Source organism: Nocardia araoensis NBRC 100135 (genome assembly GCF_000308435.1).
Lineage (GTDB): Bacteria > Actinomycetota > Actinomycetes > Mycobacteriales > Mycobacteriaceae > Nocardia > Nocardia araoensis.
Genome location: NZ_BAFR01000124.1, coordinates 114,104 through 156,247 on the forward strand (window position 1 = coordinate 114,104; position 42,144 = coordinate 156,247).

Sequence of the window (42,144 nt, forward strand, 5' to 3'; positions counted from 1 at the left end):
CGCCGAGACGCCGCTGTGGGACCGGGCGAACACGGGTCCGGTGATCGTCGGCGTGGACGGCTCGACAGCCGAGCAGGCCGCCATCGGGGTCGCGGCGACGGAGGCGTCGTTGCGCGGCGTCGAACTGGTGGCCGTGCACACCTGGGGCGAGGTCGAACCGCTGGCCGCCATCGGCACCGACTGGACCGCGCTGCGCAGGACCGAGGAAGCGCTGCTCGCCACCAGCCTGGCCGGCTGGCAGGAGCACTATCCGGAGCTGACCATCCGGCGCGAGGTCGTCCGCGACCGTCCGGAGCGGCAGTTGCTCGAACGCTCCCGCGACGGGCAGTTGCTGGTGGTGGGCAACCGCGGCCGAGGGACCTTGGCGCGGCTGCTGTTCGGCTCGGTCGGTGACGCTCTGCTGCGCTCGGTGGACCGCCCCATCGTCATAGCCCGCTGAGCGCCTCTGCGCGTCGTCACGGCGGGCCACGTTCCCGAGCATGGGCGTCGACATGGGAAGATGAACGATGTGCTGCGTTGGATAACTGCCGGAGAATCCCATGGTCCCGCTCTCGTCGCCATCCTGGAGGGGATGGTGGCAGGCGTCGAGGTCACGTCGGACGAGATCTCCGCGCAGTTGGCCCGTCGCAGGCTCGGCTACGGTCGCGGCGCTCGGATGAAGTTCGAGGCCGACAAGGTCACCGTCGTCGGCGGCGTGCGGCACGGGCGCACCATGGGCGGCCCGGTGGCCATCGAGGTGGCCAACTCCGAGTGGCCGAAGTGGACGACGGTCATGTCCGCCGACCCGGTCGATCCGGCCGAACTCGCCGACCTCGCCCGCAACGCTCCCTTGACCAGGCCGCGGCCCGGGCACGCCGATTACTCCGGCATGCTCAAGTACAACTTCGACGACGCCCGCAACGTGCTCGAGCGCGCCAGCGCCAGGGAGACCGCCGCGCGCGTCGCGGCGGGTACCGTCGCGCGGAATTTCCTGCGCCAGGCGTTCGGCGCGGAGGTCGTCTCGCACGTCGTGTCGATCGGCACGGCGCAGAACACCTCCGGCATCGTGCCGACCGCGGCCGATCTCGCCGCGGTGGACGAGAGCCCGGTGCGTGCGTTCGACAAGGACGCCGAAGCCGCGATGATCGCCGAGATCGAGGCCGCCAAGAAGGACGGCGACACCCTCGGTGGCGTGGTCGAGGTGGTCGTGGCGGGACTTCCGGTCGGCCTCGGCTCGTTCACCAGCGGCGAGAACCGGCTGGACGCGCGGCTCGCGGCCGCGGTGATGGGCATCCAGGCCATCAAGGGCGTCGAGGTCGGCGACGGCTTCGAGACCGCACGCCGCCGCGGCAGTCAGGCGCACGACGAGATGCGCCCCGGCCCCGACGGCGTGCTGCGCTCCACCAACCGCGCAGGCGGCCTGGAAGGCGGCATGACCAATGGCGAGGCGCTGCGCGTGCGCGCGGCCATGAAGCCGATTTCCACCGTGCCGCGTGCGCTGTCCACCGTCGACATGACCACCGGCGACGAGGCCGTCGCCATCCATCAGCGGTCGGACGTGTGTGCCGTGCCCGCCGCGGGCGTGGTCGCCGAATCGATGGTGGCGCTGGTCGTCGCGCAGGCCGCGCTGGAGAAGTTCGGCGGCGACTCGCTCACCGAGACCGTCGAGAACATCACCAGCTACGTCAAGCGCATCAGCATCCGGCCCCACGTGCACGCGGACAGTCGGTCGCAATGATCGTGCAGACCGATCCGCGCGCCCCGCGCGTGGTGCTGGTCGGACCGCCGGGGGCGGGGAAGTCCACGATCGGCCGCAAGCTCGCCAGGGAACTCGGCGTCGAGCTGTACGACACCGATGCCGGCATCGAGCGCGAGACCGGTCGCACCATCCCGGAGATCTTCGCCGAAGACGGTGAACCCGAATTCCGCAAGATCGAGGAGCGGGTGGTGCGCCGCGCCGTGCTCGCCGAACGCGGCGTCGTCTCGCTCGGCGGCGGCGCCGTGCTGTCCGCGAACACCAGGGCGCTCCTGCGCGGTCGCACCGTCGTCTATCTGGAGATCAGCATCGCGGAAGGTCTTCGGCGCACCGGCGCGAGCACGCAGCGGCCACTGCTCAACGGCGCCGACCCCGGCGCGAAATATCGGGAGTTGATGCGCACCCGCCGGCCGCTGTACCGGGAAGTGGCCACCGTCCGGGTTCGCACCGACGGCCGCAGCCCGGGCCGCGTGGTGCGGATGATCATGACCAAACTCGGCGTGGAGCCGGTCGAACCGGCCGAAACGGATCTCCGGCCACCGTCCAGCGGAATCCCGCAGGGCAGCAGCCGATCCCGGGCCCGTCGGCGCGCCAGAGCGAGAGCGGCGGCCCGGCGCAAGGCGGCCGATCAGTGCGAGACGACCGACGCAGCGACCGGCGCCCCGGCTGAATCGACGGTGACCGCCGACGTGCGGTCCCGGCGCACCCGCAGGAGCGTCACGAGCGAACCCGACGCCGCGAGCGGAACGGGCAACGGTGAGACGGCAGGCAGCCGATCCCGGCGCGCCCGCGCACGCCGTGCCCGCTCCCGGGCGCGGCAGCAGTCGACAACAGCAACAACAGAATCGGAGCAAGCCACGTGACAGAGCCGAGTCGTCTCGAAGTCCGGACCGCCGACCCGTACCAGGTGATCATCGGCCGCGGGTTGCTCGGCGAACTCGTCGAGTCGGTCAACAGCGCGACCAAAGGCGTGCGCACCGTGGCCGTCTTCCATCAGCCGCCGCTCACGGAGACCGCGGAAGTGGTGCGAAAGGCGCTGGCCGACACCGGCATCGACGCGCACCGCATCGAGATCCCGGATGCCGAGGCGGGCAAGGAACTCGCGGTCGCCGGCTTCTGCTGGGAGGTGCTCGGGCGCATCGGTCTGACCCGCAACGACGTCGTGGTCAGCCTCGGCGGCGGCGCGGCGACCGATCTGGCCGGTTTCGTCGCCGCCACCTGGATGCGCGGGGTTCGGATCGTACACGTGCCCACCACGCTGCTGGCGATGGTCGACGCGGCGGTCGGCGGCAAGACCGGCATCAACACCGAGGCGGGCAAGAATCTCGTCGGCTGCTTCCACGAACCGGCCGCAGTGCTGGTCGACCTGGCCACCCTGGAGACGGTGCCGCGCAACGAGATCGTCGCGGGCATGGCGGAGATCATCAAGGCCGGATTCATCGCCGACCCGGTGATCCTCGAGCTGGTGGAGCGCGACCCGGAGGCCGCCCTCGACCCGACCGGCGAGGTGCTGCCGGAACTGATCCGCCGCGCGATCCAGGTGAAAGCCGACGTGGTCGCCGCCGATCTGAAGGAATCCAGCCTTCGCGAGATCCTGAACTACGGTCACACCCTGGGGCACGCCATCGAACGGCGGGAGCGTTACCGGTGGCGCCACGGCGCCGCGGTCTCCGTCGGACTGGTGTTCGCCGCCGAGCTCGGTCGTCTCGCGGGCCGTCTCGATGACGAGACCGCCGACCGTCATCGCGCGATCCTGTCCGCCGTCGGCCTGCCGACCAGCTACGACGCCGACGCGCTTCCGCAGCTGCTGGACGCCATGCAGACGGACAAGAAGACGCGCTCCGGCGTGCTGCGTTTCGTCGTGCTCGACGGCCTGGCCAAGCCAGGACGCCTGGAGGGGCCCGATCCCACCCTGCTGGCCGCCGCTTACTCGGCGATCGCCCGGGAGGACAGCCCGAGCGGCGGCGCGGTACTGCTGTAGCCGGCGGGACCTGGCAAACGAAAACGGCGCGCCCGACCACGGGCGCGCCGTTCTTTCTTCGCGGGATCAGACCACGCTGCCCGCGGCGGAGTACAACGACGGCGGCTTGGAGCGCCCGCTATTGTTCTGCCGATCGGCCAGCATCCGGCCGATGCCGACGCCGATCAGCGCGGGCACGAAGATCAGCAGGATGATGAACGACGCGCCCGCCGTGACTTCGAAGAGCAGGCCGTTGTCACCCAGGTCGAACCGAGGAACGAAGTCCAGGATCCACGCCGCCAGCCCGCTGCCGACACCACCGAGGACGGCGGCCTTCAGCCACATCATCGTCAGATCGGCGCCACGTTCGGGGTCTCCGCTCGCGGCGCGGTCCCGACGACCGTCCAGCACACCCCAGGACACGATGGCTGCGATCAGCACGACCAGGCACAGGATGCGCATCACCGCCCCGTGCGTCGGCCAGTACACCATCGCGAACCCGAGCAAGGAGCGCAACGCCACCACCAGCGCGCCGAGCACGACGGCCCGCAGCAACCAAGAAGTCATGCGAAACACCATAGCTGTGTTTTGCGGTAGCGCCTATGGCGCTGCGTGGCTCAGTTGGACGGAATCCAGAGGTCGTACCTATCGCTGCCATCGTTCCGGTGCACACACTCCGCCCGATCGTGCCACAGCGGCCTGGATTTCAAGCAGTTCGCCAGCGACACGTTCGACGCCGCGGCCACGCATTGGAAACCCCAAGTCGGCTGCGCCGATGCGCACCCATCGGCTTTCGCCGCCGACTGCCCGGCGCAAGCGAACGTAGACGCGGCGACCGCCATTGCGGCGGCGATCCCGATTCTGATCGACACGATGCTCCCCCTCCGTCGAAACGCATTGAACAGCAGACTAATACGGTTGTCACGGCAGCGGAAGGGCAAGGACGCCAGGAAGAGAACCGATATCAGTTCCCGGGTCGATGCTCCTCCTCCAGCGCCGCCGCCATCTCCGCGCGCGGCGCTGGTTGCCCGGTGAACAGCTCGACCTGCCCGTAAGCCTGGTTCAACAACATCTGCAAACCGCTGACCACGGTGTGCCCGGCCCGCGCCACCGCATCGGCCAGTGGCGTCGGCCAGGGGTTGTAGATCGCGTCGAGCACCACCGGCGCCTCGGCCACCGCGGGGGCGACGACCGCGGCCGCGGTGGCGGGAATGGTGCTCACCACGGCGCCGGCCGCCGCACAGCTCGCGCGGAGCGTGCCGGCATCGAAGCCGGCCAGCGAGGCGATCATCCCCAGCCGCTCGGCGAGTTCGAGGGCACCACGCGCCCGTCCGGGGTCTCGGGCGACCACGGTCACCGACTTCGCGCCCAGCTCCGACAACGCCAGCAGGGCGGGCCGCGCGGTGCCGCCCGCACCCAGCACCACGCCGTCGGTCAGATCGGTGACACCGCCACCGCGCAGCGCGCCGAGCACACCGTCCACGTCGGTGCAGTCGGCCAGCCAGCCCGCGTCCCGGCGGACCAGGGTGTTGGCCGAGCCGACCAGCACCGCCCGGTCGGTGCGCTCGTCCGCGTAGGCCAGCGCCGCTTCCTTGCCTGGCATGGTCACCGAGAGCCCGACCCATTCCGGGCCGAGTCCGTCGACCAGCCCGGGCAGCTGCTCGGCCGAGCATTCGATGCGCTCATAGCTCCAGTTCAGTCCGAGCGCGCGGTACGCGGCAAGGTGCAGCTGCGGCGATCGCGAATGCGCGATCGGCTTGCCGAGCACCGCCGCCTTGCGATTACCGGCCACCGCTGTCCTTGGAACTGTCGAGGATGCCGCTGCGCTGTGCCCGTGCGATCAGGCGCAGATGCTCCTGATAGTCGTCGGTGAACAGGGTGGTGCCCTGCTTGTCGACGGTGACGAAGTACAGCCACGGCCCCACTTCCGGATTCTCCATGGCGCGCAACGCGTTCAACGACGGCGCGGCGATCGGAGTCTTGGGCAGGCCACGCATCGCATAGGTGTTCCAGGCGGTTTCCTGGGCGCGGTCGGCGTCGGTGGTCGCCACCTCGGTGCGATCCAGGGTGTAGTTCACCGTCGAGTCGAACTGCAGCATCTGATCGGCCCGCAGCCGGTTCACGATCACCCGGGCCACCTTGCCCATATCCTGCGGTTTCGCCTCACGTTCCACCAGCGAGGCGGCGACCAGCGTCTGATACGGCGTCAATCTCGTGTCGGCGCCGGACTGCAGCAGTCCGGTGGATTCATAGCTCTTCGCACTCGCGGTCACCAATTGCCGCAGGATCTCCGACGGTGTGGCGCTCGGATCGAAATCCCAAGTGCCCGCGGCGATCAGGCCTTCCAGCTGCCTCGCCCGGTCCGGGCAATCCTTGACACCCTGCATCGCCCACTCGGGCACCCCGAGCGCGGCCAGGTCCAGGCTCGCGCCCGCGGCATCGAGCTGTTCGTAGGTCACGCACTTCTGGTTGGGGCCGGTGCCGATGCAGCTGGCTTCCGCGATCTTACGGTAGATGCCGTCATAGCGCCCGCCGGTGCTCATATCGTGCTGGTCGTGCAGCAGCCGCCCCTCGGAGACGACCAGATTGCCCACCCTGGACTGCTTGCCGACCAGCGTGGCCACCGCCTGCGCGGCAGGGCTCTGGCTTGGGATCGCGTAGAAGCCGGGCTGCACCGCGCTCATGTTCGAATTGCGTACGGCCGCTTGGAAAAACGCACCCGAACTCGCAACGACGCCGCGCTCGACCATAGTCGCCGCGATCTGCTGCGAGGTGTCGCCCGGATGCACCTGCACCACCACCAGCGGCCCCCCTGGCCCGGCGAAGTCTTTCGGCGGAGCCAAACTGCCGATGAACTTCATGCCGGCGAAGACCACAGCACCGGCGAACAGCAGGATGAAGACGCCCGCGACGAGCCATAGATTGCGGCGGCGCTTCTTGCGCTCGGCCGCTTTGCGAGAGGCGACCCGGGAGCGCTTGCCGCGCTGCGAGCGTCCGGAACGCTCCGGCTTTGCGCGTTTCGACTCCGCGCGCTTCGAGTCCGCACGCTTCGAACGGCGCGGCGGCTCGGCACGCGTCGTCCTCGGGCGCTGTCCGCCACGCCGCGGTGGCGGTGGCGGTGGCGTGGGCTCCGGCTCCTCCTCGTCGTCGACGTAGCGGGGAATGACGGTCGTGTCGTCGTCGTAGTCGTCGTACTGGTCGCCGTCGTACTCGCCCCAGGCCCGGTCGTCTCTCCGGTAACGCCGATCAGCTTCGCGCTGTCGGAACAGTTCCTCGGCCCGCGCCCACCGATCCGTCATGCATCGTCCCCGGACGACGCAGGACGCCCCGTTTCCACCGACCTCAACACCGCACTCCGTTCGTCCAACCATCCTTGCAGGATCGACACGGCCGCCGCCTGATCGATCACCTGCCGCTGGCCACGCGCGCGAACTCCACTGTCCCGCAATGCACGTGCAGCTGACACCGTAGTCAAACGTTCGTCGGAAAGCCGGACCGGCACCGACCCGACCGCAGCCCGCAATCGCTCAGCGAATGCGCTGGCCAGCGTAGCCGCAGTGCCCTTCTCCCCGCGTAATGTACGCGGCAATCCGACGATTATCTCGACTGCCTCGTACTCCCGCACAATTTCGGCAATTCTTTCGATATCGGGTGCGGGAGCCGATCGCCGGGACTCTTTCGCGCGCGGCACGGTCTCCACCGGGGTGGCGAGAATGCCGTCGGGATCGCTCGCGGCGACCCCGATCCGGACACTGCCCACGTCGACGCCGATCCGCCTGCCCCGACCGGGGTCGGTGGCCGGATGCGGCCGGTCGGCGCCGCGCTGCGCCGACCGCTCCGGTTCCGTGGGGTCGCCCATCACCCGGCGAGTTCGGCCACCCGCGCGCGGACCGCGGCCAGGCCGGCCGGAATGCCGGACGGGTCCGAGCCCGCGCCCTGCGCCATCTCCGGCTTGCCGCCGCCCCGTCCCGCGATGCTCGGGCCGAAACTGCCGACCAGATCGCCCGCCTTGATGCCGAGCTCCTGAGCGGGCTTGTTCACCGCCACCACGAACGGCACCTTGCCGTCGGAGTTGCCGAGCAGCACCACCACGGCGGGCTCGCTGCCGAACCGGCCGCGGATGTCGGTGGCCAGTGTGCGCAGATCACCCGCGGACACGCCCTCCGGCGCGGCCACGGCGACCAGCAGCAGCCGGCCGACCCGCTCGGCCTCCTCGACGAATGTGCCCGCCGAGGACAGCACGGCGGCCATCTTCGTGCGCTCGAGCTCTTTCTCGGCCACCTTCAGCCGCTCCACCAGCTGCTCGACGCGAGCAGGCACATCTTCGGAGGGCACCTTCAGCGCGGAGGCGACACCGGCCAGCAGTGCGCGCTCCTTGGCCAGGTACTTGTAGGAGTCCAAGCCGACGAACGCCTCCACGCGGCGCACGCCGGAGCCGACCGACGACTCGCCGAGCACCGTGATCGGGCCGATCTGCGAGGAATGCTGCACGTGCGTGCCACCGCACAGCTCCATCGAGAACGGACCGCCGATCTCGACCACGCGCACCTCGTTGCCGTAGTTCTCGCCGAACAAAGCCAGCGCGCCCATCTGCTTGGCCTTCGGCAGATCGGTGACGAAGGTGTTCACCGGGAAGTCGGCGCCGACCGCGTCGTTGGAGACGGCCTCGATGTCGGCCTTCTGCTGCTCCGACAGCTGGCCCTGCCAGTTGAAGTCGAAGCGCAGGTAGCCCGGCTTGTTCAGCGAACCGGCCTGCACGGCGTTCGGCCCGAGCACCTGCCGGAGGGCGGCGTGCACCATGTGCGTGCCGGAGTGGCCCTGGGTGGCGCCCCGCCGCCAGGCCGGGTCGGCTTGAGCGAGGACGACGTCGCCCTCGGTGATCTGGCCGTGCTCCACCGTGGTCTTGTGCACCCACAGCTTCTTGGCGATCTTCTGCACGTCGTTCACGCGCAGCTTCAGCCCCGAGGAGGCGGTGATGGAGCCGCGGTCGGCGATCTGGCCGCCCGCCTCGGCGTAGAGCGGGCTGCGGTCCAGGATGACCTCGACATCGTGTCCGGCGGTCGCGGTCGGCACCCGCACGCCGTCGGCGATCAGGGCGAGCACGGTGGCCTCGGAGGTGAGTTCGTCGAAGCCGGTGAACTCGGTGGCGCCGCGGTCGACGAACTCCTTGTAGATCGTCAGGTCGGCGTGGGCGTGCTTGCGCGCCTGCGCGTCCTCCTTGGCGCGCTGACGCTGCTCGGCCATGAGCGAGCGGAAGCCCTCCTCGTCCACCGACAGCCCGGCCTCCGCGGCCATCTCCAGCGTCAGATCGATCGGGAAACCGTAGGTGTCGTGCAGGGTGAACGCGTCCGACCCGGCGATCGTGCTGCCGCCCTGCGCCTTCACCGCGGCGGCGGTGTTGTCGAACAGGGTGGAGCCGGTGTTCAGCGTCTTGAGGAACGCCGTCTCCTCGCCGACCGCGACGGTCTCGATGCGGCGGAAGTCGGTGGCCAGCTCCGGATAGGACGGGGCCATCAGGTCGCTGACGACCTTCATGAACTCGCTCATCACCGGCTTCTCGGCGCCGAGCAGGCGGGCCGAGCGCACGATGCGGCGCAGGAGGCGGCGCAGCACGTACCCGCGGCCGTCGTTGCCCGGATTCACGCCGTCGGCGATCAGCATGGCGGCGGTGCGGGCATGGTCGGCGATCACGCGGAAGCGGACGTCGTCCTCGTGCTGGACACCGTAGGAGCGTCCGGTCAGTTCACCGGCCTTGTCGATGATCGGGCGCAGCAGGTCGGTCTCGTAGACGTTGTCCACGCCCTGCAGCAGCAGCGCGATACGCTCGACGCCCATACCGGTGTCGATGTTCTTCTTCGGCAGCGACCCGACCGGCGGGTGCCCGAGCTTCGGGCTCAGCTCGCCGCGGATGTCCTGCATGAACACGAGGTTCCAGATTTCGAGGTAGCGATCCTCGTCGGCGACCGGTCCGCCGTCGCGGCCGTATTCGGGGCCGCGGTCGTAGTAGATCTCCGAGCAGGGGCCACCGGGGCCGGGCACGCCCATGTCCCAGTAGTTGTCCTTGCCGTCGCGGAACTGGATGCGCTCCTCGGGGATGCCCGCGACCCGCTTCCAGATCTCGGCGGCCTCCGGGTCGTCCTGGTAGACGGTCACCCAGATGCGCTCGGGATCGAATCCGTAACCGCCGTCGTCCTGCGGCTTGGAGATCAGCTCCCAGGCGAGGGTGATCGCCCCCTCCTTGAAGTAGTCACCGAAGGAGAAGTTCCCCGCCATCTGGAAGAACGTGTTGTGCCGGGTGGTGACGCCGACCTCTTCGATGTCGCCGGTCCGCACGCATTTCTGCACGCTGGTCGCCCGCGGGTAGGGCGGCGCCTCCTGACCCAGGAAGTACGGCTTGAACTGGACCATACCTGCGTTGACGAACAGCAGGTTCGGGTCGGCCAGGATCAGCGAGGCGCTGGGCACCTCGGTGTGGCCGGCACGGAGGAAATGGTCCAGGAAACGCCGTCGAATCTCGTGGGTCTGCACGAATACCCAGCCTACCGGTGCCGCGCACCCGATTATTCATCGACCGGGCTCCCGTCGCGTCCCCGCGACCGGTCAGCGAATCCAGCCTCGCAGCGGCTCGCTGTCCAGCTTCATGCCCACCGGAGCAGGCAGTTCGACGGTCTTCCCGAACGCCCGTCGCACGGTCTTGCTATAGACACCGTCCTCCGGCTCGCTGACCACGACTACCTCGCAGCTGTCTCGGTCCACCAGCAGGTGGACCGGGATGCCGGTCTCGGCGTACGCGCGCGGCTTCTCGACCCGGTCTCCGCGATCGCTGCCGGGTGTTCCTTCCGCCCCTTGCCGGATGCACCGATACCGACGCGGTACGCCTGCCGGCGGGCGGTCAGCCTCGGACGATGCGGCGCAGCTTGTCGACCCTGGGGCCGATCTCGCGTTCGTGGCCGTGGTCGGTGGGGTGGTAGTAGTCGACGCCGACCAGTTCGTCGGGCGGGTACTGCTGAGCCAGCACGCCGTCCTTGTCGTCGTGCGGGTATCGGTAGCCCTGCGCGTTGCCGAGCGCCGCCGCGCCGGGGTAGTGGCCGTCGCGCAGGTGCGGCGGGACCGGGCCCGCCTTGCCCGCCGCGACGTCGGCCATGGCGGCGCCGATCGCGGCCACGACGGCGCCGGACTTCGGGGCCGTGGCCAGGTGGATCGTGGCTTGGGCGAGCGCGAGGCGGCCTTCGGGCAGGCCGACCAGCTGCACCACCTGCGCGGCGGCGGTGGCCGTCTGCAACGCCATCGGGTCGGCCATGCCGATGTCCTCGCTCGCGTGGATCATCAACCGGCGCGCGATGAAACGCGGGTCCTCTCCCGCGCTCAGCATGCGCGCGAGGTAATGCAGCGCCGCGTCGACGTCCGAACCGCGGATGGACTTGATGAACGCGCTGATCACGTCGTAGTGCTGGTCGCCTGCGCGGTCGTAGCGGACCGCGGCCTTGTCCACGCTGGCCTCGACCAGGTCCACGTCGACGGTGCCGTCGAGCGAGGACTCCGCCGACGCTTCCAGCGCGGTCAGCGCACGGCGGGCGTCGCCGCCCGCGATCCGGACGATGTGGTCGAGTGCGGCGTCGGTCACCGTGTACGCGCCGTCGAGGCCGCGTGGATCGGTGATCGCCCGGCCGAGCACTTGCCGGATGTCGGTTTCGGTGAGCGACCGCAGTTGCAGTACCAGCGAGCGCGACAGCAGCGGCGACACCACCGAGAACGACGGGTTCTCCGTGGTCGCGCCGACCAGCAGGACGATGCGGTTCTCCACCGCGGCGAGCAGGGCGTCCTGCTGGGTCTTGGAGAAGCGGTGCACCTCGTCGATGAACAGCACGGTCTGCTCGCCCGCCGACAGCCTGCGCCGGGCCATGTCGATGACCGCGCGCACCTCTTTGACCCCGGCCGAGAGCGCCGAGAGCGCCTCGAACCGGCGGCCGGTGGCCTGGGAGATTAGCGAGGCGAGCGTGGTCTTTCCGGTGCCGGGCGGGCCGTACAGCAGCACCGATGCGGCGCCGGAGCCCTCGATCAGCCTGCGCAGCGGCGAGCCCGGACCGAGCAGATGCTGCTGGCCGACCACTTCCTCCAACGTGGCCGGGCGCATCCGCACGGCCAGCGGCGCGCCGGCGTCCCGGCGCACCACAGTGTCGATCGAATGCTCCGCGGGCACCGCGGCCCCGGGCACGTCGAACAAACCATCGCTCACGACAAGGAACGTTACCGAGGCGCACCGACAGCACGACATGCCGTTCCCGGGCGACCGTCCCGGTGCGACGGCGCGGTCCCGGCCGACGAGGCGGCCAACGGAGTTGCGTGTCGCCGATACTTCGGATGGGATCGGTACCCGTGCCTGAAAACGTATCCGTTTCAGATCCCTCGTCCCTCGCACGCTTCGCTCGGCGCACCCTTCTCAAGGGCAGCGCGGCCGCCGCCGCCACCGCCACCGCGGTGTCGGCCGCAGGGCGCGCGGAAGCCGCGACACCGGTGTTCCGGCACGGCGTCGCCTCGGGGGACCCGCTTCCCGACGGCGTGATCATCTGGACTCGGGTGACCGTCTCCGACGACGCCACCGCCGGCTCCGGCCTGGGCGACCCCGCCACCGTCCAGTGGGAGATCGCCGCGGACGAGCGGTTCGCCTCGGTCGCCGCCGCCGGCACCGTGACGGCCTCAGCGGAGTCCGACCACACGGTGAAGGTCGACGTTTCCGGCCTGGCTCCGGGTGTCGAATACTTCTATCGGTTCAGCGCCCTGGGCCAGACCTCTTCGGTGGGCCGCACCAAGACCGCGCCCGCCGCCGCGGACGCTCCTGACCGCCTTCGATTCGGCGTGGTGTCGTGCTCGAACTGGGAGGCGGGCTACTTCGGCGCCTACCGGCATCTTGCCGCCCGTACCGACCTGGACGCGATCGTGCACCTGGGCGACTACATCTACGAATACGGCCGCGGCAAGTACGGCGGCCGCAACGGCACCGTGCGCCCGCACGATCCGGCCGACGAGATCGTCAGCCTGGCTGACTACCGCATTCGCCACGCCCAGTACAAGACCGACCCCGACCTGCTCGGCCTGCACGCCACCCTGCCGTTCATCTGCACCTGGGACGACCACGAATCCGCGGACAACTCCTGGTCCGGCGGCGCGAACAACCACGATCCGGCCACCGAGGGCAGCTGGGCCGACCGGCGTGCCGCCTCCGCGCAGGCCTACCTGGAATGGATGCCGGTCCGCGCGTCCGGCTCCGGCGCCGACGTGCGGATCTACCGCAGGCTGCGCTTCGGCACCCTGGCCGAACTCACGATGCTGGATCTGCGCAGCTACCGCGACCAGGAGGCGAAGCCGGGCGCGAACTGGCGAGAGGCCGACAACCCGGCGCGCACCATCACGGGCAAGGCGCAGATGGAATGGCTGACCGCGGGCTTGTCCTCCGCGCCGGTGCGCTGGAAGCTGGTCGGCAACTCGGTCATGATCGCCCCGCTGGTCTTTCCGCCGCTCGAGCCCGCCACCACGGCGGCGATCACCAGCACCATGGGCCTCCCGCAGTCCGGACCGTCGTTGAACGGCGACCAGTGGGACGGTTACACCGCCGACCGCACGCGGCTGTTCCGCGCCATCGTCGACCAGCAGATCTCCGACGTGCTGTTCCTGACCGGCGATATCCACTCCTCGTGGGCCGCCGATCTCCCCTTGGACGCGGCCGACTACCCGGGCGGCGCGACGGCGGGCGCCGAGTTCGTGGTGCCGTCGGTGACCTCGACCAGCATCGGGGACATGCTCCGGGCGAACTCCGCTCCGATCGCCGAATCGATCAAGACGGTCAACCGCCACCTGCGTTACGTGGACTTGGATGCGCACGGCTACGGCGTTCTGGAGGTCACCCCGGAGCACGCGCAGATGGACTGGTACTACCTGCTGGATGTGGCGGACCCGAATTCCGGTGTGCGGCACGGAGCCTCGTTCGCCGTCCGGTCCGGCGGCCGGATCGAGCCGCGGCAGGTACCGCTCGGCTGAGCGCTGCGGGTGGTCACTCTCCGCCCGTGCATCGCGTGCGTCGACCGCTGGTGGCGGCTACTCGCACCCGGCGCGGGCGGAGCTCGGCGCTTGGGCCCCCACAATCGAGTGGAGACCGGCACAGAGGCCGGCCGTGTGCGAGCCGGGTTCAGCGGCTGCCGTGCCGCGGGCCTATTCCCCCCAGCGCTCTTCCAGCATCGCCGAGACGTCCTCGGCGAAATCCCCCACGATGTCGTCCCCGGTGCAGCGCGCGTCTTCGGCGAGCGCCGCCCAGCGGTTGATCAGTGCCGCCGAGCGGGGCACCGACAGTCCGTGCTCCCTGGCGGCCGCGATGCGGGTGTGGTCGGCGGGCAGGAACCAGTAAGTGGACAGCCAGACCCAGATCAGCCGGGCTTCCAGGATGCGCTCGGCCAGCTGGTCGTCGTCGGCCAGCGCGGGCCACACGCCAACGACCTCCGCGCGCCAGGCCTCCACCATCTGCCGCGCCCGTTCCCGGGAGAGCTCGACATCGCACAGGCAGCCGGGGAAGGACACCAGCGCATAGGCGATGTCCAGGGTGGCGTCGCGGAACCCGCCCCATTCGTAGTCGAGGAAGCGAGCTCCCTCCTCGTTCAAGATCACGTTGTCCGGGCACAGGTCCGACGGGCTGAACGCGCGGAAGCGGCCCGCGGAGTACAGCCGGTTCCCACGCACGATGCGCTCGGCGATCTCGCCCGGCACCTCGATGCCCAGCTCGCGCTGGAGCAGGCCGGGCACCTCGGCGATCGCCGACTCGGCCTGCTGAGCGATGCCGTCCACCCGGTGCACCACATCGACCCGGCGCAGCAGCGCGACGAAGTCCGCCTCGCGCCCGACGGTGGCGGCGTGCATCCGGCCGAGCGCCTGGGCGAACGCCATCAGGGCGTTGCGGGTGGCGGGCTCGGCCCCGGAGCGGAGCACGGCGGTCAGCAGGGAGTTCTCACCGAGGTCGCTGAGGATCAGCAGACGGTCGGGAAGGCTGTGTGCGATCAGGTAGGCGCCCGGCCGGTGTTCCCGGCTCAGCGCGGTGGTGAACTGATAGGACACCGTCTCGCGGAGGAACGCGGAATCGATGCTGGCCACCCCCGGCGCCAAGCCACCGGTCCGGCGATCCTGGGCAGCGCCGCGAACCTGCTTGATGATCAGGGTTCGCGGCAGGGAAAAGGCGTTTTCCGCTACACGCACGCGTAGGACCGTCGTCCTACCACTACCGCTGAGTTCGATCGGATCGCTCAGCTTTACCGGAGCACCCATTCGCTTTGTGAGCAACTGTTGCGCTGCGGACACGACTTCGGCGGCGCGTTCGGCCAATAGTGCGGTCATCGCCTCTCAAAGTACTCGCATGGGGTCACTTCTAGCGAGCGGTTACACAACCTTTCCGCGTCGCTCGGCGTGTCTGCGGCCCGGCCGGACGGCGACCGCCGGTCGCTTGACACCTCTGCACCCGTCGGGTTTTCTCATCCTCAACTGCCCTGCGCCACACCGCAAACCAGTTGAGTGGAAAGGTCTACGCATGACCGAAACCCCGCCCCCCACACCCAAACAATCAGGTGGCGGCGCTCCCTCCCCGAACGACGACGAGCGCTTCGCGGCGCGGCCCGGGCAACACGAGAGCCCGAACCCGCAGGCTCCAGGGCCCGGGACCGGGCACGCCCGCCACGAGATGGCGGGTCAGGCCGGCTATCCGCAGTTCGAGGGCCCCGGCGCGGCGCACTACGGCAACGAACCGCTGGAACCGCCCCCGCCCGTGGGCGCCGGGCACCCCAGTTACGGCCCGCAGGGCACCGGGCCCGGCTGGGCGCCGTCCGGCACCGCGCCCGCCCCGGAGCCGATCTACGGCTACCAGCAGGTCCCCACCGGTCCGGGCACACTGGACGTGGGCCGGGCGATCAGTTTCGGCTGGGCGCGGCTGTGGTCCAATCCCGGGCCGTGGGTCGGAGTGACCGCGGTGGGCCTGGTCGTCTACCTGGCGTTCGTGCTCGTCGTCCAACTCGCCGACCCCACGTCGATGCTGCCGGTGCTGCTGATCTTCTTGGCGGTCATGGCCGGGATATGGCTGCTGCAGGCGGCGATGGTGCGCGGCGCACTGTACGAAACAGACGGCACCCCACCGTCTTTCGGCTCCTACTTCCGCTTCGTGAACGCGGGCAACGTGCTGCTCACCGCACTGCTGGCGTTCACGCTGACCTTCCTCGGGTCGGCGCTCTGCTTGTTTCCCGGGTTGATCGCCGGATGGCTGTGCATGTTCTCGCTGCACTTCGTGGTCGATCAGGACCAGGGCCCTTTCGAGGCGCTGAAGTCCAGCTTCATGCTGGTGGTCGCCAACGCCTGGCAGGTGCTGCTGCTGGCGCTGGCGGTGCTGGTGATCACCTTCCTCGGGCTGCTGCTGTGCGGTTTCGGCCTGCTGATCGCGGGCCCGGTCGCCGTGATCGCGGTGACCTACGCCTACCGGGTGCTCACCGGAGGCACTGTCGCGGCAGTGTGAGGTCCGCTCACTTCTCGATCAGTGAGCGCATGCCGACCCAGCGTTTGAATCGTTGCACCGGACCGGCCTCGCTACCCGCGCGCGGCCGGAGCTGGAGCACGATGATCCCGGCCACGATGATGCCCGCCATGTTCACCGCCAGCTGACCCGCGGAGAGGAACGCCACCCGCCACTCCCCCAGAGTCGCCGCGATCACGGCGAATCCGGCGGCGGGCACGGTGGTCACCGAGATGAACACGCCGACCAGCGCGGCCGACTTCGCGGTCACCAGCGACAGCATGCCCGCCGCACCCGCAAGCAGCGCGACGACGAGTGAGAACGGGCCCACCTGATAGATGAAGTCGACCTGCTCGACGCTGCTCACCCCGTCCATGGTGATCCACCCGACCTGCTCCCACACCAGCGCCGCAACCAAGGTGACCACCATCGCCACCGGAAACCCGACCGCGAGCGCGATCGCCGAGCGGCGGGCGAGCCGGAAGTCCTTGCGCACCAACGCCACCGCGAAAGCGGCCAGCGGACCGAACTCCGGACCGACGACCATCGCGCCGACGATCGTCACCGGCGAATCGGTCGCGACACCCACGGCGGCGAGCAGGCAGGCGATCGTGAGGAACGCGAGAAACGTCGCGTTGAGGCTCGACTCCTCGTGCGTCTGCGCGAGCAGTTCCTCCCACACCACCGCGTCGCTCGGATCCCCGGGCGCCTCGTGCACCGCGCGCTCGCCCGCCTCCGACAGGACCGTCTCGACCGGCGTGAGCGTCATCCCGCCGGACCGGCAGACGCCCAGCGCGGTCAAGTCGTCGAGTACGTCGTTGGCGGCCTCGCGAGCCACGTCCGCCTGGACGAGATCGCCCTTCGGCTCGAGCGCCGCCCCGCGGGCCAGGGTCACGTGCGTGACCCCGGGATCGGCGGCGAGTACCGCGAGCACCTCGTCGGTGAGTTCCGGCGGGCTGATCAGGCGCAAGTGCAGCAACAGGTTTCCTCGCGGTCGGGCAGTCTCAGCTGACCAGAAGGTACCGTTCGCCTCGGCGCCCCGCTACGACGCGGTCTCGGCGTGCTCGCCCTTCCTCTGCTCCGGCTTGACGTCCAGACCCGCTTCTTTGCGCTGCAGTTCGCTGATCGGCGCGGGCGCGTCGGTCAGCGGATCCACGCCGCCGCCGGTCTTCGGGAACGCGATGACCTCGCGGATCGAGTCCTCCCCCGCCAGCAGCGCGGTGACCCGGTCCCAGCCGAAGGCGATGCCGCCGTGCGGCGGCGCGCCGAAGGCGAAGGCGTCCAGCAGGAAGCCGAACTGCTCCTGCGCCTCCTCGGGGGTGATGCCCATCACGTCGAAGACGCGTTCCTGCACGTCCCGACGGTGGATACGAATCGAGCCCCCGCCGATCTCGTTGCCGTTGCAGACGATGTCGTAGGCGTAGGCCAGCGCCGACCCCGGATCGGTGTCGAAGGTGTCCAGCGACTCCGGCTTCGGCGAGGTGAACGCGTGGTGCACCGCGGTCCACGCGGAGTGGCCCACCGCCACGTCGCCGCTCGCGGTCGCCTCGACGGTCGGCTCGAACAGCGGCGCGTCCACGATCCACACGAACGACCAGGCGTCCTCGTCGATGAGACCGACCTTGCGGGCGATCTCGACGCGCGCCGCACCGAGCAACGCGCGCTGCGCCTTCGCGGCGCCCGCGGCGAAGAACACGCAGTCGCCCGGAACGGCGCCGACGTGCTTGGCCAAGCCATCGCGCTCGGCCTCGCTGAGGTTCTTGGCGACCGGGCCGCCCAGTGTGCCGTCCTCGTTCACCAGCACGTACGCCAGCCCCTTGGCGCCGCGCTGCTTGGCCCATTCCTGCCAGGCGTCGAGCTGGCGACGCGGCTGGCTCGCACCGCCCGGCATGACCACCGCGCCGACGTAGGGCGCCTGGAACACCCGGAAGGGGGTGTCCTTGAAGTAGTCGGTGCACTCGGTGATCTCCACACCGAAACGCAGGTCGGGCTTGTCGCTACCGAATCGGCGCATGGCCTCGGCGTACGTCATGTGGGGGATGGGAGTCGGGATCTCGTAGCCGATCAGCTTCCACAGCGCGACCAGGATCTCCTCGGCCAGCAGGATCACGTCCTCCTGGCGCACGAAGCTCATCTCGATGTCGAGCTGGGTGAACTCCGGCTGGCGGTCGGCACGGAAGTCCTCGTCCCGGTAGCACCGCGCGATCTGGAAGTACCGTTCGATGCCGCCGACCATGAGCAGCTGCTTGAACAGCTGCGGGCTCTGCGGCAAGGCGTAGAAGTTACCCGGCTGCAGGCGGGCCGGGACCACGAAGTCGCGCGCGCCCTCGGGCGTGGACCGGGTCAGCGTCGGGGTCTCCACCTCGACGAACTCGTGGCGGCCGAGCACCTCGCGAGCGGCCGCGTTGACCTTGGACCGCAGCCGGATGGCGTGCGCCGGGCCCTCGCGGCGCAGATCCAGGTAGCGATGCTTCAGGCGCGCTTCCTCACCGGGCTGCTCGTCCAGCTGGAATGGCAGCGGGGCGCTCTCGTTCAGCACTTCGAGCTCGGTGACGTTCACCTCGATGGCGCCGGTCGGCAGTTCCGGGTTCTCGTTGCCGCTCGGCCGCGGTTCCACGGTGCCGGTGACGCGCACGCAGTACTCCGCGCGCAGCCGGTGCGCCTGCGCGGCGGGTTCACCCTCGCGGAACACCGCTTGGGCCACACCGGACGCGTCGCGCAGATCGATGAAGATCACCCCACCGTGGTCACGCCGCCGGGCCACCCAGCCGGTGAGAGTGACGGTCTGACCGGCATGCTCGCTTCGCAGCGAACCAGCCAAGTGGGTGCGCAGCACGGGGTTCCTTTCGACGACTCTGGCACCGGCGCGATGTGACCAGGTGCGAGTCCATCGTAGTGAGACACATTCGGTGAGTGGAAACCGATATCGGCGCGCCCGTGCCAAGCTGTATCCGAGGGAGTGTGCACCGGGGTCCCGAACGACCGAGGGTTGGGTGGCCCCGGGGACGAGCGAGAAAGCGACGACGATGACCTTCAACGAGGGCATGCAGATCGACCCCGACCGGGTTTCGTCCGGAGGTCCCGGCATGGGCGGCAAGCTCGCGCTGGGCGGCGGAGCGGGCGGGCTCATCGTGCTGGTGCTGGCGCTGCTGCTGGGCGGCGACCCCGGATCCATCCTCGGCAACTTCACCGGCTCGCCGGACCAGAGCCAGACGCAGCCGGGCACGGCAGGCACGCCGAGCCACTGCAAGACCGGCGCGGATGCCAACAAATACGTCGACTGCCGGGTGGCGCTCACCGCGCAGAGCCTGGACGCCGTGTGGTCGGCCGAGCTGCCGAAGCAGGCGGGCAAGCGCTACGCGCAGCCGAAGGTCGTGCTCTTCTCCGGAGCCACCTCAACCGGATGCGGAAACGCCACCAGCGCGGTGGGGCCGTTCTACTGCCCCGCCGACCGGACCGCGTACTTCGACACCAGCTTCTTCCAGGAACTGGTGGATCGCTTCGGTTCCAGCGGCGGCCCGCTGGCGCAGGAATACGTCGTGGCGCACGAGATCGGCCACCACATCCAGAACCTTCTCGGTGACATCGGCCGCGCACAGCGCGATCCACGCGGGGCGGACTCCGACGCGGTGCGCACCGAATTGCAGGCCGACTGCTACGCGGGCATCTGGGCGCATTTCGCGGACAAGCAGCCTGCGCCGGGCAGCGGCCAGCCGTTCCTGAAACCGTTGTCGGACAAGGACGTCAACGATGCGCTGTCGGCAGCCGCGGCGGTCGGCGACGACCGTATCCAGCGCGCGGCGCAGGGCCGGGTGAATCCCGAAGCATGGACGCACGGTTCGTCCGACCAGCGGCAGAAGTGGTTCCTCACCGGCTACAAGACCGGTCAGGTCCGAGCTTGCGACACCTACTCCGCGCCGGATCTGAACAACCCGTCCGGCCTGCGGTAGCACCGAATCCGATCGATACAGCGCGCCGAGTCCCGCCGCGGGCGGGCGCGCTGTCATGATCTACGCAGTTCGTCTGTGCCGCAGGCGGACACGGACAGCACCGGAAGATGGGATCGATGCGAGTAACGAAAGCCGTTCTGCTGGTTGTGACGCTGATCGTCGCGGTGGGCTCGGGCGCCGCCACGGCCGACCCGGCACTGGATCGGCCCAGTGCGCTACCGCCGATCGCCGCGCCGCTGGCGCTGTTCACGCTGACCACCATTCCGGACGGATGGCAAACCAGGACGGATCTGCGACCGCAGATGGAGATCTTCGCCGACGGCCGTGCCGTCAGCAGTCCCGACGCCGTGGCCGCCGAGCGCCGCCCCGAGACTCCACCGAAACGGATCGACGGCCATATTCCCGCCGACGTGCTGAACGCGGCGCTGGCGGAGACCAAAGCGCTCGCCACGGCGGATCTCGGCGTGCCGAAGGCCACGGACCAGAGCAGCCGGATCATCGACCTCATGCCGCAGTCGCCGTCGGACGACGTACATCTGGTGGTGTACTCGCCGGACACCACCGAAGGACTCGGCGCCGAGCAGCAGGCCGCGCGCAAACGCGTCGCCGATCTCTACCGGAAGCTGATCGACTCGTTCGTGCCGGACAACTGAGGCTCTGCTGGTCACCCGGCCCGGCGGTGATCCGTTCGGACCGGGTGCGGCGCGTCGCCTGCCCGGCGTGGCCTCAGAACTGGTCCTGCTCGTAGTCCGAACTGATGATCTCGTCCGAGTGCGTCGCACCGATGACGTCCGGCGTCGACTCACCCAGCGGACCGGTCAGATCGTCGTTGCCGGTCGGGCTCAGGTAGGGCTGCACCGTGCGCGAGTGTTCCTCGTCGTTGCTGCGCTGCCCCCCTGCGGCGCCCGGGCCGCCCATGAAGCTGCTCGATCCCGCGGGTGTGGTGCTCGCGGGTGCACCGGTACCCAATGAAGTGCCCGGCACGCCGGCGACCGGCCGGATCGGCGGAACTGCGGTGCCGGGCAGGCCGCTGGTTCTGGGAACCGAGGATGTGCTCGGACTGCCGGGACGGCCGGGGCTGCTGCCGAACAGGCTGCTCGGCGTGCCGTGGCTGGTGGTCGGACTGTGCGAGGTGCTGTGCACCGACGACGGCGTGGTCGAGGGCGACGTGGTCCCCGGCGTGGCGGAGTCCAGGCCCGCCGCCTTGGTCGCGGTCTCCGACGCGGTCGACTGCGCCTGCTCCAGGATCGGTTGCCCGACGTTCTCCGCCAGCGCCTGCGCGACCTCCTGCGGCGCGGGCCCTCCGCCCGGCGCGACCAGCTGCTGCACCATGCCGCTGAGCTCGGCGGTCTTGCCTGCCAGGTCTCCGCGGGTCGCGTTGACCACACCGACGGCCTGACCGAGGTGTTCGGTGGCCGAGGCCATCAGCGTCGCCTGGGCGGGCGGGGTCAGGATCACCGGCGCGAGCGCGGTCGCCTGGGTGGCGAACGACGACGCGATGCCGAGCAGTTGCGCGTTGCCCTGCTGCACCACGGTGGCGGCGCGCTGCGTGAGCTCGGAGATGTCGATGCCCCGCTGGCTGGTCTCGCGCCCCTCCACGTTCGCCTGCTGGCTCGCGGCCTGGGCGTTGCGCGCGGCCTGGCTCTGCCACAGCTGCTCGACCGTGCTCATGCTGCCCTTGCCGACCTGCATGGCCATCTCGATGACCTTGGAGGACTGGCTGAGGATCGCGGTCGGATCGAACGCGCCGATGACGCCGGTGCCGAAGCTGCTCAGCAGGTCCAGGATCGGCTTCATCAAGAGGTCGACGCCGGGCAGCGCGGGCACCGCGACACCCTGCAGCAGGGCAGCCACCGGATCGGCGGGCAGAGCGGGCAGCGATCCGGCCGCGGCCGCCGCCTGGTTCACCGTGCCCGCGATCGCGCTCGGCGCGGCGGCGAGTGCCCCGTTCAGCACGCCGTTCGCCTGATCGAGCGCCGCGTCGATCGCGGGCGCCGCGATCTGTCCGATCGCGGTGTTCGTGTCCCCGAGCAGCGCGGACGCCTCGTGCACGAAGCCGTGCCCGTCCTCGGCGCTCGGGGCCCCGCTCAGCCCGGGCAGACCGCCGGGCACGGTGGCGGCCGAGTGCTGATCCTCGGAGATCTTGCGGGACAGCACGAATTCGGGCGGCTCGATGGGGGGCAGGTCCTCGGGCAACTGCGGCAGCGGCAGGTCGAGCACCGCCTGAGCCGGTGTCTGCTGCAGGGCGTCCAGCACGGTCTGCTGGCCGATGGCGACGTTCTGCTCGGCCGCGTGCGCGACAGCGTGGCCCTCCGGCGCGATGACGCCGCTGTCGAGCGGCCTCATACCGCGCCCCCGATCTGGCCCGCGATCGACCCGAGCGCACCGGCGTTGGACCAATCGACGGCGTCGTAGGCCGCGGCGGCGCTGAACGCCGACTCGGAGAGCTTGGCGTACTTGGCGGACAGATCGTTGATGTCCTTGGCCTGCAACACTTGCGCCGCGGCGAACATCGCCAGGTAGTCGGCGCCGATCAAGCCGAACACGGGGACGAGCGCCGAAACGTTCTTCACCGCGTCGAAATTGCCCGCCCCCGCGAGATCACCGGCGATACCGGCGTTCGTGGCGGCGAACGCCCGGACCGCTTCGGTCTCTACCGAGAGATCACTCATCGAGTTGCCCCCCAAATCGTCGTACAGATCAACATCGTGCAGTTGTGGTGATCCGCCTGCTCCCTGCCGAATCGGCAAGGGCCGCTACGGTTGCGCTCAATATAGCCGACCGGACCGGCATGTTTCGAGCCCGAACGCGCCGCGGCACCGGGCGGACCGGACAGAACTGGAACGTGTTGCAAATTAGAACAAGTTCTATATTCTCTGTCCCATGAAGGTCGCAGTGACCGGCGCAGCCGGCTACCTTGGCACGAATCTGCTCCGACTCCTCACCGAGCGCGGCCACCAGGTCACGGCCATCGATCGGGCCGTCCCCGCCGAGCCGGCGGCGCCCGGCGTCACCTGGATGCGGGGCGACGTGCTCGACCCGGACTCGATGCGCGCCGCGCTCGACGGCGCCGAGGTGGTCTACCACTTGGTCGCGGTGATCACCCTGGCCGAGCAGAACGATCTCGCCTGGCGGGTGAACACCGAGGGCGTGCGCGTGGTCGCCGAAGCGGCGCTGGCGGTCGGCGCGCGCCGGATGGTGCACGCCAGCTCGATCCACGCGTTCAACCAGTACAGCTGTGGCGGCCGGATCGACGAGAACGCGCCGCGGTCGACCGATCCGGCGCTGCCGGTCTACGACCGCTCGAAATGGGCGGGCGAGGTGGCGCTGCGCAAAGTGATCGACCAGGGACTGGACGCCGTGCTGTGCAACCCCACCGGCGTCTTCGGCCCGCTGGACTACAGCAAGCCGCTGTCCCGCATCAACCGGACCCTCAGGGACGCGGCCCTCGGACGCATACCCGCCATGATCGGCGGCGGATTCGACCTGGTGGACGTGCGCGACGTCGCCGAGGGCCTGGTACTGGCCTGCGAGCACGGCCGCACCGGCGAGAACTACCTGCTCGGCGGATCGATGATCTCGATGCTCGAGCTGTGCCGCGTCGCCGCTACCCACGGCGGCAAGCGCGGCCCGAAGTTCGCCATCTCCCCGAAGCTCGTGTCCGGCTTCATCCCGGTGCTCGCGCCGCTCGGCAGGCTGTTCAACTCCGACATCGCCTCCAAGGCGGCGCTCGGCGCGCTGATCTCCGCGCCGGTCGTCGACCACGGCAAGGCCGAACGCGAGCTCGGCTACCGGCCGCGTCCACTCGACGACACGGTGCGCGACCTGGTCACCTTCTTCGCCGACCCGGCCGCTCTCACACCGCCCGGCACCAAGCAGATCGCTTGACAGTCGCTAGAACACATGTTCGACTGAAAGGGTGCGGTGGCAAAGCCAGACCCTGGACGCCGACGACGGCGCCTTGCCCGGGCTGTCCCGGGCCGGTCTGGTGCGCACCGTGCGAACGCCGGAGTTCGACGGCATCACGTTCCACGAGGTGCTGTGCAAGAGCGCGCTGAACCGGGTACCCGAGGGCGCGAACGTGCCGTTCCAATGGACCGTCAACCCCATGCGGGGTTGCTCGCACGCCTGCCGCTACTGTTTCGCGCGCGGAACGCACGAGTATCTGGATCTGGACGCGGGCCGGGACTTCGACTCGCAGATCGTGGTGAAGACGAATGTCGCCGCGGTGCTGCGCAAAGAACTGGCAAGGCGGTCCTGGCGCCGCGAACCGGTCGCGCTGGGCACCAACACCGATCCCTATCAGCGCGCGGAGGGGCGATATCGCTTGATGCCGGGCATCATTCGCGCGTTGACCGAATCCGGCACCCCGTTCTCCATCCTCACCAAGGGCACCCTGCTGCGCCGGGACCTGCCGTTGCTCACCTCGGCCGCCCGCGAGGTGCGGGTGAGTCTCGCGGTGTCCATCGCGATACTGGACGAGGATCTGCACCACAGCCTGGAACCCGGCACGCCGTCACCGCGAGCCCGCCTGGACCTGGTCCGCGCGCTCGCCGACGCGGGCTTCGCCGTCAACGTGCTGGTCGCACCGGTCATCCCCTGCCTCACCGACGGGCGCGCCCACCTGGACGCCGTCTTCGGCGCGATCGCCGAGGCCGGGGCCGAATCGGCGGTCGCGTTCCCCATGCACCTGCGCGGCAGCACCAGGGGCTGGTTCCTGTCCTGGCTGGCCGAGCACCATCCGGCGTTGCTGCGCCGGTACCGCCAGCTCTACCGGCGCGGCGCCTACGTCACGCCGGAATACTCCGCGTGGCTGCGCGCGCGAGTCGCTCCGCTGCTGGCAGAGCACGGTCTGACGGCACGCAGTCGACCCGAACCGGAGACACGCGCCGAAACCGCGCACACGAGCGACGCGCAACTGGCATTGTTCGCCTGACGCCCGCGTCGTCGAATCTCGCCGGTCCGCGCGCTTCGTGGGCGCGCACCGCATTCGACGGAGTAGTTTGGCGATGGCACCTCTCAGCGACGAGGAAGTGAAGCAGGCATATGGTTTCACACCAAAAAGATGTCGGCACAGCGAAGTTGGAAAAGGTCGTCATTCGGTTCGCCGGGGACTCCGGCGACGGAATGCAGCTGACCGGCGACCGCTTCACCCACGAGGCCGCCGCCTTCGGCAACGACCTGGCCACCCAGCCCAGCTTCCCCGCCGAGATCCGGGCGCCCCAGGGCACGCTGCCCGGCGTCTCGTCGTTCCAGATCCAGATCGCCGACTACGACATCCTCACCGCGGGCGACCAGCCCGACGTGCTGGTCGCGATGAACCCCGCCGCGCTCAAGGCGAACCTGGAGGACCTCCCACGCGGCGGCACCGTCATCGTCAACACCGACGAGTTCACCAAGCGGACCCTCGCCAAGGTGGGTTACGCCGCCGATCCGCTGACCGACGAGACACTGTCGGACTTCGTGGTCCACCGGGTCTCGATGACCTCGCTCACCCTCGGCGCCACCGAATCGACCGGCGTCGGCAAAAAGGACGCCCAGCGTGCGAAGAACATGTTCGCCCTCGGCCTGCTGTCCTGGATGTACGGCCGCCCGATCGGCGGCACCGAGCAGTTCATGCGGGAGAAGTTCGCGACCAAGCCCGACATCGCCGAGGCGAACATCCTGGCCTTCCGCGCGGGCTGGAACTACGGCGAGACCACCGAGAGCTTCGCCACCACCTATGAGATCGCGCCGGCCAAGCTACCCCCTGGCACCTATCGCCAGATCACCGGCAACACCGCGCTCGCCTACGGCCTGATCACCGCGGGTCAGCTCGCGGGACTGCCGGTCTTCCTCGGCACCTATCCCATCACACCGGCCTCCGACATCCTGCACGAGCTGAGCAAGCACAAGAATTTCGGCGTCACCACCTTCCAGGCCGAGGACGAGATCGCCGGCATCGGCGCGGCGCTGGGCGCTTCGCTCGGGGGCGCGCTCGGCGTCACCAGCACATCCGGGCCGGGGCTCGCGCTCAAGAGCGAGACCATCGGCCTGGCGGTGATGACGGAGCTGCCGCTGGTGGTGATCGATGTGCAGCGCGGCGGACCGTCGACCGGACTGCCGACCAAGACCGAACAGGCCGATCTGCTGCAGGCGCTCTACGGTCGCAACGGCGAATCACCGGTGGCGGTGCTCGCGCCGCGCTCCCCCGCGGACTGCTTCGCCACCGCGGTGGAGGCCGCGCGGATCGCCCTCACCTACCGCACTCCGGTGCTGCTGTTGTCCGACGGCGCGATCGCGAACGGGTCCGAACCGTGGTCCATCCCGCAGGTGGCGGAGCTGGAACCGATCGACCCGGCGTTCGAACCGGAAGGCGACGACACCGACCCGTTCCAGCCGTACGCGCGCGATCCCGACACACTCGCCCGGCCGCTCGCCGTCCCGGGTACGAAGGGCCGCGCCCACCGCATCGGCGGGCTCGAGAAGGCGGACGGCAGCGGCAACATCTCCTACGACCCGGCCAACCACGAACTCATGGTTCGCCTGCGCCAAGCCAAGATCGACGGCATCGAGGTGCCCGATCTCGTGGTGGACGATCCGGACGGCACGGCCGAGCTGCTGCTGATCGGCTGGGGCAGTTCGTACGGACCGATCGGCGAGGCGTGCCGTCGCGCGCGGCGGCGCGGGGCCCCGGTCGCCCAGGCACATCTGCGGTACCTCAATCCGCTGCCCGCCAACCTCGGTGACGTACTGCGCCGCTATCGCGTCGTGGTCGCGCCGGAGATGAACGGCGGCCAGCTCGCCACGCTGCTGCGGGCGAAGTACCTGGTCGACGTGCGGCCGTGGACGAAGATCGCGGGCACCGCGTTCTCCGCCCAGGAACTGGTCGGGGTGATCGACGCGGCGCTGGACGGGTCGATCGAGGAGATGGAACAGAACAAGGTCTTCGCCGCACGAGCGAGGGCCACATACCGAACGCCGCCGGACGAAGTCCGGCCACAGCCCAGTGCAGGGCCGAGCGCAGGCGAGGCAGCCACATACCGAACGCCGCCGGACGACGTCCGTCCACAGCCCTGTGCCGGGCCGAGCGCAGGCGAGGCAGCCACCTATCGCATGACTGGGGGTAACGCATGACCATCGTGGAAACCTCACTGGTCGGCACCGATCTCGGACTGACCGGTGTATCCGGGGTGCCGTCCGCGGACGGACCGCAGAAGGTGAAGGACTTCACCTCCGATCAGGAGGTGCGCTGGTGCCCCGGCTGCGGCGACTACGTGATCCTGGCGACGGTGCGCGGCTTCCTCGCCGAACTCGGATTGCGTAGGGAAAATCTGATGTTCGTGTCCGGGATCGGCTGCTCCAGCCGATTCCCGTACTACCTGGAGGCCTACGGTATCCACTCCATCCACGGTCGTGCGCCCGCGATCGCGACCGGGTTGGCGGTCAGCAGGCCGGATCTGTCGGTCTGGGTGGTGACCGGTGACGGCGACGCGCTGTCCATCGGCGGCAACCACCTCATCCACGCGCTGCGCCGCAACGTGAACATGACGATCCTGCTGTTCAACAACCGGATCTACGGCCTGACCAAGGGCCAGTACTCGCCGACCTCGGAACAGGGCAAGATCACCAAGTCCACCCCGATGGGCTCGGTGGACCACCCGTTCAACACGTTGTCGGTGGCGCTGGGCGCGGAAGCGACCTTCGCCGCCCGCGCGCTCGACTCCGATCGCGCGGGACTCACCGAGGTCCTGCGCGCCGCCGCCGAGCACCGCGGCACCTCCTTCGTGGAGATCCTGCAGGACTGCCCGATCTTCAACGACGGCTCGTTCGACGTGCTGCGCCGCGACAACGCCGCCGACCATCTCGTCCCGCTGCGGCACGGCGAGCCGATCCGATTCGGCGCCGAAGGCGAATTCGCCGTCGTACGAAAGGGTTTCGGTCTCGCGGTGGCCCGCGCCGACAGCGTCGCGGAGTCCGACATCGTGGTGCACGACGCGTACGCCGACGACCCGGAGTACGCCTACGCGCTGTCGCGGTTGTCCGATCAGGGGCTCGAGCATGTCGTCACGGGCATCTTCCGCAGCGTGTCTCGACCCACCTATGACGACGCGGTGCGCAACCAGACCCAGACGGCGCGGGAACGGAAACCCGTCGGTCCCGAATCGCTGCAGTCGCTGCTCACCGGGCCGGAAACCTGGACGGTGGGCTGAGCGGGCCGGTCAGACCCGCTTGGCGAAACCGAGGTCGATGACGGCGTCGCGCTCCTGCTCCAGCTCCGCGACCGAGGCGTCGATCCGGGGACGGGCCAGAGCATCGATCGCAAGCTCGGGCACGATGGTGTACTCGCCGTTCGCGCACGTGACCGGGAACGAGCTGATCAGGCCTTCGGGGACGCCATAGGAGCCGTCCGAGGGCACGGCCATGGACACCCAGTCACCGTCCCGGGTGCCACGCACCCAGTCGTGGATGTGATCGATCGCGGCGCTGGCCGCACTCGCCGCAGAGGACGCGCCGCGGGCCTGGATGATGGCGGTGCCGCGCTGCTGGACTGTGGGCACGAAGTGCTCGGTCAGCCACGCCGGATCGCCGATCAGGTCGAGGGCGGGGCGCCCGGCGATGGTGGCGTGTGCGATGTCGGGGTATTGCGTCGCCGAGTGATTGCCCCAGATCGCGACCCGCGCGATATCGGCGGCGGGCGCACCGGTCTTCTTGGCCAGTTGCGCGATGGCGCGATTGTGGTCCAGCCTCGTCATGGCGGTGAAGCGCTCGGCGGGCACGTCCGGTGCGTTGCTCATGGCGATGAAGGCGTTGGTGTTGGCCGGATTGCCGATCACGAGCACCTTCACGTCGTCCGCGGCGCTGGCGTTGATCGCCGCGCCCTGCTCGGTGAAGATGGCGCCGTTGGCGGCGAGCAGATCCGAACGTTCCATTCCGGCGGTGCGCGGCCGTGCGCCGACCAGCAGGGCGATGTCGGCCCCCGCGAAGCCGATCCAGGGGTCGTCGCTGATGTCGATGGACTCCAGCAGCCCGAACGCGCCGTCTTCCAGTTCCATCGCTACGCCCTCCAGCGACGCCACCGCGGCGGGGACCTCCAGTAGCCGCAGACGCACGCGCGTGTCCGGGCCGAGCATCGCGCCGGAGGCGATCCGGAACAGCATGCCGTAGGCGATCTGGCCCGCGGCTCCGGTCACGGTGACGGTGACGGTCCCAGCGGCGGTGCTCACGACGAACTCCTTGCGGTCGGCGGACTTCTGCTGCCCACCCTAGCCACTCTCACCGCCACCGACGGCCCACGGTGAGCTACGCGACAGTGACGCGTGCGCCGCCCGGCACGGCCCCGCGCGGCGTCAGCCGAGTGTGGCGACCTCGCTGTCGGTCAGCACGATCGGCGAAACCGCGTCCTTGGCGCGTGCCAGCCGCACGGCGCGATACAGCGGCCGTTCCTCGAGCCCGGCGTCACGCGCCTCGGCCCGCAACTGCTGCACCAGGATCTCCGAAACCGCTACAGCCGCGGCCAATTGGCTCGCGGCGAGCGCGTCCGCCAGCCTGCGCAAACCGAGCAGATGCAGCTCGCGACCGCTGCCCGCGTCGGTGTACATGGCCAGCGGAACGACCTGCGAGACCTCCCCCGCGGTGATCCGCAGGGCGATCCGGCTCAATCGGGCCGGGAATACCAGAACCTCGACGCCGGTGGCCGCCGCCATCTCCACCCGCCGCTCACCGAACAGCCTGCGGGCATGAATCATCGTGCCGGTCAACCACATTCGCCGCCGACGCAGCGCGACGGCGTACAGCACGGTCGGCGCGCCGACGACGACGCCGACGGCCGCGGCGATCGGCCAGCTCACCACGGTCGCGGCCAGCAGCGCCGCGCCCAGCCCGATGCCCGACGCGGCCAGCGCGAGGCGGCGCAACATCGGCGCGTACAACTCGGGCGCGACCAGATCGAGGCCCACCGGCGCGATCGCCTGCTGGTCATCAGAATTCGTGGACACTGCTCCGCCCTCTCGCGACTCCGGCGGCGGTGGTGTGCGCGCCGGTCACGCTACCGCTCCCGTCGCCCGGCCGACGACGGGTTCGACGCACAGTACCGTGCGCGCGGCGGTCTCGCCGCGAAACCCGAGGGCACCGCGCGCACCCGCCACCTCTCTACCCGGCCAGCGACTCCCGGATCACGCCGACCGCCTCGGGCAGCGGGATCTGCCGCTGGTCGCCGGTCGCCATGTCCTTGAGCCCGATGGTGTTCTCCGCGAGATCACGATCGCCCAGCACGAGGGTGAACTTCGCCCCGGAGCGGTCGGCCGCCTTCATCGCCCCCTTCACACCGCGCCCGCCGTAGGCCAGATCGACCCGGACTCCCGCCGCGCGCAACTGCGCGGCCACCACCACCAGCCGCTGCTTGGCTGCGTCGCCCAACGGCACGCCGAACACTTCGCAGCGCGCCGGATTGCCCGCCGACTTGCCCTCGGCCGCCAACGCCAGCATGGTCCGGTCGACGCCGAGTCCGAACCCGATACCCGACAGCGGCTGCCCTCCGAGCTCGGCCATGAGACCGTCGTAGCGGCCGCCGCCGCCGATGCCGGATTGCGCGCCCAGACCGTCGTGCACGAACTCGAACGTGGTCTTGGTGTAGTAGTCGAGGCCGCGCACCATGCGCGGGTTCACCACATACGGCACACCCAGCGCTTCCAGGTGGCCGAGCACCTGCTCGAAGTGCGCCTTGGCCGACTCCGACAGGTGATCGATCATCAGCGGCGCGTTCGCGGTCATCTCCCGCACCTCGGGCCGCTTGTCGTCCAGCACGCGCAACGGGTTGAGCTGGGCGCGCCGCTTCGTCTCCTCGTCCAGCGGCAGGCCGAACAGGAAATCCTGCAGCAGTTCGCGGTACTGCGGGCGGCATGTCTCGTCACCCAGCGAGGTGACCTCGAGCCGGAACCCGTCCAAACCAAGGCCGCGGAATCCGGCATCGGCGATCGCGATGACCTCCGCGTCCAGCGCCGGATCGTCGACGCCGATCGCCTCGATGCCCACCTGCTGCAACTGCCGGTACCGGCCTGCTTGCGGCCGCTCGTAGCGGAAGAAGGGACCCGCGTAGCACAACTTCACCGGGAGCTGCCCGCGATCCAGGCCGTGTTCGATGACCGCGCGCATCACGCCGGCGGTGCCCTCGGGGCGCAGCGTGACGCTGCGGTCGCCACGGTCGGGGAAGGTGTACATCTCCTTGGTGACCACGTCGGTGGACTCGCCGACGCCACGGGCGAACAGGCCCGTGTCCTCGAAGACCGGCAGCTCGATATGCCCGTACCCGGCCAGTCGGGCGGCGCGGAGCAGGCCGTCGCGCACCGCGACGAACTCGGCCGAGCCGGGTGGCACGTAGTCCGGTACCCCCTTCGGGGCGGAGAAGCTGCTGGTCTTGGTCACGATGCTCCAGTTTCCACCACTGCGGCCCCGCAAGTCCAACCGGTTCCCCGAACCGCCTCTCAGGAAGGTTGCGGAACAGTCTCAGGTAGAAATGGCACACTCTTATCCCGATGTAACCGGATACGGGAGGAACGTGGTAGTGCCGAGCAACGAACAGCGACGAGCCGCGGCGAAACGCAAGCTGGAACGTCAGCTCGCCAACCGGGCCGAGCGGGCGCGCAAGCGCAAGCAACTCACCATCGCCGGATCGGTACTCGGTGTCGTCGTCGTGGTCGCCGCCGTGACCGGGGTGTACTTCTTGACCCGCGGCGACGACAGCAGCGGCTCCGATGCCGCCGACGCCCCGCTGTCCAGCACCCCCGCCGCGGCCGCGCCGCCCGCCGCGAAGGCCAAGCCCGCGACGGTCGACTGCGCCTACCGCGACAGCGCCAAACCCGCCGACAAGCCGGTCAACAAGCCGAAGGCCGACGGCATCCCCACCACCGGCGTCGATGCCAAGATCAGCGTCAGCATGGAGACCAGCCAGGGGCCGATCGGGCTGACCCTGAACAACGCCGATTCGCCGTGCACGGTGAACAGCTTCGTCAGCCTGGCGGCGCAGAGCTACTTCGACGGCACCAGCTGCCACCGCATGACCGCGGGCGAGGGTCTGAAGGTCTTGCAGTGCGGCGACCCCACCGGTACCGGAATGGGCGGGCCCGGTTACGAGTTCGACAACGAGTACCCAACCGACCAGTACGCTCCGAACGATCCGGCGGCCACCACGGAGCCGATCGCGTACAAGCGCGGCGTGCTGGCCATGGCCAACGCGGGGCCGGGAACCAACGGCAGCCAGTTCTTCATCGTGTACTCCGATTCCCTGCTCCCGCCGCAGTACACGATCTTCGGCACCGTGGACGACAACAGCCTCGGCACGCTCGACAGGATCGCCGCACTGGGGCAGGACGACTCCAACGGCCCCGGGGACGGGAAGCCCAAGCAGCCGGTCACGATCCAGTCGGTGCGCATCGACCGCTGAGTGTGGACGCATTCGGGCCCGCGGCCGACTCCGGCCGCGGGGCCGAGCCGTATCCAGGCCCGTCCGGGCGAAGTGAGGGTAGTCGAACCTTTCTTCGGTTAGGGTGCCCTCAACCGAAGATCATCCGGCACGCCCGGAGACACGCCGGAAATGTGCGATACATGCTGATAAAGCAACACGCTCGTTCGTTTGTGCCGACCTTTGTCAGGTAACCTCGGAACAAGGAGTTCTTGCAGCGTAGTGCGGCCTCGGCCGGGCGAACCCCCGGGCAGGAAGTGCCACGCCACAAGTTCTTCGGGTGTCCACGTTTGCAGGCGGGACCCGCTGCACGGGACTACAGCTCGCGTGGCGGCGTCCGTAACGAAGCACCACAATCATCCATAGTGATCACTGCAGCATCGGGGAGCAGCCATGTCCGAGGAACTGGACGACATCGGCCGGGAAACCGCGGCCATGATGAGGACAATGTTGCAGCTTGCGACGCTCGTCGCCTTGCGGACCCGCGAGCGTGGTCAGAAGGAAGCCGAAGCGCGCGTCAAGCTCACCGAGGCCCGCATCAAAGAGGCCAAGGAGTTGCAGCTCCGGGAGGCGCGCGACGCGAAGGCGAAGGATCCGCGCAACGCCGAGCTGGCCAGGCTCATCGAGAAGCCCATCCCGGAAAAGGGTGTGTCACTGGAGAAAGACCGGTTCTCCGCCCAGGCCGAGGCATCACGGATGGCGGCCAATGCCGCCAGCAAACCGGCCCTGCAATACGACTCCCAGGAACGCCGGATGGCGATCGCGGCACATCTCGCGAAAATGGGTGTGGCGCCGGAGCTTGCCGCGGTACGGATGCTGATCGAAGTAGGGCAGGCACAGCCGCCGGGTGAGGCCGTACGCACCCGCCCCGGCGAGGCGCCCGCGGTGACCAGGGCAGGACGGGAACAGGAATCCCGTGGCCTGGAGCGCACGCGATAGCAAGAGACGAACGAACGCCCGCCTGCTGAGCCGGCGGGCGTTCGCGTTTCGGGAGAACGACCGCGGGGCTACGTAGGGAATTCACCGATCGTCGGATCGCCGAACATCCCGTGCTGCGGCGACTTCGTCGGCAGCGGGCTGAGCATGTCCTTGTGGCCGTTGCGCACGCTGCAATACTTGAACGGGCCCTTCGGGTCGAACAATTTCGCCATGTGCGGATCAGCGTGATCCAGGAACCAGACACTCAGTCCGGTCGACGCGTCCTGCCGGTAGTGTTCCCACGCGCGCCACAGCGCGTCCAGTCGGGCGACCGCTTCGGCGTGCTGCCACCATTCCGGGCACCACACCGTGTCGCTGAGATCGGTGACCTGCCGCCGATAGACCACGCTCAGGTATTCCTCGACGAATGCGACTACGCTCCCGTAGATCATGTTCTGCTGCTGTTCGTTCACAGCGGCCGGACCTCCTCGACTTGGCCGTACTCCGGCGGTGGCGTCGACTTGCTCAGCGACGGCGAACCGATGACGTCCGCGATCTGCGTCTTGCGCTGCGGATCATGGTGCGAGATGGACTGTTTCACGTCGGCAGCGTACTCACCCTCCCACCACGGCACGGTGCGGATGAGCACCGGGGGCGCACCGGAGGGGAACAGGATCGCTCGGCCACGCGGCAGCGTCGCGAGGGCGTTGACCGAGAACGTCTTGGACGAGCTCAGCGAGCGCGAGTAGCTCTTGCCGCCTTTGGATTCGGAGACCGATTGCGAGATCGCGTCGTACTCGCCGAGCACATCCGAACGCTCCTGCAGGAATTTGGTGTCGTCCACGCCGCTGCCGAGCACTTTGATGTTCGCCGCCGACCACAACGCGTTCATGCCGCTCTCCCCCCAGCAGCGGGCGCCCTGTGCCCAGGACTGCAGCACCGTCATCACGACGATGCCCCGCGAGCCGAAGTGGCTGTACTGCTTGGGCAGATCCTTCCAGCGCACCACGTTGGCGGCTTCGTCGAGCACCGCGAGCATCGGGATAGCCAGGCGGCCACCGGCCGATTGCGACGCCTTGCGCATCGCCACGTCGACCACCGCCTCGGTGAGCGCGCTCACCAAGGGCGCGGCCGATCCGCGGCCCTCCAGCGACAGGCTGTAGAGCGTCCCGTTGTTCTCCAGGAATTCCAGCTCGTCGAATTCCCTGCGATCGCCGCCACGGGTGATCCACGGGTGCACGTTCGACAGTTTCAGGCACCGGATCATCTTCTTGGCGGTGCCGAAGATACCGCTGCGCGTGCGCGGATCGGCATTGTACTGCGAGGACAGGCCCGAGGCCGTGTAGTGATGGCGGGCGGCGCGCAGGAGCTCGATGGGCTCGGTGTCCTGCGGATTGGTCACCCACTCCCACACCTGCACGATCGGCCTGCTGCCGTTGCGATCGCCGACCGCGGCAGCGAGGAACAGTCCGGCCAGCAGGTCCTCGGCCTCGGGATCGAAGAACGCGTCGTTGTTGCTGTCACTGCCATCGTCGCCGTCGGCGAAGTGCCCCGCCAACCGCGCCGCGCGCATCTCGCACCCCTCACGCTTGGCGTCCACCCACGACAGCGGATCCCAGAACCAGGTCGTCTCTTCGCCCGCGACACCCTGCGGATCGAAGACGAAGGTGGGACTTCCCTTCGCCTCGCGCACGTCTCGGGTCGCGTCGACCACATCGCGCTTGTTGGAGGTGGCCAGCACCGGGCCGATCGCGCTGAGGATCGCCGGGATCACCCGCGCGGTCGACTTGCCCTGGCGCGGACCCCAGATGTCCAGGTGCAGATCCTCATACGAGCCGTAGAGCATCACCCCGTCGGCCACACCCATGCCGATCGGTACGCCCGGAGCGTCGTTGTAACCGAGTTCCACTCCCAGCTGCTCGGCCTTCTCTCGCACGCCCGCCTCGGTGAGCATCGCGATCGCGCCGCCGTTGCCCATCACGTCGGCCTTGTCGTCGACCGGCAGCCTGCCCTTGGACCGGCGCTTCTGCAGCTCCTTGCGGATCACCAGATAAGCGACGACGCTGAGGATCACCAGCAGCACGATCGCCGTGGCCGCGCCCGGCCAGCGCAACCTCCCCCGCGCCAGATCGGCCGCGATGGCGATCGGGTTGAAGGGCACCTGCTGCGGGCTGCCCTCCAGCATGTTGCCCAGATGCAAGGCGAGCCAGAGGGTTCCGAAGATCGCGAAGCCGGCGTAGGTCAGTAGCAGGCTGACGTCGGGTCCGGGTATGGCCGGATCCGTCACCTTTTTCTTCTTCGCCATGTGTCCCTCCTGGGTCGGCCGTCCGGTACGGAAAGCGGGTGGTCAGCGGAATGCGTCGAGCCGCCAGCCGTCGGGTGTGCGCACCACGGTGGCGATCACCGTCGCGGGCGGCAGCGGCTCCTTGCGTCCGTTCGGATAGACGACGGTCTGTTCGATCCCGATCTTGAACTGCTGGACGTTCGGGTCACTGAGGGTGGGCGCCTTCTCGCCGGACGCGAAGGTGAACGCTTCCACGTGCGCCCCTTCCTTCGCCCAATCCGCCCACTGCAGTGTCGACTTCGGCGTCTCCACCGCGGTCGGCGTCGCATCCAGCATACGAATCAGGCTGGGGCCGAGAAACTTCCGCGCCCTGCCCAGAGACTCGCCCTGGGCCTCGGTGGCGGGCTGCCAACTGTAGATCTCCCGCAACGCCGCTACCGCGACGCCGTCCGGGGTCACCGGGTCGGGGGCGGGCACGCCCTCCAGCAACCGGGGTGTGGACGTAGCGGCGTGCGCCGCATCGGATCCCGAGTCCGCGCGGTCCGCCTGGCCACAGGCCGCGCTCAGCAGCGCGACGCTCACCACCAGCATCACCACCAGTTTCGCGCGTGCATTCACTCTGTCCATCCAGGCTAGCCGCACATCGGGGCGGCGCGGCAGTCCCGTCGCCGTGTGTTCGCGCCCGTGAACGCTCACAGCACCCTCCTCGCCCGTCCGTCTCCCGGCACCGCGACTTCCGAAACGCCACCGCCGGATCGGACGTCCGCGCCGGGCACCGACTGGATCATCCGCCCGTTGCCCGCGTAGACGCCGACCTGCGCCGGTCCGCGCGGACCGAACGAGCTGAACACCAGATCCCCCGGCTGTGCCCTGCTCATCGGCACTTCCGCGCCCGCCTCCCACTGCTGTTCGGCCGTGCGCGGCAACGTCACCGTCCCGGAAGACGCCGAGAACACGGCCGCCGCGGTCAGGCCCGGTCCGTCCAGTCCCCCGCCACTCGGCCCTTGCGGCCCGCCGCCGCCCCAGACATAGGGTGTGCCCAGCCATTCGTGCGCGGCTTGGACGATTTGGTCACCGGCCGAACCCTGTCCGGGGGTGAACCGGCCGAGCGAACCCGGCGCTCGGTACTGCGCTTCCATCGCGAGGATGTTGCGCACGTAAGGCTGGGTCTCGGCGTAGTGTGCGGCGAGCTGGTTCGGCATGCCGCCGGAGGCCAGCACCGCGCCCTCGCCCGCGTTGTACGCCGCGAGCGTCAGCGCGACGATGTCGCCCTGCACCCTGCCCTCGGCCTGCCACCGCTGGATCTGGTGCGCGATCGCGCACATGTAGCGCCCCTGACCGATGATCGCGTCTCCGTCGTCCCACACACTGGCCACGCCGTTGCCGTCGGCATCGATCACGTACGGCTGTCCGTCGTCGGGATTGATGCTCACCGCGGTGGTCGGCAGGAACTGGGCCAGGCCCTGCGCACCGGCGGGTGAGGTGGCGCCGCGCCGGAAACCGGATTCCTGCCTGCCCTGCGCGGCCAGCAGCGAAGGCGTGATCTGCGGACAAATCGAACCCGCGCGGCGGTACCAGATCTCCAGTTCCTGCGGCACCTTGCCCGCGGCGAGGGCGCCGCCCGCGGTGCCGAAGCCGAGGCTGCAGCGCGGATCACTCGAATAGGCGCGCGCACCGCCGACATCCGGGGTCGGCGCACCGTCCAGCCAGGGCAGCGGGTCGATCTGCCGTCCGCCGGTGAACCGCCCGCCCGGGACTATCTCGAAATGCAGGTGCGGACCGCTGGATTCGCCCGCCGAACCGACCGCGCCGATGTGCTGGCCCGCGGTCACCGTGTCGCCCGCCCGCACGAAGACGCCGGAGTCCCACATGTGGCCGTACACCGCCGAGTACGAGCGGCCGTTGGCGTCCACCGAATCGATGACGATCCAGTTGCCGAATCCGGAGGCCGGGCCGGCGGCGACGACACGTCCGTCGGAGACCGAGAAGATGGGCGTGCCGTCCGGCGCGGCCAGGTCGACGCCCCGGTGCGCGCCGCCCCGCGAGCCGAACGTGTCCGACACGGTGAAGGTTCCGGTGGCCATCGGCAGCGTGCGGCGCAGCGGGCCTGCTCCCGCGGCGAGCGAGGGCGTGGCGGTCGCGGCGGGATTGGTGGTCCGGCTCGCACCGGGACCGGTGGTCGCTGCGGCGCGCCGATCGCCCGGAGCGTAACCGCCCAGCGGCGGAAGCGCCGATTGCGAGCCGAGCACGGAACCGCCCTCGCAGGCGTCGTCGACCGCGGGCATGACGATGACCAGCACAATGGTCATCAGGCCGAGCACCGCGCCCAGCGCCGTCCACAACACCGATTTGCCGCTCACCGCCGCACTCCGGCATCGTGCCGCGCGCAGCCCCGGTTCACGTGCGGCGCCGAGTCTCGTTGAGGGTGTCGGCCAGCGTGCGGTTCATCTCGGCGGCGGCCGCCAACTGCTGTTGCAGCAGTGCGACCTTGCGCCGCAGCGCGGTCGCGTCCATCCGCTCGAGACCGGGGCCTTCGGCCGCGCGCACCCAGTTCCGCACCGAGTTCGTGTGCACACCGATCTGTTCGGCGACCACGCGGCAGGCCTCCGATTCGCTGCGCAGCTTGCCGGTCAGCGCGATGACCTGCTCGACCGCCGCCTGGCGCACCTCCGGCGAGACGCGGCGGTAGGACCGGTGCGGCATCATGCGGCACTCCCCGGTGAATCCGTTCCCCGCGAGACCGATTCGGTGAACTCGCTGAACCGCTGGTTGGTGTCGTGGATCCCGCTTTCCTTCTCCGACAGCGTGAATTCCATGTGGAACGGGATGCCGGGACGACGATCCTCACCGATCTTCAGCAGGAATTTACCGGTGCCGGGCGGGGACGGCCGCTGCTGTCCCGGTTTGAGCGCCTCGCCGGTCAGCGCTTGCGGTGCTGACCATCCGGTCACCATCTCCTCCTCGGCCGATGTGAACGGAACCGTGCTGTCCAGCCGTTTGATCTCCTCGGCCGGGAGCGCGCCGAAGATCTTGGCGCGCGCCCGCTCGAGGAAACCGAGGGCCTTGGCGATGGCGGCTTCCGACCCGAGCGACTGCAGGTCCTTGATGGTGTGGCTGATCATGATCAGCGCGGTGGCGATGCCGCGCTGCAACCGGGTGAGCTCGTCGACGCGGTCGACCATGAAGTCACCGAGGCCGAGCACCTGCCACAGCTCGTCCATCACCACTTGGAAATACCGCTGCGGACCGAGTTTCGCGTCGGCGAGCACGTGCGCGGCCTCCACCGAGGCGAACCCGTCGGCCCAGCAGGCCAGCATGACCGCGGCCTTGAGCTTCTTGTCGCCGGTCGGAATGTGCGAGACGTCCATGCACACCGCCACCGCGCTGGTGTCGATCGGCACGGTGGTCTGGCCGTTGAAGACCGCGCCGAACGGTCCCTGGGTGAGCGCGCGTAGGGAGCGGCGCAGTCCCTTGATCGCCTCCTGGTACTCCGCGATGTCGTCGGCGCCGGCGTCCAGCATCAATTCCTCGCCGCCACCGACGATGACCTCGAGCAGGTTCTCCATGATCGGCGGCTTGTCCGGCGTGTATCCGCTGCCCGGCCGATAGAGGATGCGCAGTGCGGTGGAGATCAACGTCTCCTCGTAGTCGCGCACACGGTCGCCGCGCACCAGTTCCACCAGGCCCGCGATCAAGGTCACCTGCCTGGCCCGCAGGTCCTGCAACACCTGCAGTTGTAGCGCTGGGAACTCTTCCAGTCGCGGGACGACCGCGCCGAGCACGCCCGCCGCGAGCGGGTTGAGCTTGCCGTGCCCGTAACCCAGATCGATCACCTGACCGCCGACGAGCTCGACCATCTTCCGGTAGTCCGGCTTGACGTCAGCCAGGATCAACGGCGTGATCCCCTGCGCGATGCCGCCGAGCACGATCCGGCGCACCAGCGAGGATTTGCCGAAACCGTTGAGGCCGAGCACGAACAGGCTGGGCGCGGTGATGAAACTGCCGCGCATGAACCAGTTCATCGGATCGAAGCAGACCGGCGCGCCGGTGTGCAGATGCGAGCCGAGGGGCGTGCCGATCAGCGGCGCGCCCGCACCGACCGACCAGGGCCACAGGCCCGCCACCTGGGCGGTGGTGGCGCGGTACTCCACCGGGCGGCCGACCACGTTCATCCGGCCGCCGCCCGGGCCCGCGTAGCCGCGGTCGGTGAGTTGCGCTGTGCTGCGGTCGAATCCGTCCTCGATCGTCTGCTCCGCGCGGGCCGCGTAGTTGCGGCGGCGGATGTCGTCGGTGCGGACCCGGAACTGCGCCCATGCCGCCCGCAGGCCATTGCCCTCGCGGGCGAGCATCTCCAGCTTGGCGCGGGTGGCGTCGTCGAGCAGCGGTGGCCCGGACTGCTTGCGCCGATCGGCTTTCGCCTTCGCGCGGCGGGCCGCCTTGTCCGTGTACGGGCTGCCCATGGCACGGTCGGCGGTGTAGTCGACCTTCGCGGGCCGTGCCACACGGCCGTTCCTGGCGCCGTTGCGATCCGGCCGCGCGGCGATGCGTTCGGTGGCCGCGTCACGGGACGCGCGCGAGTTCCGCTCGGCGCGGGAACGTTCGGTGTGCGCCCGGTCGGCGCGCACACCGTCGGACCGGCCCGCGCCCGGGCGCGCGCGACGCTCACCCGTCCGCCGGTCGGTCGTGTCCACGCCCAGCCGGTCCTCGCCGTTCACCCGCGCCGAGTCCCGGGTGGGGCGCCGCCGCTCCGGCCGCTGTCCCCACTCGTCCCGTCCGGATTGTTCGAGCCGCCTGCGGCGCGCGTCCTCGTCCCGTTCCCGTACGGGTGGCTCGTAGTCCCGTGCCATGAATAGCTCACCCCGCCAGTGCCTTCGGAATTGTCGCGTGTTCCGGCAGGATCACCCCGCAACCGAGCGACGCCGCGAAGGCCGCCGCCTGGTAGCGGTAGCACCGCCGAATCTTCAAGCGCGCCTGGGTCGACAGGTCGCGCGTGATGGCTTCGATGCGCGGCAGGTCACCGCGCAAGGGCTCGGTGATGGTCACCAGCGCCCCGAAGCGGGTCACACCGTGACCCCTGGCCTGCTCCTCGCGGGCCTGCTGAGTCGCGCCCACCCGCAGCGTCGCCGCCGCGGATACGACTCCGCGTTCGCTCTGTTGGGCCACCAACGCGTTCTTGAAATCGTCGTCGACGATCTCGGCGGCGTCGGCGGCTGAATGCGGACGGTACACGATCGCGATACGTTTGCGCGGGACTTCGGGATTCGGTGCGAGCAGCCGCTGCAACACCCGCTCGTCGACCGCGCCCTCGGGGGCGGCGTCCATCTCCCAGGTGACCGACCGGCCACCGTCGTGCACCAAGTGATCCCACTTCTCGTCGTGGGACACCGGGCCCGCGTCCGCCCAGTCCAGTCCGTGTCCATCGGGTTCGCCCGCGGCCACCTCGAGATCGGCCTGCGAGGCGGGATCGTAACTGCGGCGGATGAACGAGATCACCTCGTCCGCCGACATCGGCTGGGCGCGCACACCGGCTTCCGCCAGTGCGGCGCAGATGCCGGGCAGGCGCCTGCCGATCTCGACTGCTTCCTCGGCCGGGTTCTTGCGGCGTTCGGCGGTGGTGGCCTTGAACGTGATCGCCACCCGCGGCAGCAACTGCACCCGCTCCTGCGGCAGTTCGGTGGCCAGCTCGTACATCACCTGCTGAGCCAGTTCGGGCGCCTCCGGCCTGGTGATCGTGGAAACCTCGGTGAGCAAACGGTTTCCGGTCTCCGGAACGGTGTCGATCACCGGCACCACGGCGACGATGTCGCTGGTCTGGCCGACCGAGGCGAGGAAGGTTCCCCACGCCGAGACCCACCGGTCGATCACGGGCTGATCCACCGCCTCGTGACCTTGCGGCCACGCACGCAATACCACCGTGTACTGGGCGAACTGCGGCAGGTGGATCATGCCGAAGCTGTAACCGCCCGCATCGATGCCCTCGTACAACTTGGAGGGCGCGAGCAGCCCCGGCAAGCGGGTGACGCCACCGGGGATCCGGGAGAAGCGGCCACCGCGGTACACGTGCTCGCCACGACTGCGCGAGCGCATCCAGTTGAACATCATCAATCCCGTCTCGTAGCCCGAACGACCTCCGGTCCGCCACACCAGCGGGACCATCACGACGACCCCGACGCCGCCGACGATCACACCCCACTGGAAGCCGCCGACCATCGCGGTGATCAGCGCCGTGATCACGACCGCGAAGCCGAGCACGGTTTCCTCCCAGCGCAAGCCGAAAAGGCCCGCGCTGCGCGGCTTCTGCCAGAGCCCGTACGAGCGCCGCT

35 protein-coding genes and 1 pseudogene (1 of these 36 running past the window's edge) are annotated in these 42,144 nt (G+C 69.5%); 14 read left to right on the plus strand and 22 right to left on the minus strand.

Annotation, left to right across the window (positions count from 1 at the left end; translation table 11 throughout):
• From ON21_RS16640 to aroB, 4 genes and pseudogenes are all read left to right on the plus strand, one after another.
• On the plus strand, nucleotides 1-439 hold the 3' portion of the coding sequence (locus tag ON21_RS16640; RefSeq protein ID WP_039798999.1) for a universal stress protein. It extends 425 nt beyond the left edge of the window; only the last 439 of its 864 coding nucleotides appear in the window; its start codon lies off the left edge, out of view; the stop codon is at nucleotides 437-439.
• Nucleotides 440-508: 69 nt separating this feature from the next.
• The gene (gene aroC, locus ON21_RS16645) at nucleotides 509-1,717 is read left to right on the plus strand and encodes a chorismate synthase (RefSeq protein ID WP_039799000.1); all 1,209 of its coding nucleotides are present in this window, start codon (nucleotides 509-511) and stop codon (nucleotides 1,715-1,717) included.
• A pseudogene (locus tag ON21_RS40135) lies at nucleotides 1,714-2,232 on the plus strand (shikimate kinase); the annotation flags it as partial. The gene aroC and the pseudogene ON21_RS40135, both read left to right, overlap by 4 nt.
• A 362-nt stretch (nucleotides 2,233-2,594) precedes the next feature.
• Nucleotides 2,595-3,716, plus strand: coding sequence for a 3-dehydroquinate synthase (gene aroB, locus ON21_RS16655; protein WP_039798944.1), 1,122 nt, complete (start codon nucleotides 2,595-2,597; stop codon nucleotides 3,714-3,716).
• 66 nt (nucleotides 3,717-3,782) lie between these two features.
• Here aroB and ON21_RS16660 read toward each other — a convergent pair whose 3' ends face one another.
• The 7 genes from ON21_RS16660 to ON21_RS16695 form a co-directional block, all read right to left on the minus strand.
• Complete coding sequence (locus tag ON21_RS16660; RefSeq protein ID WP_039799002.1) at nucleotides 3,783-4,262, minus strand: B-4DMT family transporter; 480 nt, start codon at nucleotides 4,260-4,262, stop codon at nucleotides 3,783-3,785.
• Nucleotides 4,263-4,659: 397 nt separating this feature from the next.
• Nucleotides 4,660-5,487, minus strand: a complete 828-nt coding sequence (locus tag ON21_RS16670) for a shikimate dehydrogenase (RefSeq protein ID WP_039798945.1) — start codon at nucleotides 5,485-5,487, stop codon at nucleotides 4,660-4,662.
• A complete protein-coding gene (locus ON21_RS16675; protein WP_039798946.1) occupies nucleotides 5,477-6,994 on the minus strand; it encodes an endolytic transglycosylase MltG in 1,518 nt (505 codons plus the stop codon). The genes ON21_RS16670 and ON21_RS16675 overlap by 11 nt, the downstream gene beginning before the upstream one ends.
• Nucleotides 6,991-7,554, minus strand: a complete 564-nt coding sequence (gene ruvX, locus ON21_RS16680) for a Holliday junction resolvase RuvX (RefSeq protein ID WP_039798947.1) — start codon at nucleotides 7,552-7,554, stop codon at nucleotides 6,991-6,993. The genes ON21_RS16675 and ruvX overlap by 4 nt, the downstream gene beginning before the upstream one ends.
• A complete protein-coding gene (gene alaS / locus ON21_RS16685) occupies nucleotides 7,554-10,223 on the minus strand; it encodes an alanine--tRNA ligase (RefSeq protein ID WP_039798948.1) in 2,670 nt (889 codons plus the stop codon). Before alaS ends, ruvX begins: the two co-directional genes overlap by 1 nt.
• 72 nt (nucleotides 10,224-10,295) lie before the next feature.
• Nucleotides 10,296-10,424, minus strand: coding sequence for a hypothetical protein (locus tag ON21_RS40895; protein WP_308417990.1), 129 nt, complete (start codon nucleotides 10,422-10,424; stop codon nucleotides 10,296-10,298).
• A gap of 163 nt (nucleotides 10,425-10,587) precedes the next feature.
• Nucleotides 10,588-11,970, minus strand: coding sequence for a replication-associated recombination protein A (locus ON21_RS16695; RefSeq protein ID WP_051020875.1), 1,383 nt, complete (start codon nucleotides 11,968-11,970; stop codon nucleotides 10,588-10,590).
• A gap of 86 nt (nucleotides 11,971-12,056) precedes the next feature.
• On the opposite strand from ON21_RS16695, the gene ON21_RS16700 reads away from it, so the two are divergent.
• A complete protein-coding gene (locus tag ON21_RS16700) occupies nucleotides 12,057-13,730 on the plus strand; it encodes an alkaline phosphatase D family protein (RefSeq protein WP_051020876.1) in 1,674 nt (557 codons plus the stop codon).
• Between the two features lie 171 nt (nucleotides 13,731-13,901).
• Here the strand turns inward: ON21_RS16700 and ON21_RS16705 are convergent, their stop codons facing one another.
• The gene (locus ON21_RS16705) at nucleotides 13,902-15,071 is read right to left on the minus strand and encodes a phosphotransferase family protein (RefSeq protein WP_039798951.1); all 1,170 of its coding nucleotides are present in this window, start codon (nucleotides 15,069-15,071) and stop codon (nucleotides 13,902-13,904) included.
• A gap of 190 nt (nucleotides 15,072-15,261) precedes the next feature.
• Between ON21_RS16705 and ON21_RS16710 the strand changes: the two genes are divergently transcribed.
• Nucleotides 15,262-16,233: a hypothetical protein gene (locus tag ON21_RS16710; RefSeq protein WP_039798952.1), complete on the plus strand. Its 972-nt coding sequence runs from the start codon at nucleotides 15,262-15,264 to the stop codon at nucleotides 16,231-16,233.
• Nucleotides 16,234-16,240: 7 nt separating this feature from the next.
• Here the strand turns inward: ON21_RS16710 and ON21_RS16715 are convergent, their stop codons facing one another.
• A complete protein-coding gene (locus ON21_RS16715; protein WP_039798953.1) occupies nucleotides 16,241-17,209 on the minus strand; it encodes a DUF389 domain-containing protein in 969 nt (322 codons plus the stop codon).
• 63 nt (nucleotides 17,210-17,272) lie between these two features.
• Nucleotides 17,273-19,066 carry an aspartate--tRNA ligase gene (aspS, locus tag ON21_RS16720; RefSeq protein ID WP_039798954.1) on the minus strand — a complete coding sequence of 598 codons (1,794 nt, stop codon included), beginning with the start codon at nucleotides 19,064-19,066 and terminating at the stop codon, nucleotides 17,273-17,275.
• A gap of 190 nt (nucleotides 19,067-19,256) precedes the next feature.
• Here aspS and ypfJ point away from each other — a divergent pair, with 190 nt between their 5' ends.
• Nucleotides 19,257-20,180, plus strand: a complete 924-nt coding sequence (ypfJ, locus tag ON21_RS16725; protein WP_039798955.1) for a KPN_02809 family neutral zinc metallopeptidase — start codon at nucleotides 19,257-19,259, stop codon at nucleotides 20,178-20,180.
• Nucleotides 20,181-20,296: 116 nt separating this feature from the next.
• On the plus strand, nucleotides 20,297-20,833 hold the full coding sequence (locus ON21_RS16730; RefSeq protein WP_083880672.1) for a hypothetical protein: 537 nt from the start codon (nucleotides 20,297-20,299) through the stop codon (nucleotides 20,831-20,833).
• A gap of 73 nt (nucleotides 20,834-20,906) precedes the next feature.
• Here the strand turns inward: ON21_RS16730 and ON21_RS16735 are convergent, their stop codons facing one another.
• Together ON21_RS16735 and ON21_RS16740 are read right to left on the minus strand one after the other, a co-directional pair.
• Complete coding sequence (locus ON21_RS16735; RefSeq protein WP_039798957.1) at nucleotides 20,907-22,526, minus strand: hypothetical protein; 1,620 nt, start codon at nucleotides 22,524-22,526, stop codon at nucleotides 20,907-20,909.
• Complete coding sequence (locus ON21_RS16740; RefSeq protein WP_039798959.1) at nucleotides 22,523-22,852, minus strand: type VII secretion target; 330 nt, start codon at nucleotides 22,850-22,852, stop codon at nucleotides 22,523-22,525. Before ON21_RS16740 ends, ON21_RS16735 begins: the two co-directional genes overlap by 4 nt.
• Nucleotides 22,853-23,063: 211 nt before the next feature.
• Here ON21_RS16740 and ON21_RS16745 point away from each other — a divergent pair, with 211 nt between their 5' ends.
• The 4 genes from ON21_RS16745 to ON21_RS16760 all read left to right on the plus strand — a co-directional run bounded on the left by ON21_RS16745 (nucleotide 23,064) and on the right by ON21_RS16760 (nucleotide 28,372).
• Nucleotides 23,064-24,068 (plus strand): NAD-dependent epimerase/dehydratase family protein, encoded by a 1,005-nt coding sequence (locus ON21_RS16745; protein ID WP_039798960.1) that lies wholly within the window; start codon nucleotides 23,064-23,066, stop codon nucleotides 24,066-24,068.
• A gap of 31 nt (nucleotides 24,069-24,099) precedes the next feature.
• A complete protein-coding gene (locus ON21_RS16750; protein ID WP_039798962.1) occupies nucleotides 24,100-25,116 on the plus strand; it encodes an Rv2578c family radical SAM protein in 1,017 nt (338 codons plus the stop codon).
• Nucleotides 25,117-25,226: 110 nt separating this feature from the next.
• Nucleotides 25,227-27,296, plus strand: coding sequence for a 2-oxoacid:acceptor oxidoreductase subunit alpha (locus tag ON21_RS16755; protein WP_245562623.1), 2,070 nt, complete (start codon nucleotides 25,227-25,229; stop codon nucleotides 27,294-27,296).
• A complete protein-coding gene (locus ON21_RS16760; protein WP_039798963.1) occupies nucleotides 27,293-28,372 on the plus strand; it encodes a 2-oxoacid:ferredoxin oxidoreductase subunit beta in 1,080 nt (359 codons plus the stop codon). The genes ON21_RS16755 and ON21_RS16760 overlap by 4 nt, the downstream gene beginning before the upstream one ends.
• A gap of 9 nt (nucleotides 28,373-28,381) precedes the next feature.
• Here ON21_RS16760 and ON21_RS16765 read toward each other — a convergent pair whose 3' ends face one another.
• From ON21_RS16765 to hisS, 3 genes are all read right to left on the minus strand, one after another.
• Nucleotides 28,382-29,386 carry a malate dehydrogenase gene (locus ON21_RS16765; RefSeq protein ID WP_039798964.1) on the minus strand — a complete coding sequence of 335 codons (1,005 nt, stop codon included), beginning with the start codon at nucleotides 29,384-29,386 and terminating at the stop codon, nucleotides 28,382-28,384.
• A gap of 123 nt (nucleotides 29,387-29,509) precedes the next feature.
• Nucleotides 29,510-30,157, minus strand: a complete 648-nt coding sequence (locus ON21_RS16770) for a hypothetical protein (protein ID WP_051020878.1) — start codon at nucleotides 30,155-30,157, stop codon at nucleotides 29,510-29,512.
• 154 nt (nucleotides 30,158-30,311) lie between these two features.
• Complete coding sequence (gene hisS, locus ON21_RS16775; RefSeq protein WP_039798966.1) at nucleotides 30,312-31,583, minus strand: histidine--tRNA ligase; 1,272 nt, start codon at nucleotides 31,581-31,583, stop codon at nucleotides 30,312-30,314.
• 139 nt (nucleotides 31,584-31,722) lie between these two features.
• On the opposite strand from hisS, the gene ON21_RS16780 reads away from it, so the two are divergent.
• Both ON21_RS16780 and ON21_RS16785 read left to right on the plus strand, forming a co-directional pair.
• Nucleotides 31,723-32,601 (plus strand): peptidylprolyl isomerase, encoded by an 879-nt coding sequence (locus ON21_RS16780; protein ID WP_039798967.1) that lies wholly within the window; start codon nucleotides 31,723-31,725, stop codon nucleotides 32,599-32,601.
• A gap of 411 nt (nucleotides 32,602-33,012) precedes the next feature.
• Complete coding sequence (locus ON21_RS16785) at nucleotides 33,013-33,558, plus strand: hypothetical protein (RefSeq protein WP_039798969.1); 546 nt, start codon at nucleotides 33,013-33,015, stop codon at nucleotides 33,556-33,558.
• 68 nt (nucleotides 33,559-33,626) lie between these two features.
• Here ON21_RS16785 and ON21_RS16790 read toward each other — a convergent pair whose 3' ends face one another.
• From ON21_RS16790 to ON21_RS16820, 7 genes are all read right to left on the minus strand, one after another.
• Nucleotides 33,627-34,010, minus strand: coding sequence for a DUF4913 domain-containing protein (locus ON21_RS16790; RefSeq protein WP_245562624.1), 384 nt, complete (start codon nucleotides 34,008-34,010; stop codon nucleotides 33,627-33,629).
• Nucleotides 34,007-35,842, minus strand: a complete 1,836-nt coding sequence (locus tag ON21_RS16795) for a type IV secretory system conjugative DNA transfer family protein (protein WP_039798970.1) — start codon at nucleotides 35,840-35,842, stop codon at nucleotides 34,007-34,009. Before ON21_RS16795 ends, ON21_RS16790 begins: the two co-directional genes overlap by 4 nt.
• A gap of 42 nt (nucleotides 35,843-35,884) precedes the next feature.
• Nucleotides 35,885-36,517 (minus strand): hypothetical protein, encoded by a 633-nt coding sequence (locus tag ON21_RS16800; protein ID WP_245562625.1) that lies wholly within the window; start codon nucleotides 36,515-36,517, stop codon nucleotides 35,885-35,887.
• Nucleotides 36,514-38,181, minus strand: coding sequence for a peptidoglycan DD-metalloendopeptidase family protein (locus ON21_RS16805; protein ID WP_039798971.1), 1,668 nt, complete (start codon nucleotides 38,179-38,181; stop codon nucleotides 36,514-36,516). Before ON21_RS16805 ends, ON21_RS16800 begins: the two co-directional genes overlap by 4 nt.
• Before the next feature lie 37 nt (nucleotides 38,182-38,218).
• Nucleotides 38,219-38,527, minus strand: a complete 309-nt coding sequence (locus ON21_RS16810; protein WP_039798972.1) for a transposase — start codon at nucleotides 38,525-38,527, stop codon at nucleotides 38,219-38,221.
• Nucleotides 38,524-40,668: a putative type IV secretion/conjugal transfer ATPase gene (locus ON21_RS16815; protein WP_083880667.1), complete on the minus strand. Its 2,145-nt coding sequence runs from the start codon at nucleotides 40,666-40,668 to the stop codon at nucleotides 38,524-38,526. Before ON21_RS16815 ends, ON21_RS16810 begins: the two co-directional genes overlap by 4 nt.
• A 7-nt stretch (nucleotides 40,669-40,675) precedes the next feature.
• The coding region (locus ON21_RS16820) for an SCO6880 family protein (RefSeq protein ID WP_039799025.1) at nucleotides 40,676-42,144 on the minus strand (1,469 nt) is incomplete at its 5' end.

Coding starts and splice junctions, on each gene's coding strand:
- ON21_RS16785 (WP_039798969.1), top strand. CDS start 33,013: ATGTCCGAGGAACTGGACGACATCGGCCGGGAAACCGCGGCCATGATG.
- ruvX (WP_039798947.1), bottom strand. CDS start 7,554: ATGGGCGACCCCACGGAACCGGAGCGGTCGGCGCAGCGCGGCGCCGAC.
- ON21_RS16810 (WP_039798972.1), bottom strand. CDS start 38,527: ATGATGCCGCACCGGTCCTACCGCCGCGTCTCGCCGGAGGTGCGCCAG.
- ON21_RS16700 (WP_051020876.1), top strand. CDS start 12,057: ATGGGATCGGTACCCGTGCCTGAAAACGTATCCGTTTCAGATCCCTCG.
- ON21_RS16730 (WP_083880672.1), top strand. CDS start 20,297: ATGCGAGTAACGAAAGCCGTTCTGCTGGTTGTGACGCTGATCGTCGCG.
- ON21_RS16755 (WP_245562623.1), top strand. CDS start 25,227: ATGGTTTCACACCAAAAAGATGTCGGCACAGCGAAGTTGGAAAAGGTC.
- ON21_RS16740 (WP_039798959.1), bottom strand. CDS start 22,852: ATGAGTGATCTCTCGGTAGAGACCGAAGCGGTCCGGGCGTTCGCCGCC.
- ypfJ (WP_039798955.1), top strand. CDS start 19,257: ATGACCTTCAACGAGGGCATGCAGATCGACCCCGACCGGGTTTCGTCC.
- ON21_RS16795 (WP_039798970.1), bottom strand. CDS start 35,842: ATGGCGAAGAAGAAAAAGGTGACGGATCCGGCCATACCCGGACCCGAC.
- ON21_RS16695 (WP_051020875.1), bottom strand. CDS start 11,970: ATGTCGTGCTGTCGGTGCGCCTCGGTAACGTTCCTTGTCGTGAGCGAT.
- ON21_RS16815 (WP_083880667.1), bottom strand. CDS start 40,668: ATGGCACGGGACTACGAGCCACCCGTACGGGAACGGGACGAGGACGCG.
- ON21_RS16660 (WP_039799002.1), bottom strand. CDS start 4,262: ATGACTTCTTGGTTGCTGCGGGCCGTCGTGCTCGGCGCGCTGGTGGTG.
- ON21_RS16745 (WP_039798960.1), top strand. CDS start 23,064: ATGAAGGTCGCAGTGACCGGCGCAGCCGGCTACCTTGGCACGAATCTG.
- ON21_RS16705 (WP_039798951.1), bottom strand. CDS start 15,071: ATGACCGCACTATTGGCCGAACGCGCCGCCGAAGTCGTGTCCGCAGCG.
- ON21_RS16710 (WP_039798952.1), top strand. CDS start 15,262: ATGACCGAAACCCCGCCCCCCACACCCAAACAATCAGGTGGCGGCGCT.
- ON21_RS16735 (WP_039798957.1), bottom strand. CDS start 22,526: ATGAGGCCGCTCGACAGCGGCGTCATCGCGCCGGAGGGCCACGCTGTC.
- ON21_RS16675 (WP_039798946.1), bottom strand. CDS start 6,994: ATGACGGATCGGTGGGCGCGGGCCGAGGAACTGTTCCGACAGCGCGAA.
- ON21_RS16760 (WP_039798963.1), top strand. CDS start 27,293: ATGACCATCGTGGAAACCTCACTGGTCGGCACCGATCTCGGACTGACC.